We start from the raw sequence: 40,470 nt of genomic DNA, 5'->3' as shown, positions 1-40,470 counted from the left end.
AGGTTTGCGCAGTTACACGTCAGTATAGCTACAGCCTCATAAGTTTCTAAAAGTGAGAAGCTAGCGTCGTAGGCTTGCACAGATGCACGTCAAGATAGCTACAGTCTCATAAGTGTCTAAATGTGAGAAGCTAGCGTCATAGGCTTGCACAGATACACGTCAAGATAGTTACAGTCTCATAATCTACAAAAAGTGAGAAGCTAGCGTCGTAGGTTTGCACAGATGCACGTCAAGATAGTTACAGTCTCATAATTTTCTAAAAGTGAGAAGCTAGCGTCGTAGGTTTGCGCAGATGCACGTCAAAATAGCTACAATCTCATAAGATTCTAAAAGTGAGATTCTAATCTAAGCTGTGCCTCATAAGCTGTAATGCATAGAGTTATTGAAAAAATGTTGACTCTCAAAAATTGATAAATATGATGTACTATGTTTGGCGTTAAAAAAAGTGTGAATATGAGAGGCAAGTGATATGGATTTAAATTTAGACGAAGCTGTGAATTATCACTACGATAAATTTCCACCTCGAAAAATAGATTATAGTAGGTTTGTGGACAAGCTTATAAAAGCGACTGACGCAGTTGCACGCTATGATCAAATGCTGAAAAATATGCATAATAGTGAAATATTACTTGCCCCTTTAAGAAATCAAGAAGCAGTTATCTCTTCTAGGATGGAGGGTACTGTTAGTACGATGGATGAGATCTTGCAATATGAGGCTGATCATGAAAATGAGACAGCTAATACATCAAGTGTAAGATCTGAGGTTATTGAAACAATACTTTATCAGAGGGCATTAAAAGCCGCCCAAAAAGCACTGAATGATGGGTATCCAGTTTCTCAATCATTGCTTAAAGGGATACATCAGCGTCTTTTATCATTTGGTAGAGGAGCATCAAAGTCACCAGGAGAGTTTAAGGTTGAGCAAAATTACTTGGCTGATAGGAATAAAAATAAAATACTTTTTATTCCCGTTAGTCCAGAGCGACTGCAGGATGGTTTAGATGTTTTGTTCAAGTATATCAATGAAGACCCCAGCCCCTCTCTCGTTAAAGCAGCATTGACGCACATAGAGTTTGAGGCCTTACATCCGTTTAAGGACGGTAATGGAAGAATTGGGAGGATGTTGATAACGTTAATGTTATGGAAATACGGAACTATTTCAGCACCTCACTTTTATATCAGCGGATATTTTGAAGAAAATAAGGATGAGTACATTGATACGATGAGGCGAGTATCAGAGACAGGGGATTGGGATGAATGGTGCTCGTTCTTTTTAGAAGCGGTAGAGCAACAGGCAATAAGAAATTTAACTATTGCTGAAAATATAAGGAATTTATATGAAGAAATGAAGATTTTATTTGCTGAGCTGTTGTCTTCAAAATGGAGCGTCACTGCTCTAGATTTTGTGTTCACGAATCCTGTTTTTCGTAATAATAAGTTTACTTCACAAAGCGGTATTCCGGCTGCTACTGCTGCAAGATTTACTAGGATTATGCTAGATAATGACATTATACGTACAGTCGAAGAAGCATCAGGACGGCGGCCAGCAATGTATTCCTTTGAACCTTTGCTGAAGCTAGTCCGTGTTTGAGTGATATTTATTGTAGTAATAGAAAATGATGATTTTATGGTGTTTTTATTTTTAATTGAAAGTCGCTGCTCCCGTAGCGGCTTTTTTGCTTATGCAAGACAAAAGTTTTTACCCAGGATCAGGCGAGCCTTTGCCGATGCATTTGATACGGTAGTTCTCGGCCGGCGGGGGTTTACCAGCTTTAGGTGTGATGTTGACCGGTTCATTGAATCAGGGCAGGGGATCTATTGCTTGGATGGATGTTGGCCTGTGGAGTTGCGGCTAGCTGCATGCCAGAGCTTGAGCTTGAGGGGGGCTGGAGCTTACCTTTTTTCACTGACCTCCTTCGGCTAATGGCAACGACAACCCCATATGACTCAGGGAGGTAGTAACAGAAAATTATTCCTTAGGTCTCAAGTCGCCAGTGATGTAGCAAATCGATTCCGTGGTATTTTCCAGTTTTACGGTGTTGTCTTCTATGTGACCTCCGAGTGGTAGGTTAGTAGTATGTCTGCTGTGCTTAGCCTTGCGCGTTATGTCGTTAAGTTTTATGCCACAACTTAGCTGTTGTATTAGTAATACCTTGAAAAGGCTGTGTAGCTTTCCTAGTTGCAACTGTAATTCTGGATAATTACCAAGCACGTTGTAAGCTTTGGCAATTAATGCCATTGCTTTATCAATATTTTTGATTTTTACTTCTACTTCTTTTTCTGATGTGGATTTGTTATCCATTGGGGCAAAGCTAATGGCTATATGTGAAATGGATAAAGTTAGGTATACCGCCTCTTCATCGGTAGACATTCCGTTTTGAATTAACTCACACATATTCTCTAGGTCATGAATATAGCTGGCATTATGCATAGCTTTTTTCCTTAAGCTGCTTCATTTCTCGTTCCACCTGACTCACTAGCCATTTCAGGCGAAGCACGTGTTCTGAGCTTTGCTCTAAAACCGTGGTTTTAGCTCTGTCTCAAGCTGTCTTTTGAATTGTGTAACCTACTGGATTTGCCAAATGAACCCAATGGGTCCCATATGGTACCCGATGGGTGCCATTGCTGTAAAGAACCGGTCTGGTTCATCATTAAGAAATGACAACTCACGATACCCACACACAGTACAAACTCCGTATGCCGCCCGAGTTACGGGACTGGTTGAAAGAGGCTGCCGACACTAACCATCGATCCATGAATGCTGAGATAGTCGCCAGGCTGCTCCGCACGGTTGAGCTAGATGGTCGAGAAAAAGCACTCGAAAGGGTGGGGTATGAGGAGAAGGAAACCATGCCGAACAGCGATTATAGAAACCTCAGCGAGGTGAAGCGTCAGCTAGAGGCTGCAATGAGTCAGCTTGATCGGGAGTTGCGCCACCTGGAGGCAAGCCAGCAAAAAGGTGAGTGAGGTTGGTACAAGCTCCACATGTCCAAAGGTTTTGGTTATTCATGCTAAATGATGGAGATAGCGATCTGAGCTTTGTTCAGGTCGCTTTTTATTATTTGGCGTAAAAGCTGAAAAGGTTCAGACGCGCTAGATAATGTGCTTTTTCCCCATTCAAAATAAATGAATGACTCGAAGCTATCAACGATCTCCTCCAGACCGCGAGAACACGTACAGGTTAGCGAAGTGAAGTGAACCAGCTTCATTGTGATGCAGCACAAGCAGCCGTGTGTGGCGTTTGCGCTACACGCATGATTGGTCAATGGCGTTGACCTGGCAGCAGTGTGCTTTGTTAACCAAGGCTAGTAAGATAGCTGTATAGACAAACGGTCTTAATCGAAAAGGAGCTTCATGACGCGTCCTCCTCTCTACCAGCAGATCCGTCAACATCTGTTGGATAAGATTCAGTGCGGAGATTGGCAACTGAATCATCAGATACCTACGGAAGAGCGGCTGGCGAAAGACTTTGGCGTGAGCCGGATGACGGCCAATAAAGCCATTAGAGATTTAGTGCAGCAGGGATACCTCGTGCGTCAACCCGGTGTCGGCACCTTCGTTACCGACCGTAAGGTTGAGTCCTCTTTGGTGGAGGTATACAACATTGCCGAAGAAGTGCTTTCGCGTGGGCATCGATACAGCAATAAAGTAATCACCCAAGAGGCGATTGAAGCAGATGATGAAGTTGCGCTGCGGTTAGGCGTGAGGCTTGGGAGTCGGGTTTTTCATACCCTGTTGGTGCACTATGAGAATGACATTCCGATTCAGCTTGAGAACCGCTACGTTAACCCACGCTGGGTGCCTGATTATCTTGACACCGATTTTTCACGCCATACGCCTAACGAGGTGCTGGTCGCCGCCTGTCCTATGACGGATATGGAACACATCGTTGAGGCGGTGCTGGTGGATGAGCAAACTGCAAAATGGCTAAGTATCGATACCCAGACGCCTTGCTTGAGCATGGTGCGGCGTACCTGGTCTGAAGAGCACTTGATTAGCTATGCGCGCCTGATCCACCCTGGAGACCGCTATAAATTACGCTCCTCCCTGCAAAGAAAAAGCGCTTAAATTGAAGCAAAGCAAGAGCCCAGCGAGGCCGGTTTGTTCGACCTCGTTGTTCGACCTCGTGGCATCTCGTTAATACTGGGATTCAACTGGTCAGTGACTGCACCAAGTAGCCCGTGGGTATCGCGAGTAGCAAGCTCAAGGCCACGCGAATGAACCACACGATCAACATGCGGCCTACGGAAAGCGGAATGCTGGTAGAAAGAATGCAGGGGATGGAAGCAGAAAAAAACAGCACGGCGGATACTGACACCACGCCAGCCGCAAAGCGGGCGACGAATTCAGCTTCGGCCATCAGTAGAGCCGGTAAGAACATTTCCGCCAGCCCAGAAGCAGATGCCTGCGCTAGCGCTGCAGCATCGTCTAGCCCCCAAATGGCGACAAAGGGGTAAAACAGCCATCCCAACCAGTCAAATAAAGGCGTGTATTTGGCGATGAGAAGCCCGAGCAGGCCTACCGACATGATCGACGGTAGGATGCTGATGGCCATTATCAACCCTTCTTTAAAGTTGAGCGCTACGCTGCGGTGAAGACTGGGCGCTTTGGCTGCAATCTCCGTACCTGCTTGCCAGGCCGTGCTCAAACGCTTCCCCGGTATTGGCTCCGGTTCTCCGTCACTCTTGTGGTCATCCATGTTTGCCAGAGGCGGCAGCCGCACCGTGATAGCCGTGACGATGAACGTAATCAACAGGGTGAGCCAAAAGTACAAATTCCAAATGCTCATCAGATCTAGCGTACGGGCCACGATGATCATGAACGTTGCCGACACCGTGGAAAAACCAGTGGCAATGATGGCGGCTTCCCGGGCTGAATACTGTCCCGCTTGATAAACCCGATTGGTAATCAATAGCCCGATCGAGTAACTACCTACAAAAGAAGCAACGGCATCGATTGCCGAGCGCCCAGGGGTTCGCCAAATGGGCCGCATGACCGGCTGAACCAGTACGCCAATCAATTTCAGCAACCCGTAGCTGATCAACAGCGCCAGGAAAATAGCGCCGATTGGTACGATCAAACCTACCGGAATCACCAGTTTCTCGAACAGGAAGGGCAGCATATCCGGTTCGTGCAGAAACGCAGGTCCCCAACCCGTTAACGCCATTATGGTAACAGCGACGCCAATGATTTTCAGCACGGTAAAAATGCTTTCGGTCACTGTTCGCCGCCAATAGCCTTTGTACAGTGGGTAGGCAGCGCCCGCCACGATCATCACTAACGCATAAATGCCGCTGTATTCCCCCATCAAAGAGCGCAGTCCGGTGACCATGTGGTCAAGCAGGATAGTGCGGCGTCCTCCTAGCTCGATGGGAACAAAGAAGATCAGGATGCCCAGAGCGCTAGGCACAAACAGTTTAAAGATAGTGGCAGCGCTAGTTCGCTGCTTGGTGGGCGGGTTTATGGGCTGCATGGGGAGGCCTCTAATTGTGTGGTTATCGTTCCGATGACTTGGGTTTCTTTTATGTATATACAATAAGCTAGCCTCATACAGCATTTGCGCATAGCACTTGGCAATAGACATTAGTCTAGTGGGGTGGATGTTATATGATCTGTTGTTTGGTGATTATTTGATTTAAATATTTGTTTTTAAAATATTTTTATTATTTTTCGACGTTTCTTTTGAACTTTGCAACTGCTTATTTGCTTAGTTCATGGCTTGACGAAGTAATCCGGTATGGGCTTAATTGTATATACATTATGTTTGCTCCAAGGAGACCTCCATGGCTAATAACAAACGACGCTACATTTGGCGCTATATCAGTGTCTTCGATGGTCAGAAAACGTTGCCGGAGCCTATGGCCGTCATTACTCAAGGTGAGCGTGTCGTCACCATGACGCCCATGGATGGCTTCGATGAGTCACAGGCGGATGGTTGCCATGATATGGGGCGGGGCGGCGTGATGACGCCCGGCTTGGTGGATTGCCATACCCACTTGGTGTTTGGCGGCGCGCGCGCCGACGAATTCGAGGCGCGTTTGGAAGGCGCCAGTTATGAAGAGATTGCCCGCCGTGGCGGGGGCATTCTGAGTACCGTGTTGGCGACGCGGGAAGCGAGTGAACAAACGCTCTTCAATGCTGCTTTGCCACGTCTTAAAGCGCTGGTTGAGGAAGGCGTCACTACAGTCGAGATCAAGTCGGGCTATGGGTTGGACGTGGCTAATGAACTGAAAATGCTGCGGGTGGCCCGGCGCCTAGGTGAAGAGTTGCCAGTGCACGTGTTGACGACACTGTTAGGTGCCCATGCCTTGCCGCCGGAGTATGAGAACGATAGCGACGGCTATATCGAGCTGGTCTGCAATGAAATGATTCCTGCCGCAGCGGCCGAGGGGCTGGCCGATGCCGTCGATGTCTTTTGTGAAAAAATCGCCTTTTCAGTAGCGCAGTGTGAGCGGGTTTTCAAAGCCGCCCAAGCTCATGGTTTACCCATCAAAGCACATGCCGAGCAACTCTCAAATTTGGGGGGCGCTGCGATGGCAGCCCGCCACTGCGCATTGTCAGCTGACCACATTGAGTATCTTGACGACGCCGGCATTGCAGCCATGCGCGAGGCAGGCAGCGTGGCTGTCATTCTTCCCGGTGCTTTCCACACCTTGCGTGAAACGCAGCAGCCGCCCATTGCGGGGCTGCGCGAAGCGGGGGTGCCGATGGCTGTTGCTACCGACGCCAACCCAGGCAGCTCGCCGATATTTATGCCCACGTTAATGCTCAACCTGGCTTGTACGCTGTTCCGCATGACGCCCCAGGAAGCGTTGGCGGGGATGACCGCCAATGGAGCTGCCGCGCTAGGGCTGAAAGGGCAGGGGCAGCTTCACGAAGGCGCGGTAGCTGATTTGTGTGTTTGGGATATTGAGACCCCCGCTGAACTGGCATATGCAGTACAGCCAGGCCGCCTACGGCAGCGCGTCTACCAGGGGGAGTTAACCCATGGCCGCTGATACGTCTATTGATATGTCGCTCTGGCAGGGGCGCACGGATCCTGAACCCGATAGTGACCGTTGGCATCAGCGTATTGAGCCGTTAGCCAACAACGCCGTGCCGGGGTGTGCACTGCTGGGCTTCGAAAGTGATGCAGGTGTTGCGCGCAATCAGGGCCGCACCGGCGCTGCTGAAGGCCCTAATGCGTTACGCCGTGCGCTGGCGCCGTTGGCTTGGCATCGCACAGCGCCTGCTTACGATGCTGGCAATGTGCGCTGTGTTGATGATGGGTTAGAGGCAGCGCAACAGACGCTTGCTGATCGGCTGACGTCATTATTAACCGCTGGCCATCTGCCCATTGTGCTGGGTGGCGGGCATGAAGTGGCCTATGCCAGCTGGCTGGGTCTGGCGCAGTTTTTTATGCCAAACACGGCGCCACCGCGGATTGGCATCATAAACCTGGACGCGCACTTTGATTTGCGCGATCCAGCGCATATTCGCTCCTCAGGCACCCCCTTCGCCCAGATTGCCGATAAGTGCCAAGAGTGGGATTGGTCGTTTCGCTATGCCTGCCTGGGGGTAAGCCGCGCTGCTAATACGCGCGCCTTATTTACCCGCGCCGCCGCGCTCGGAACACTGGTTCGGGAAGATCGCGAGATCGATGCGCTACGCCTTGATTCTATCGTTAGAGACATGCAGCGCTTCATCGCCAAATGCGACCACCTTTACCTAACCATTGACCTGGATGTGCTCCCTGCTGCCGAAGCCCCTGGCGTCAGTGCGCCTGCCGCACGCGGTGTTTCGCTTGCCTTGATTGAGCCGCTGATTGAAGCAGTGCGTGACAGCGGCAAGCTTCGCCTGGCGGACTTGGCAGAGCTCAACCCCAGCCTGGATATCGACAGCCGTACCGCCAGAGCGGCGGCTCGTCTTGTGCATTTGCTGACCTTAGATAACTGAATTTAGAAAGTTAACCCTGAATGACTGACCAGGGCACCGCTCTAGACCAACGAATAACGAACAGAAACACAAGGAATGACGCCATGCCAACCAACGATAAACGTCACGATGCTTCACGTAAGATCATTGCGCCGACCGGCACCGAGCTCAGCTGCAAAAGCTGGCTGACCGAAGCGCCGCTTCGCATGCTGATGAACAACCTTCATCCGGATGTAGCCGAAAGCCCCGAGGATTTAGTGGTGTACGGCGGCATCGGCCGCGCTGCCCGTGACTGGGCGTGCTACGACAAAATCGTCGAAACGTTACAGCGCTTGGAAGATACCCAGACGCTACTAGTGCAGTCTGGTAAACCCGTCGGCGTTTTTGAAACCCATAAGGATGCGCCCCGGGTATTGATCGCTAACTCCAACTTGGTACCCGCCTGGGCTAACTGGGAGCACTTCAACGAACTGGATCGCAAAGGCTTGATGATGTACGGCCAGATGACCGCTGGTTCCTGGATCTATATCGGCTCCCAAGGCATTGTGCAAGGTACCTATGAAACCTTCGTTGAGGCGGGTCGGCAGCACTACGGCGGCGAGCTTAAGGGACGTTGGATTTTGACCGCCGGGCTGGGTGGTATGGGCGGCGCTCAGCCGTTGGCGGCTACGTTGGCCGGTGCCTGTTCGCTGAATATTGAGTGTCGGCAGGCGAGCCTCGACTTCCGCTTGCGTACCCGCTACCTGGATGAGCAGGCTGAGGACCTTGATGATGCATTGGCGCGCATTGAGCGATATACCGCCGAAGGTAAGGCTATTTCTATCGGCTTATGTGGTAATGCCGCCGATGTACTGCCCGAGCTGATTAAACGCGGCATCAAGCCTGACATGGTCACTGACCAAACCAGTGCCCACGACCCATTGCACGGCTACCTGCCTTCCGGCTGGACATGGGAAGAGTACGTGGCGCGCGGCAAGAGTGAGCCTGAAACCACCGTAAAGGCGGCCAAGCAATCGATGGCAGTGCACGTGCAAGCGATGCTCGACTTCCAGAAGATGGGCGTACCCACCTTTGATTACGGCAATAACATTCGCCAGATGGCAATGGAAGAGGGGGTTGCCAACGCGTTTGATTTTCCTGGTTTTGTGCCCGCTTATATCCGTCCGCTCTTTTGCCAGGGCATCGGCCCGTTCCGCTGGGTAGCGCTCTCCGGGGATCCTGAGGATATTTATAAGACCGACCAAAAGGTCAAAGAGCTTATTCCTGACGATCCTCATCTGCATAACTGGCTCGATATGGCGCGTGAGCGCATTAGCTTCCAGGGGTTGCCTGCACGCATCTGCTGGGTGGGGCTTAAAGATCGTGCTCGCCTGGGGCAGGCCTTCAACGAAATGGTTAAGAGTGGCGAGCTTAAAGCGCCAATCGTGATTGGTCGCGATCATCTCGATTCTGGTTCCGTTGCCAGCCCCAACCGTGAAACAGAGGCGATGATGGATGGCTCAGATGCTGTCTCGGACTGGCCATTACTTAATGCGCTGCTAAACACTGCCGGTGGAGCCACATGGGTGTCGTTACACCATGGCGGTGGGGTAGGCATGGGCTATTCCCAGCATTCTGGCGTGGTGATTGTGTGTGATGGCAGCGATGATGCCCACGCCCGCTTAGGCCGTGTACTGCGCAACGACCCAGGCACTGGTGTGATGCGCCATGCCGATGCTGGCTATGACATTGCTAAACAGTGTGCCAGCGAAAACGGTCTTGATTTGCCGATGCTCAATCAGTAAAGCCCGCACAAATACAACAGTTGAGAAGGTGGGATGACCACCTTCCTGTCTCTAAAGGCGAATAAATGAAACATCTAGAAATTCAGCCCGGCAAAATGACCCTTGCCCAGGCCCGCCAGATCCACGAAGCGCATGTGCCTGTCACGTTACCGGAAAGCGCCAATGCAGATATCCAGCGAAGCGTCGATTGCGTGAACCGGGTCGTCAGTGAAAACCGCACGGTCTATGGCATTAATACGGGGTTCGGCTTATTGGCCCAGACCCGCATTGCCAACGAAGACCTTGAATCGTTACAGAGCTCCCTGGTGCTCTCTCATGCCACTGGCGTGGGAAGGGCGATAGACGACGCCCTGGTGCGTTTGATTATGGTGCTTAAGGTCAACAGCCTGGCGAGAGGCTTCTCCGGCATCCGCCGTGAGGTATTGGATGCCCTGGTGGCACTGATCAATGCCGAGGTTTACCCACATATTCCACTTAAAGGATCGGTGGGGGCATCCGGTGATTTGGCGCCCCTGGCACATATGAGCGTTGTGCTGCTGGGCGAGGGCAAAGCCCGCTACAAAGGAGAGTGGATTTCCGCCGAAAAGGCGTTGGAAATCGCTGGCCTGGCGCCAATCACGCTGGCACCCAAAGAGGGCCTGGCGCTGCTTAATGGCACGCAGGTCTCGACCGCCTATGCCCTGCGGGGGCTATTCGACGCCGAAGACCTGTTTGCGGCGGCGACGGTGTGCGGTTCGTTAACCGTAGAAGCCACCTTGGGCTCACGTTCACCCTTTGACGCCCGGATTCATGAAGTGCGTGGCCAGCGCGGCCAAATTGACGCGGCCGCCGCTTACCGCCATCTACTCGGTGAAAAGAGTGCCGTCGGCGACTCCCATGCTAACTGCGATAAAGTCCAGGATCCCTACTCGTTGCGCTGCCAGCCACAGGTGATGGGGGCGGTATTAACCCAGATTCGTCAGACAGCCGAGGTACTCGCGGCGGAAATCAACGCGGTCTCTGATAACCCGCTGGTATTTGCCGAGCAGGATGACATTATCTCCGGCGGTAATTTTCATGCTGAACCGGTAGCCATGGCCGCTGACAACCTGGCGTTAGCCATCGCTGAGATTGGTTCACTTGCCGAGCGGCGTGTCTCCTTGATGATGGACAAACACATGTCGCAGCTACCGCCATTTTTGGTCGAGAACGGCGGGGTCAATTCTGGATTTATGATCGCCCAGGTTACCGCTGCGGCGCTGGCGAGTGAAAATAAAGCCTTGGCGCACCCCCATAGTGTCGACAGCCTGCCTACTTCGGCTAATCAGGAAGACCATGTCTCAATGGCGCCTGCTGCCGGTAAGCGGTTGTGGGAAATGGCGGAGAATGTGTGCGGCATTTTAGCCATCGAATGGTTAGGGGCGTGCCAAGGGTTGGACATGCGCCAGGGCTTGACCACTACCCAGCCGCTAGAGCAAGCCAGGCAACTGCTACGTGCGCGCGTTAGTCACTACAAGCAGGATCGCTTCTTCGCGCCCGATATCGAAGCCGCTAGCGAACTAATACGTGAGCGCACCTTAAGCCCGCTGGCGCATCCGCATACGTTGCCAAGCCAGTTTTAAGGCATTTCATGCGTTCCCTGTGGCGCTAGGCCATAGGGAACGCATTATTACCATCTAACAACAAAGTAGGTTTTTCATGAATGCTATCGTTCTGGCTATCCTAGTGATGGTCGGCTTGAGTCTTGCTCGCGTTTCAGTTGTGTTTGCTCTTATCGTCGCCACGCTGATAGGTGGATTATATGCGGGTATGCCTATTGGTGAGATTCTTGACGCCTTTAATGAGGGGCTGGGTAATGGCGCCACCATCGCGCTCTCTTATGCGGTGTTAGGGGCGTTTGCCGTTGCTTTATCCCGTTCTGGTATCACCGAGCTGCTGGCCAGCCGGGCGATTGGACGCTTCCAGTTAGACGAGTCCGGGGGTAGCCGCCGAACGGTCACCTATACACTGCTGGCGGCGCTGTTAGCCGCGGCAGTCAGCTCGCAGAACTTGATTCCTGTCCATATCGCTTTTATTCCAGTGCTGGTGCCGCCGCTGCTAAAGCTGATGAATCATCTGAAGCTTGACCGGCGACTGGTGGCTTGTGTGATTACCTTCGGTATCACGGCGCCGTATATGTTATTGCCCGTAGGTTTTGGGGCGATATTCCTGAATGACATACTGCTCGCGAACCTCAACGAAAGCGGCGCGGCGCTGGGATTGGAAGTGACCCGTCAAATGGTGCCACTGGCGATGGCAATTCCCATTGGGGGAATGGCATTAGGGTTAGCGGTGGCGGTGTTTTGGAGTTATCGCAAGGGGCGTGACTACCAAGACCGTGAGCTGGCCCATGGTGATAAATCGCCCCAAGAGGCCGCGCTTTCTCTAGCCGGTTGGCAAAAGGCCATGTTGGTTATTTCCCTGGTAGGTACGGTCACCGTGCAGCTGATGACAGGCTCGATGGTACTTGGCGGCATCTTTGGGTTTGCCTTGCTCTCCATGAGTGGCGTTTTCCGCTGGCATGAGCAGGACGGTATCTTTACCGAGGGGATGCGCATGATGGCCCTGGTCGGCTTTATCATGATTTCAGCGGCAGGTTTTGCCAGTGTGATGCAAGCCAGTGGCGAGGTGGAAGGGCTAGTGGCGAGTTCTGCCGAGCTTATCGGTGATAATAAAGGGTTGGCCGCATTGATTATGCTGCTGGTCGGTCTCTTTATTACCATGGGCATTGGCTCTTCGTTTTCGACCATTCCCATTATTGCTTCGCTCTATGTGCCACTGGCACTGAGCTTTGGCTTTTCGCCTATGGCGACAGTGGCATTGGTAGGCACGGCCGCTGCCCTGGGCGACGCAGGCTCACCCGCTTCAGACTCCACCCTAGGCCCCACCGCAGGCCTAAACGCCGATGGGCAGCATGACCATATCTGGGATAGCGTTGTGCCTACCTTCCTGCACTACAACATCCCGTTGATTGTGTTTGGCTGGGTTGCTGCCATGGTGCTTTAAATCAGTTGAAGGGCTCTGCCCGTATTACGATTGCGGCGACAATGCTGCCTAACCATACGCCAGCGTATGGCCAACGCCCCGCCTTTGTGCGGGGCGTTGGCGGAAGGGGAGCCAGCCTTGTGCGAGCGCCTAAGGGGCTTCATGCGGCGATGTTGCCAACCATCCACCCACACACCGGCCGCGACCCAGGCCGCGCACTCGTCACCCCGCCCCGCCCGCGCGCTAAATGTAGTGGTTTTTATGCACCCCTGCCTAGGCCGCCAAGCCGCGCCGCTGTTGGGCTGGCTGGTGAAAAATGGGTGCATGAAAATTATGCGAATTCATGCGGGGTTATGCAGCTTTACTGGATAGGGTGGGGAGCAATTAGCGAAAGCTGTGCTATCGGCTGACCGGTAGCTAAAAAGGACATTCCTGACAAGACCCTGTAGAGCCGAAGCCTTCCGGCGCAGGATGGCCTAAAGTTGCAGCAAAACGGTTGCATAGGCGAAAAGGAATGGGCAATACTGCTAAAAATAATTGGATAGAAGCTAAAGATTTGCTTGTGGCTAGGTATTGCAAATCACATAGCAAATGTAGGTGGTGCCGAAGGTGAATGTTTTTTTTGATTACAAAAGCTTGTAGTTCTTCCTGCTCAGGTACCTTTATATCCCAGCTATACAGAAGCTACCAATCCTGAACAGACCAGCCAGTAGAAGCGGCATATTGGTTCAACAACGCTTTATCAGGTTCATTTAGGCCATAGGCAGGCTGTATAATCACTGATAACTCTCTTCATTAATGTTGTGATAAATTATAATTTAATTGGATTTATGATATGGAAAGCTTAGAAACCAGTTCAGCATCAGTTAAAAATGAATTCCAAAAATTTAAACAGGAAAGAGTTCTATCTGAATATATATGGAATTCATTCGATGCGAATGCTTCAGAAGTGAATATTAAGTTTTCAGCAAACGAAACTGGAACACTAGAAAGCCTAAGCGTGTCTGATGACGGGCTAGGAATTGATCCTGAAGAACATGAGGAAACATTCGGTAAGTTTAAAGACTCTCCAAAGAAAAGGGTTTCATCTCCTACAATTAAAGGACAAAAAGGTCTTGGTAGATTTTCATTCCATAAAATTGCTAAGGCTGCAATCTGGGATAGTGTATCAGAAAAGAGTTCTTGTTCGATTGTTATTGATTCAGAATTCTTGAATAATTATGAAGTGAATCATAAAAGGGATATATTTAATCCTGTAAAAACGGGGACTAATGTTGAATTTATTGGTGTTTATGAGCACAATTTAAGTGAGGATTTTGTATTAAATAGGATCCAGCCTAGTTTAAGTAAAGAGTTTTCATGGTTGATAGCATCAAGTAAGAAAAAGAATATTTACATAAATGGCAATGTTGTGCCTATTTTAAATCATATCCATCACACGGAGTCTATAAATGTAGGAGGATATGTTTTTGATATTTCTGTCTATATTTGGGATGAGAAACCAAATGAGAACTCATATATATATTTCTCAGATGCCAACGAAAAAATAATATTAAAAGAGCATTCCAAGCAAAACTTAAAGGCTGGCTTTTATTCTAGTGCGTATGTAGCTTCAGATTTTTTTAATGGTTTTAATGACAAGCCTGATGATTTGCTTTCTACTCTCGATAACAACGAAAAAGAGATATTGAGAGAGATAAAAGAAAAAGCTTTTTCTCTTTTGAAAGATTTGTATGCCGCTTTTAGAAATGAAGCGGCAGATAAGCTTATCGAACAGTACGAGTCTGAAGGGATTTTCCCAGAGTACAAGAATGATTCAATTCCTTTAAAAAGATGGAAGGACGAATCACTCAAGAATACAATTAGAGTTCTATACGGTGCAGAACCATCATTGTTTTCCTCACATCTTAACAAGACCCAAAAACGCATTATTATAAAACTACTTGATAAGCTTACTGTAAGTCCCAATGACGACCTCTTTGACGTCTTAAATGGTGTGGTTTCTCTGGATCATGAAGAGCAAAGAAAACTTGCTGATATTCTTAAGGAAACAAGTCTAGGAAATATAACCAATGCTATAAGTGAAATTCGCTCTAGAAAGAAGGTTATTGATATTATTAATGAATTAAACGAAGAGCACAGCAAAACTACTAAGGAAGTAGGTGAAATACAAACTGTTGTTGAAAATAATTTATGGTTATTCGGAGAAAAATACCACCTTCTTACAGCGGAGGAGCCCGATTTCGAACAAGCTCTAAGAGAGTTGCTTGCTATAAATGGCAACGAAAAATATTACCAAAAAGGGTCAGTTACTCATTCAGATAAAAACAAAGAAATGGACGTTTTCGCTATTAGAAGAAACTTTGATGTCGATGAGAAAGGTAATGAATTCTATCGGTGCTTGGTTGTTGAGCTAAAGAGACCATCTGATACTTTGAAAGATAAACATTTAGATCAGATACAAAAGTATTTTAAGGTGATAAATTCAAACCATCAATTTAATGATGGTCTACATAAATGGGATTTTATACTGGCTGGTCGAAAGATAACTGATGATTCATTAGCACGTACTATGATAGATGCTTCGCTTGAAAACTCAAAGTCACATGCTGAAAAAGGTTTAGTAATGAAGGCTGGTAACTTTAGTATTTTCATTAAGCCTTGGAGTCAGATATTCTCTGAACATAACATCAGGCATAAACACCTTTTAAATCACCTTGAGTTTGATAAAGCAAAGATAACGGGAACACGGAGTGAGCTTGTAAGAGATGCCCAGAATATTGGCTCAGATATCAAGCGAAAAGAAGTCGAGCCAGAATCCAAGTGACTACTCGGCGTACCTGATTTAGGTGTTATCTTGAGTGAGTCTTATAAGAGAAATAGTAGATGAACATCAGTGTTGATGATAAAAAATTTGCCGAATGGATTGGCGAGATACTTAGATGTGATTTATCTGAGCAAGATAATCACTATTTATATGTATTCAAGCATGATGATGAATGCTCATTTAATCTTAGTAAAATTAAGCTTGAAGACACATTAAATGAGCTACGAAACTACACTGAGGTTTCCGAAACGGTGATCTCTAATGGCTCGGAGTACGAAGTGCTTGTAAGAGAAGAAGGGCCTTTCTTTCGTTTTAGACCTAGAGACAATGACTGTGTAGTTGAGGTTGAAGATATAGAAAACAATCTTAGTTACCGCTTAATTAGGCCTTCAACGGTATTTTGTCTTTACCTTATCCATAAGGCGTCTCTCACTGGTGAAGTAAGAGAGCTATCAAAACCAATGGCGCTTAGAAGGATGTACGAGCATTGGGCTGAAGAAAATCTATGTGTACTCGATCTAATCAAGAGAGTCATCGGAGGAAGGCTCACACTTCACTTAAAGTCAAGTGTAGAAAAATCAAATCAGGATTTTGAGCGTTTTAGCTTAGCTTTTTTGTTTAATTTTACTTATAATACTGACTCAGCACTTGTTCCGCAGAGAGATTTTGAAGAGCTTCTCAGGTCAAATAGAATTACTCGAAGTCGCAGATTTAATTTGGAAGAGTTAGATCCACCTAGGAGATATTATCTGCCAGATTTGGTTCATTATTATCAATTGGCCGTTGGTACTAAAAATCCAATGCTTGAGTATCTTTCCTACTATCACATTGCGGAGCACTTTTTCGAGTCTGTATTCAACGATGAGTTGATAGATAAAGTGAAAGACACAATTACACATCCTGAGTTTTCATATAAAAGAAAGAAAGATATTTCTTCCCTAATCAAAGATATTGGTAAATCTATTAAAATGCGCGATGAAAGCATGACATTTAATGAGCAAGAAGGACTTAGGTTGTCACTCATTAAATTTGTTAATGTGGATGAACTTGTAGATAAAATTAAAAGCTACGATGAAAGTCTGTTAGAGCACTATAAAACTAATGCAGTTTCATTTGCTGGTGGCGTAACAGTAAATCTTGAGTCTGATGAAAGAGAGCTATGCTTCAAACATTTAGCTAGTAGAATATATAAGACTCGAAATGCCATCGTTCATAGAAAAGAATCAGAAAAGACTAAATATACCCCGTTTAGAGATGATCAAAAGCTAGTTAAAGAAGTTCCATTAATTCGCTTTGTGGCAGAACAAATTATTTTTTCTACTTCCCAGTTAGCTTAGCAGCTAGCAAGCGTATGTTGTCTGGCTGGTTTTCGGCTCTGCTCCAAATCAGCCGCAAATGCAGGCTTAAAGACCGCTCCTGGTGGCAAGCGGTACATATGCGTCACAAACATGATGTTATACAATAACATGCTGTTCGCGTAGTTCAGGCGGGGTGCTGGTATACTTAGTGGCATAATGTATTTTTCGTATTTATATTTATTTTTTTAAAATCATGTTGTTATATGGCTTTTTTAGACTCCTGCCAGGACGCCATTCGCCTCAACCGCTTTACTTTTACCCCCGTTCTACGCCTCCTTTTTTCCGATTCTTCTCCAACAACTGCACGCATCAGGTATGCTCTTCGCTTGCCCCTCACGCGGCTGACCATTGCCAAGGAAGTTCCCATGCTTTTCCCAAAACGCGTTGCTCTCAAGTCGCTCATTGCTATGTTGGCGCTATTGCCGCCCACGCTATTTGCTCAGGATGCTCATATTGGCAGCGTACGTACCGAGTTCAAGCTGCTGGGCCCGAACAACACCATTGAAGTGGAGCGCTTCGATGACCCAGACGTTCAGGGAATCTCCTGCTACCTCTCTTATTCCCAGATTGGTGGGATCTCTGGTGCGGTGGGGCTTGCTGAAGAGGCCAGTGAGGCGAGCGTGGCGTGTCGGCAGACAGGAGAGATTGTCTTCGACCCTGCGGAAGTAGAGGAGCAAGAGGTGATTTTTAGTCAACGCCGCTCGGCGCTTTTCAAGAATATGCGCGTCGTGCGCATGCATGACGCCGAAACTCAGACCTTTGTGTACCTGACCTATAGCACCAAGCTGGTCGATGGTTCGCCTAAAAACGCGATTACGGCTGTCCACTACGGTGAGTTAGGAGGCGGGCAGTAATTGACTCGTGGGCGCTTAGCGCGGGTTGCCTAGCGTTTGTGTCCAGTAGGTTGAGTAGCGCGATTCTGAATCCTCGGCTTTTGCCATGCCCATTTCGGTAAAGGCGTCATTCATGATGTTGCGGCAGTGGCCGGGGCTGTCTAGCCAGCCTTCCACCACGGCGGAAACGGAGGTGTGGCCAGCGGCGATATTCTCACCCACGGCCTGCCACACGTAATCCTGGTTACCCACACGCTGCTCAATACCTGCGCCTTCCGGGCCGGTATGGCTAAAGTAGTCATTCTCGGCCATGTCCTGGGAGTGGCTTTTGGCCGCTGCTTCCAGCTTGCAACTCCATGCTAACGACTCTACGGCCTCAAACTGCTGGTCGCCGCATTGTCGCGCTTGGCTGCGCGCCTCGTTGATTTGAGACAGCATTGCCTGCTGCTGATCGTTCAGTTCGCATTCGCCCTGTGGGGGAGCATTATCACCCTGGGTTTGATCATTGGCCCATAAGCTGAATGAACCCATAAGCAGCATGATAACGGTCAGACCGTAAAGCGCCCCGGCAGCGGGGCGCTTGGGAAGGAAGTTACCCACCGAACTTTTCATTCTCGCCAAGGTTCGGCGTGGCGTCCTTTTTGAGGTTGGCTTTGGCGATTTCGTAGAGCTGGAATGTTTTGCTCTCTTTGGCTTTCCAGTGCTCCCCCATCTGCACTTTAATTTCTAGCAGGGCGACGTCTGGGTCATCTTTACCTTCGGGGAACCAGGCGGCGACGAAAGGGTTCCAGTATTTTTCGATCAGTTCGCGGTTATCTGTCAGGTTGGCTTTACCCGATAGTGAAACGTAGACGCCATCTTCTTGGTCGGAGAAGCTAAGGCACACATCGTGGTCGCTTTTTGTTTCAAATACCTTTTCGGCACTGCGGCGGGTGAAGAACCACAGGGTGCCGTCGTACTCATCTTGCACCAAGTGCATTGGCCGGGCGCGTGGGGTGTCGTTATCCAACGTCACCAGCATGCCGACTTTGATATCTGTGATCATCTTCCAGATCTTCTGCTTATGTTCCGGGCTGGACATAGCGTCACTCTCCTTATGAATACGATCCTGGCCTTATAAAATAGATACTGGCCTTATGAATTCAATGCTGAAAATAGCCATAGACAATGCTTGTACATCGAAGATGACTAGCTACAGCCTAGCTACCATTTTCCATATCAGCAAACGCTCTATGGAATCATCATATCTCTTGCCCAGTAACATCCTGCTTGATGTGTCCGCGGTTACTCACCAGAATCAAAGTGACGCTGAACTGTATGCTCAGGGAGAGAGGTTCCAATGCTTACAGGATCTATATACCGCTACTGCCCAATTGTAGCGTTACTGATGCTCGGCGGCTGTGCCACGGGCGGGGGAGACCCTCATTCTCAAAATCAGATGACCCAATACGCGGCAGAATACTGCAGAAGCGTCGGCGGGGAGAATGAAATTCGCGAAAGTAGCCTAGGCACTGGCCGCTATTGCCGCTTGCCTGATGGCCGGGTTGAAAATGAGTGGAAGTTATATCGTACCGAGCATCTCGATAATGACTAGCTGACACCTTTGATGCCACCCAGGCCAGCCACTGGGTGCCAAGGGCCTAGCTGTTTTTGGTTGTATGCCTTTTCTTAAAGCCAATCATAACCGCTAGCAGCCCGCACGCCAGTGCTGGCAGCAAAACATCAAGCACTGAGTCTAACGTCCATCCACGCCAGACGCCCTCAAACATACCGACCGGTAGCGTTTCGCCCCATTCCCAACCTCGTTGGATGCCTAGCCTGTATTCGTGCTGAGCAATCTCGCGGCCAAGCAGTATCGCCACCGGGATAACACCGGCCACGTAAGCAGAAACAAAGGGCAATAGTGAGAGCTGAATGATCAAAGCGATAACGACGTGCTCTAAATGTGTGACGTCCATTTCCCCGCTCCCATAGCCTTTCTCCCATAACTTTTCTTCCGTGAGCCTAAAGGGCTCAAGCGCGTACATGGGCATGATACTCCCACATTCATCGTGGGGGGCACAGGGTGTCTGGTGGAGCCTAACTCCTAGCGTTTACCCGCTTTTGTTTTAATTTTGGGAGGAGTGTCGGAAAGCTCTTTCTCTTTGGTGCGCCATTTAATCTTTACTTCTACCTCCTGTTTATCGCCTTCATCACTGGCGCGCAGGGAGACTTGCAGCAACTGCTGGGGGGAAAGTACCAGCTCACCTTCACTTTCCTGGAAGGCTAACTCGCCTTTGTTGATCGCATTTGCCAGGGTAATCAGTAACTCTTGGGTTGACTGACGATCCAGCAGGGAATCGTGACTGAATTTCGTTTTTGACTTCATTTAGCGGGCTCCACCAGTTTTCCTTTGCGGCCGGGCTTGAACACTTTTGCCTGAGGGTAATCGCAGCTAAGGCCGATCACCCCACGGTTTTTGTCGATTAACGTTACCCCTACACCGTAACCATCGAGCCCCTCATTTTTACGCGAGTGAGCGTCCAGGGTGATATCGGCTTCGATATGGATAAGCCCGTTTTTGAGCGTGACCCGCTGGCCAAAGTGTTGGTTGATATGGCCGTGAACCAGCACCTGAATGCCTGCCCGCCGGGCAACGTAGGCGCCTCGCGGTGTAAGGGGGAGATCGGCTTTACGGTATTTGGTTCTAAAGGTATTGGCCAAAGAGCCATAATAAAAACTGAACAGGTTTTGGTGCATTAGGTTTTTTTTGAAAGCCCGATTGACATGTTTTACGCCGTACTTGGCCAGCAGTTCGGCCATATGATCATCGAGGCCGGCATGCAGAAACAGAAAGGAACCGCGCTTTTTAACCAACTGCATGCGTCGGAAAAACCAGCTAAATTCCCCCGATTTGTTAAGAAATAGCGAACGACACTTCATCGCCGCGGCGTAGACTTGGGTGAGCGACAGGCCGTTTTTTGCACAGTGCGCCTCGAAGCTCTGCGCCTTGGTGGTCATCTTGCTGATTTCACGCTCTATACCCTCGGGGGTGAGAAACCCGGCGGCATAGAAGGGGAAGTTTTCGAACCAGTCGTTGCCTGGAAACAGCGCCTGTCGGCACGCCTGCTTGGACGGTAATCCTTTGTCCCACTGGGTATCGGCCAGGTATTGATCGAATACCTCTTTAAACAGCGGTATGACCTTCTTGCCCATGCGCACAAAGAGATGTTGGCTACCGGCGTCAGTGTCGCGTTCCAACGATAGCAGCCCCATCAGCAAGCGGAGATCATGGTTACCGGCCAGCAGAGTGATATCTGCTTTGAGGCGGTATAAATGGGCCAGGCTGCGCAGCATCATCAGATTGCTGGGGCCTTTGTCCAGGCAGTCTCCGCCCACCACGATTTCGGCTTTTTTGCCGAATTTCGTCAGTGTATATTCACATAGGTGGGAGCCTTCGCGTTCGATGACGCCTGCAGCAATTAGCGAGGCTTCAAATGCCTCGGCATCCGCATGGGGGTCTGAGATGAATGCCACTGGCTTTTTGGGCCAGGCGAAGCCCTTTTTTCGCGAGCGCTTAACAAAGGTGCTGAGTGCCTCATCGTGATTGACCGAAGTCGCATCATCGGGCCAGGGCGCCCACTCTGTCGGAAGGCGCGTCAAGATGGCGTTGTGATACGGTTGTTTGCTTACCTTTGGAATAACATTGAACGCGGTCATAGAAGCCATCTTATTCATCGCTATCGTTTAATCGAGTGGGTCTGCTGGCTGGCGCTGTTTCCAGTTTCCGTACAGTCGGTGCCAGCCTTGGTTATGCCGCTCGAAAACGACCGGATGACCATGAAACATACTTAACCGTTTAATATCGCTGAAGGGTATGACATTTAAATGATAGCTGGCGTGGCGAATAGAGGCGCCGTGGCCCACTACCAGCTGTAGTCGTTTAGCCCCCTCAAGTCGCGGCGGTATATCTAAAAGTGCTTGTAAATGTGCAGCGACCCGTTCGCCTGCTTCCAACAGCGATTCCGCGCCGTCGAAGGGCAGTCTGAAATCGCTGGCTGATTTCCAGCCCTTAGGTAAGGGCTCAAGGCGAGGGTCGAAGGTGACGATCCGTTCTATTTCCTGAATGCTCAGATTGGCCAACGCCCCAACGCTGCGTTCACAAAGGGCCGAAAAGCTGCGCGAACGGGGTGGCTCCGCAAACAGCGGCGTTAGCTCTTCGCGGAAGATTTCAGCCGTTTGCCAGGCTCTTAGCAGCGTCGAGCAGTGTATCTCCGCATTGAGCTGATAGCCTGAAGTGGCTAGCCACGCGCCGAACCGACGCGCCTGCTCTCGAACGTCTTCCGCACCCTTTTCCGTGAGCGGGTAGGGCTGCAGGGCGCTGGGTGTATCCGCCAGTTGAGAATATTCACCGTGCCGAATCAGCGCCAGTGCCACCATCAGAGAATGCCTTTGGCTTGGAGTAGCGCAATGGCACGCTCAAAATCGATGGTACCGGTGAGGCGCAGCACTTCAACGCTCGCTAGATGTTCGGCATAGATCTTGGCAGATTGGGCTTGCTCGGTGGGAAAGTGGCCATCCACGTGCTGAAAAAATGGCCCTGGGCTTTTGCGCAAGCCCTCAAGCGCCTCAGGTGTTTGGGTGATATCCACGCTACTCAGGGCTGTCGGGGCGGTAGCGTCTAATGCCCAGTCCAGCAGTATTAGGTGTTTGAGCGTGCCGGAGAGAGCGGTTTTACCCTCGCCATAGGCGTTAGGAATCAACACATCGTACTTCTGCTCAATATCCCATAGCTGGCTTTTGGGCATGTCGGTAAATCGGTCGCGCTCTTCAGTAGGCAGTATGTCGATTAATCGCTCAGAATGGATCAGCGTGCCCGGGTTAACGCGAGGATGTTTGGCGACACCGAGAACGCTTACCCAGCCGTTTTCGGGCTTAAACAGAATCCGGTCATTGGAGAGAAAGCGCGCCGTTGCGGTTTCCAGCGCTTTCAGCATTAGCGTCGATTTACCACCACCGGAGCTGGCGGCAATGGCCGTGACGTTGCCATCGATATCAAAGGCCGAGGCGTGGCCGAGCAGGTAACCATCGCGTTGATGATGATTGAGGAACTGGTTGTTAATAAAGTTGATGACTTGCGATGAGTGCTTGTTTAACTCGCCAATCGCAGCTGGCGCCGTTAACGATTGGAACAGCGCCATCCCCGTGCGTACTTTATGAATCCAGCGCCCTTGAGGAGTATCCACGTAGGCCTCTTTCAGCCCCAGAGCGCTGGTTTTGGCCCGTGTTACCGCTGTCCACTCGCGGCCGCTGGTATCCGCTTGCTGATCCAACAGCCATACCGGTAGTTCTGGCTGGTCAAGGGTATGGACTTCTTTCGGGAGCAAACCAGACGCCGTTAAACCAGCATAGTAAACCTCAAGATGGTCAAGAATGGCTGGGTGGTCGGCCAGCACGCGAATTGTTAAACCATTGAACGTCAGCGGTAACGCATAGGTACAGGCGGCCTTAGCCCCGTTGATTTGCTGATTATCAAAAAGGTTGATCATTCACCTGCCTCTGCTGTCTCTGTCTCTGCTGTCTCGGCCTCAAGCTGGCTAAGCACATAATCACACAGCTTCTCAGCAGCATCGATACCACAGCCTTTTTTCGCGCCGCTAAATCCACCGAAGGCCGAGACCTCAAAGACCACGGGCCCTTCATCGGTCAATGCAATGTCTACAGTGGTAAAGCTTAGATCGAAGCATGACTGGGCTTTTAGGCCAAGTTCAATCAGCTCAGGGCTTGCATCAAAGGTTCGATATTTGCCCCCGCTGTGTATCGTTGTATTCCACGATTTGTCATCGCCGACACGGGCATAGGTGCACAGGTACTTGCCGCCTAGAAATACCATGCCTAGATCTTGACCGCCCAGGTTGACGAATTTCTGAAGGTAAAAAAGGCCATGCTTAGCCTTAAATTTATTCAGTATTTGGGTGTTGGCTTTAACACCATCTGCCGCTTTTAACACCACCATGCCGCGGGCTTTGGTTGAGTAGAGCGGTTTTAGGATCAACTTCCCGAACGTTTGGATAGCCTCCAGCGCTGCATCAGTGCTCTCGGTTACTCGGGTCGCGGGCAGCGGGATACCGCCGGATGCCAGGGCGGCGGTGCCCTCAAGACGATTAATCAGGCGCCCCACCTGGCTTGGCGAGCTGAAACAGCGCACCCCGTCCGCTTCAAGGGTTTTGAGCATGCGCAGTCGGTCGTCGGCGGCAGGGGAGTAGGTTTCGCTTATTTTTTTGATGATCACCCCGTCAAGCGTGTTGAGCAAGGTGTCCCGATAACGTAACTCGCCGGTTTCAAGTTCCAGCACTACGTCAGCCATATCGATAACGCAGCGGTAGCCGGTGCGCTGTTCCAAATGATTCGCCAATACTTCGGTTGACCATTTGCCAGGTATCCCAATGACCGCAATTCGCTTATTAATCACTAAAAATATCCTCTAGGGGAAGCCTGTACTTCTCTATTTTCTCAGGGGTTAGAAGTGTTATGGCCTCTAGCAGGTAGCTCGCTCTAAGGGCGAGTCGGTTGGCAAAACGTTTGTCGTAGATAAAGCGCGTAGAGGTGGCAAAGGAGCGCCCCAGCGCGATGGCTAGCCGCGCATCAAAGCTTACATCGTTATTCTCTTTGGCGAACCGGCGCGCAAACTGATAGAGCTGTCTGATCAATCCCATTAGTTCGGCTCTAGGGGCCGCATCCATAATGGGCAGCCGATAAATTGACGCCATCAGAACGGATAAATCCTGAACATAATCAGAATAGGAGGCGCGATGTAGGTCGATAAAGTAGATGCGATTTTTGAGTTCGTCATAGATGAGGTTGTCGACGTTAAAGTCGCCGTGGATCAGCACGGAAAATGGCGCCCTAAGCTGACGCTCTAGGGGCTCTACGCGATCGATCAACTCATCAAAACTGGGGCGGGGCAGTCCGCAAATGGTTTGGTGTGTATGAAACAGTGTCGGGTGCGTGTGACGGGTTTCGGGCATGCGTTTACGCAACTGCTGCATATACTCGGGCTGAGCCGGCTCGTTGGTACGTGATGTCTTCCAGATCTTTCTCAACGTCCGTTGGAGTGTGTGGGCAAGTTGCTTGGCGGATTTCCACTGGTCGTTTAACAGTAGTGACTCAAGCGTTCGACCGGGGAGGTGTTCGATCACCATTGAACCCAGTTCATCCCCCTGCTCGACATGGTGCGAGAGAACCGTTGGAGCCACCTTAGGATAGACCCGTTTCCATTGATCTACCCCGTAAAGTTCTTCAATGACTTTCTGGCTTTCACCCTCTTTGTAGACTGCCATCATCTTGCCAGAGGTGGCGTGCTCGGCTCTCAGTGTGGCAATGGTGCTGCCGCTGCGGGTAAGCGCAAGCCGCTCAACGGTAAAGTCGTCATTCTGGGCGGTCATCGCGTGGGCGGCATTTTTCAGTTGCTTGTAGTTTTGCAAGCGTACGGCAGGGCCGAAGTTGGCGGCGAGTAGGGCGTCGGCAAGCTCCGAAAGCAGATGGATCATACGGTTAAGCTGAAAATCCACCACGGCGCTGTTACGCATGCCTGAAGCGTCCTGCTCAAAAGCAATGGTTAAGCGGGCGGTTATTTTGGGAATTCGGCGTCCAATTTTCAGGCCTTGGCGAGTGTTTGCATCATCGATATTAATGATCACCAGCTTCAATGATTTACCCACCAATCGAATGAGCTTGGCGTACTCTTTTCGCGATTTATCGGGAAGCTGCTTTAGGGCCTTGATGGCGGTGAATTCAAGGCAGGATTGGCCTAACTGGTCAAGTAGTCGGGCTAAGCGCTCAAGGGATTTGGATTGCTGAAAACCCTGCCCATCGACTTTGCGTCGCTGCACATCCATGGCGACGGCGAGCTCAACTTTCTCCACCAGCGTGTTCCTATAGCCTTTGCGATTGATCAGGCGCCGAGAAACGGATTCACTTGGCTGAGTCACATAAACTTCAACTAACTCGAAGTGATTTTCAACTTCGAATCGTAGAAAATAGAAATGCTCCAAAATCGACGTATTGATACGCTGCCTCACCAAGATAACGTGCGCTTAGGTGGTTACTGCTTCTGAGAGTCAACAGTATAAGTAACAGTGCCATCGTTTACGTTACATGTTTCTTACAGTTCAAAGAGTTGTATGAAAAAAAGACGTTTTATCGGTACCCGAATGTGCCTGCCCCGTGAGATTGGCAAGGGGTTGGATCTGCGTCTGGCCAGATACCGAAAAGCCCCCGAGTTAGGGCCGAAAATACTCTTCTTTAGTGGCGGCACGGCACTAAGACATTTTTCTGAGGTGTTGACGGACTATACCCATAACTCCATTCATCTGGTTACCCCTTTTGATTCAGGAGGCAGCTCGGCAGAGTTACGCCGGGCCTTCGCGATGCCTGCGGTGGGCGACCTAAGGGCACGCCTGCTTGCTCTGGCTGATGATTCTGTCACCGGGCACCCAGAGGTGGCTGCGCTTTTTTCACATCGGCTATCGGCAAGGGAGGGGGAAGACGCGACGGCAAAGACAGCACTTGAGCAAAGTCTGCAGGCCCTTGTCAGTGCTAAGCATCCGCTGCTCAAGGCAATTGCTGAGCCCATGCGGTCGCTGATCCAGAGCTATATCGCCGCATTCTACAAACATATGCCCAAAGATTTTAACCTCGCTGGTGCCAGTGTGGGGAACCTGATCTTGACCGGCGGTTATCTGATTCATGATCGCTCTCTGGATCCGATTGCCTTTCTCTTTGGTCAACTGATCAAGACCCGCGGCACCGTTCGGACAACGACGGATGCCAACCTTCAACTGGAGGTATTGTTAGAGAACGGTCGAACGATTATTGGCCAACACTGCTTTACCGGCAAAGAGACGGCTCAAATCGATTCGCCTATCAGAGCGATAAAATTATCAGGCGAGGCGGACGATATCGATACCTTGGATGCTTCCAAAGTGTGTAAAGAGACCCGTAAGCTCATTGATTCGGCTGAGCTGTTGGTTTTCCCGCCGGGTAGTTTTTATAGCAGTGTCATTGCCAACCTGCTGCCCAAGGGGGTTGATAAGGCATTGGCTAAAAATCCGTCACCCAAAGTGTATGTGCCAAGCCTGGGAACTGATCTTGAAACGCTTGGCATGACGTTGGTGGATCAGGTTCAAGTGCTCAATGAGCATTTGTCTGGCACACTCGAATCCCTATCGTCTAAGCGGTCTTCAATCGATTTTTTACTGTTTGATTCGCAGCTTCTGAGTGTTTCGGCTGATCAGATTGAGACGCTACGCGATGAAATGGGTATTCAAATCATTGATCTAGATCTTGCGCCGGAGAATGCTGATACCCAACGTTATGACGACGTTAAGCTGGCTGAAGCGCTGCTTGGGTTGACCTGACACCGACATACTCTAAATGACCTTGGGCATTGCTATGCGTCTTAGTTACCAGGGCCCGCTGCCTGAAATGGTGGGGTTTTTGCTATTGCCGCAGTATTCGATGATGGCTTTCTTTGCGGCGGTGGAGCCGCTGCGAATTGCCAACCGCATTGCCCATCGACCGCTGTTCGACTGGACGTTGATTAGCGCTGATGGCGGGCCGGTGACGGCGTCGAACGGTATGACCTTGATGGTGGATCACGCAACGGCGGATGTTCACCATTTGCCCTCGCTTGCGGTATGCAGCGGCTTTACTCCCGAGGCGCATCTTACCCGGCCGTTAATGGCCTGGCTTCATCAGTTGGATCAGGCGGGCTGCTGTTTGGGTGGTATTGATACCGGAGCGTTTCTACTCGCCGCTACAGGGTTATTAAAGCACGAGCGGGTGGCACTGCACTGGGAGAGTCTGCCCGCGTTTCGTGAGCGTTTTCCGGGTATTGACACTACCGATGAGCTTTACGAGTTGGGCGAGCGGCGCTTCTCCTGTGCGGGTGGGGCAGCGGCGATGGATATGGCGCTGGAAGTGATTGCCCGGCGGCATGGCGCAAAGTTGGCTATCGATGTCTCCGAGCAACTGATCCATGACCGAATTCGCACCCGCAGCGATCAGCAGCGCATGGCGTTGGTGAAGCGCTTAGGTACGCATAACCGGCGCGTTGTGGAGGCGGTTGCGCTGATGGAGCAGAACCTGGAAGAACCGCTCCCCCTTGACGAGATAGCCAGCCAAGTAGAGGTATCGGTGCGCCAGTTGCAGCGTCTGTTTGAGCAGGAGCTAAACGTGACCCCGCGTCAATGGTATTTGCAGCTGCGTGTGAAGCGCGCCCGGCGGCTGCTGGCCGAGACTGACTTAGCGGTATTAGAAGTGGGCGTGGCCTGTGGGTTTAGTTCGTCGTCGAGCTTTGCGCGTACGTTTCGTGCGCATTACGGCTACTCGCCTCGGCAGGTGCGTTCTGCCATAGCGGAGAAGACCTTTAAAGCGCAATGAGTGTCGCTTAATGCCTGATAAGCGTCGCTTAGTGTCTAGTGATAGGGGAGTAGCCGCGCATACTAGCTAAACCCAACTAATAAAGAGGTTTAGCCAAATGTCGGTCACAACTAGCTTCGCCACCACTAGCTCTGCCACTACCAGCCCTACCACTACTAAGACGCTGTCGTTGACAGCGAGTTTTTTACTCGCTGCGTTTACTGCCACACCCGCTATGGCAGAGCTTGATGAACTGCGCTTTGGGGTGCCGCCGTGGCCTGGGGTGACGGTAAAGTCTGAAGTGGCGGCCCAGCTACTTGAGACCATGGGGTACGAGACCCGACAGCAAGATTTAGCCGTGAGCGTTATCCTCGAAGGCTTAACGCGGAACGACTTGGAAATTTATCTAGGCGGCTGGTATCCCGTTCAGACTGATATGGTCGAGCCCCTGGTGGCCGACGGTAAAGTCGAAAAAGTGGTTTCCAATATCCGCGGCGCCAATTCCGGGCTAGTGGTTCCCCAGTATGTTTACGATGCAGGCGTCACCACGGTGGCTGAGCTGGCAGAGCATCACGACCGCTTCGATGGTGAAATTCAGGGGATTGAAGCGGGCACCGGTATTAACGATGCGATTCTCAATGCCATCGATAATGATCTTGCGGGGCTGGGCGATTGGCAGCTCCGCGAAAGCTCGACTTCGGCCATGCTGGCCCAGGCTGAGCAAAAAATGGCCGATGAAGAGTGGGTGACCTTTGTCGGCTGGGAGCCTCACTGGATGAACGTGAGCTTTGATCTGGCCTATTTAGCCGATAGCGATGACGCGGGCGTGGCTTCTATTGAAAGCACGGTATGGACAATTACCCCTGCCAGCCTGGCGGAAGAAGCGCCTGAGGTTCACCGCTTTCTGTCGCAGTACGTGATCGATATCGAAGATCAAAACGATTGGGTGCATGAGTACAGTTACGAAGAGCGCCCGGCGGATGAAGTGGCTAATGAGTGGATTGGCAACAACCTGGATACCGTTGCCGAATGGCTGGAGGGGGTTGAAACCCGCGATGGGGAGTCCGCCATTGAGCAGGTGCGAGCCCAGTTCGACTCTTAATAGTTATTCGTTAATAGCACGGCTCGTAAAGCCTAAGCTGTGATTAACGACAAACAGCGCCTTATTAATTAAGGCGCTGTTTTAGTTTTTGGCAAAAGTCCTGCCAAGCCGCACTCATATCGGGTAGCAGCGCATGGGCGTGAAGGGCGGCATGAACCATGTTCGGGGCGCAGCGATAGCCTACCGAGGCACCTTCCTCGCGCCAATTGGCTATTGCGGCTTCGATGGGTAGTGTCAGTGGATCCCTCTCCACGGTAAGCATTTCAATGCTTGTGGCAGGAGGGTGGCGATCACGCTGAGTCGCAATGATGTCAGGACACTGTTGACGAATGCCGAGCACATCGCCGCGTGAAAGCAGTGGCGCATCTTCTCCCAAGCATTCAAGGGAAAGCGCGCCAACGGTTGGGTAGATCAATCCTAGCGGCGGCGCTTCATTGCGCTGATGGGCAAGGTCAATGGCTAATCGCCCGCCCGCGCTGTCACCCACCAGCGCGATAGGTTGAATCGCTTCTAACACCGTACGGCAGTCTGCCAACATGGCGGGGTAATCTACCTCTGGTGCCAGCCGATAGTTAACGCTTACCACTTCACGCTCAAGCATCTGGGCCAAGCTGGCGGCGGGGCCATGGTGGCTCTCTGTTGAGCCGATGGTAAAACCGCCGCCATGGATAAACAGCGCGCGGCCTGGTGTGCGCTGCTGGGGAATAAAACGGCGCACGCGAATACCACCCAAAGCGCTATTTTTAACCCGCATTCCTGCCGGGTCGGGTGGGGCGAACGTTTGGCAAAGCTCAACGTAGGCGCGCCGTGCTTGAGGTAATGGCAGCTCCTTTATCTTTGCCAGCCCGGCGCTAAAGCGCTGAATGAAGTCGTCCACGTTCATCGCTACTGTAACCCTTAGCGCCGAATACCAATGGTGCGGCTGGCAAGCTCGGGCCAAGCGTCTTTATGGGCTTGGGGTAGTTCTGTCACGCGATTTGCGACCGCTTCTGGAAACGGGCTTGGGCGCCCAGAGGCTTGTTTCATGCCCATCAACATCTGCTCGCTGGTCGCGATCAGGTTATCTTCGTCATCGAACAGGGTGAAAAAGACGTGCAGGCGCTTTGTGTCGCTATCCAGTAGCGTCAGACTGACGTTCAGGGCTTGGCCTTGGTGGGCCTCGCGGCGGTAGCAAAGATGCGTTTCCAGGGTATAGATCGTGTAGCCATAGTGTTCTCGGCCCGCTTCATCCAACCCAATGGTGTCGATAAGCGCCTCGCAGGCCAGAGAGAAGACGCGGGCGTACTCCGCGTCGTTCATATGCCCGTTGTAGTCGACCCACTCGGGAGCGACGTGGGTTTCATAAATAATCATTAAATGCGCCCCTGTAAGCCTTCGGCTTCCGGCCAATATTTTTGCACCACCTCGAGCAGCTCGACTAAAAAGTCATCCCGGCGCCGGTCAAGGGTGGCCACTGATCGTCCTGCCGCTTGATGCTCACACCCCTCGACGACTTTATCAATCAGTTCATCGGTGAGTTCCGGGGCCTCCAGCTTGGTCCAGGGCAGTTTAAGCGCTGGGCCAAACTGCTCCAGCATATGGCGCATGCCTGGCTCGCCGCCCGCTAGGTGGAAGGTTAAGAACGTGCCCATTAACGGCCAGCGGAGTCCACAGCCGTAAACCACGGCGGCATCGATCTCTTCGGTGGTTGCTACGCCATCGTTAACCAGATGCAGGGCTTCCCGCCACAGCGCCTCCATTAAGCGGTCGGCGATGTGGCCCTCAATTTCACGGCGAACCACCAGTGGGCGCATGGCGAGGGCCTGATACAGCCTCTGGGCGCTGGCGATCTGTGTGGGCTGGGTGGCCTTACCGCCAACAAGCTCTACCAATGGCAGTAAATACACCGGGTTGAAGGGGTGAGCGACGATCACGCGCCCAGGCGCTTGTTGGCACTGCTGCTGCAGGTCGGTGGGTTTAAAGCCGGAGGTAGACGAGCCAATAATGACGTCCGGTGGGGCAGCAGCGTCAATCGCGGATAAAATCTCTTGCTTTAGCGGTAGGCGCTCGGGCACGTTTTCCTGAATCAGGTCAGCGCCATCCACGGCTTTTTCAATCGTATCCGCAAAGGTTAACCGCTCAGGGCTAGCATCGGGCGCTAAGCCGAGCTGGGTTAACGAGGGCCAGGCATTGTCGATAAACGATTGGGTACGCGCCGGTGCCTTGGGATCCGGGTCGAAGGCGACGACGTCCCAGCCTTGAGCGAGGGCGCGGGCAATCCAGCCGTTGCCAATCACGCCGGTACCGATGACGGCTAAGCGGCTCATTTGTCACCTCCTGCTGTGTTACCCATGATACTTCCGGTCAACGGGTCGCGTAGTTTGAGATGAGCGCGGGTTTCTGCAGGCGTCATTACTCGGGCGCCGAGGTTTTCAATAATGGTCGACGCTTTCTCGACCAGTTGGCCGTTGTTAGCCAACACGCCTTTCTCTAAAAACAGGTTATCTTCCAACCCAACCCTAGCGTGGCCACCCAGCAGCACCGCCTGGGCGACCATGGGCATTTGATGTCGACCAATGCCGAAGGCGGCCCAGTTAGCATTGGCAGGTAATTTGTTGCGCATGGCCAGCATCGTTTCTGTGTCCGCTTCAGCACCCCAGGGAATACCCAGACAGAGCTGATAGAGCGGGTCGCCATCGATCAAGCCCTCTTGCTGAAGCTGGCGGGCAAACCAGACGTGGCCCAGATCAAAGCACTCCAGCTCTGGCTTAACGCCTGCGGCCTGAACCAGGCGGGCGTGTTCGCGTAGCCAGTCTGCGGGGTTTACGTAGACCATATCGCCAAAATTGAGGCTGCCGCAGTCCAGCGTGCACAGCTCGGGAAGCAGTTCGCCGACCGGGGCGTGACGCTCGGCGGGTGTTTGGATATCGGTGCCTGGGCCGCCGCGCGTTGGGTCGGTGGCATCGGGTATCCAGTCGCCGCCGCCACCAGCGGTGATGTTCATCACAATATCCACATCGGCCTCGCGTACGCGCTCCATCACTTCGCGGAACTGCTCAGTAGAGTGGCTGATGCCGCCGGTCTCCGGGTCGCGAACATGGATATGCGCGATGCTGGCCCCGGCATGCGCCGCTTCAATGCAGGAAGCTGCAATGGCCTTGGGTGTAACAGGCACATTGGGGTTTTTTGCGGTGGTATCTCCCGCGCCCGTCACGGCACAGGTAAGAATGACATTGCGGTTCATGGCGTGCTCTCTAGTCAACAGTTTATTCGCTTACTAGTGTGTCGCCGTGCGCAGACATTAGTTGTCATAAAGCGACATTCGCTATACATAAGATGCGATTTTTGATCTCGGCTAATTAATACCCGGTCATTTCCAAATAACCCTCGCCAAGCGGTTCGCCGCTGGCGCGGTCGTTGACCACCACTTCACCTTCCCAGTAGGGCACGCTGGTGGTCATCCAGCGGTTGGCGTGGGGCGCTTCGATGTTGATGTCGATCCCTACTGACGGTATTTCCAGCCGCCATTGGGTGGGCACATTGCGACCGGCGACAGCCGACGTTGCCAGCGGCGTTAGGGTAATGTCATCTGATGCTAAGGGGGTGGCGTCGCCTTGGGGAGTAATCCAGGTGCCGGAGCGGTAGTCGGCGTTTTGGGCGGAGCCGCCACGTAGTTGGAACGCCATCAGCTTGTGGCCATCCTCAAGGTGAATCGAGAACCAGTCCCAGCCTGATTGGCGGGCATCAAGCAGTTGACTGCTCCACTCCCGATCCAGCCAGCCGCGCCCGCTAACGGTTTTTGTCTCGCCGTTAATGGTGACTTCGCCGTTTATTTGCCAGAAGGGCTGGCTGTAGTACATGGAGCCCTGGCCATTGGCGGCTTTCTGGCTAAAACCCTCTTCGCCGTGAAGCACCAGCGGCCCCTCTGCAGTCAGTTCTAAACGGTAGCCAAAACGCGATGCACCCTCGCCGCTGTAGGCGGTTAGTGTGAGGTGATTAAAATCGCTGCTGTCGGCTTCTTCGTTAGCTTTAAGCTGCCAATCATCCAGCCAGGCATGAAAGGGGCTAATCATTACGCCTGCTTGGCTGTCCTGGGGAGTGTTCAATGAGGCCTGTGAATGGCTGCGCCCGAAACGTTCGGCCACCTGGTGTTGCTCGCCCTGGGAGATCGCCATATGGGCCATCCACAGTTGATCGGCCGCCCAAGGAGTAGGCGCAGGGCGTTCGTTGAGAGGTATCAGCGCCTGGCGAAAGAGCGTCCACTGCAGGCCAAGTGGCTCACCGTCGGCGTCTTCTAAATTGGCGGTTAAATACCACCATTCAATGCGGTAGTCCGGGTGGGCGGCGTGCTCTTGTGGAAAACTGAGCGGCTGATTAGGCTCGGCATGCCTAAAACCATCGGCGTCTTGTCCTAAACCGGCAAAGCCTGTGCTGTTGGTTTCGGTTTGATTCTCTTCGTCACAGCCGTAAAGCGTTAGCGCTACAGTGGCTATCAGTAGAAGATGCAAGGTTAGTCGAAGCCTTAAGCTCATTGATTGGCCTCTTCTGCCAGTAAGGCCCGCGGTGAGGCGCGCCAGAAACGCAGCGTGGGCAGGGCTGCTGCCAGGAGTGCCACACCAACGGCGGTGGCCAGGGTAACGGCCATTTCCCCAGGAAATAGATAGAGCGGTAGTCGCCAGCCGAAGGCGGCCACATTAATAATCGCCACTAATCCCCAGGTAATCGCGATACCCAGTGGAATGGCCAGCAGGCCGGTGGCTAATGCGGCACCGCTCAGTTGTGCCAGATTTAATTGTGCCAGCTGTGCTCGGGGAACGCCCAGCGCCCATAGCGGCGCTAACTGTTGGCGTCGGCTGCGTGCCTGGGTCAGCAGGCTGGCGAGCAGCGCTAGTGCCGCTACTGCTAGGGTTAATGCATTGAGCGCGCGGGTAATGGTAAAGGTACGCTCAAAAATCTCGGTGGCAATACGCTTGATCTCGCGCTGATCGCTCAGCGCATCGCTGCCGAGGTCAAAGCGTTCGAGCAGAGCAGCACGCAGGGTATCAACATCAGCCTCGTCACTCAGCACTAACCCCATGGAGCTAGGCGGGGCATCAAAACGAGCGGCAAGCTGGGGCGATGCCATTAGCACCTGCCCGCTGGGGTTGCCGTAGTCGGGATAAATAGCGGCGATGGTCAGCGTTTCATTGGCGCCGGGCGCGTTCAGCGTCAGGCGATCACCGGGGGAGAGGTTCTCTGCAGTGGCAAGTTGCTCGTTAATAAAAATCGCGCCATCACTAAAGGCTGCCCAGGCGGATGAGCGGTCTTGTTGGGTTGCCAGCAGCGGCCAGTGCGGAGTGAGTGATTCGCCAGGGGTAATGCCGTAAAGCTCGATAGGCGTGCCTAAAGAGCGGCTACCTTCCGGCGTTGTAGCGGCCTGTAGTGTTGCATCGCTGCGCCGTGTGAGCAGGCGCTCGAAGACCTCCGGGCGATCAGCCAGCCAAGCATCAATATCCGCATATTGCTCGGCGGGGGCATTCAAGTAGAGCGGGGCGACCAAGCGCTGATCGAGCCAGTCTAAAAACGTCAGGCGAAAGCCGCCGACCATGCTACCGACCCCCAGATTGGTCGCCAGGGCGATAAGTAGTGCCATCATGGCCAGTGACAGCCTAGGTAGCTGAAGCTGCATATCCGCCAGTGCCCAGTGAATAAGTGGGTGCCGCCGGGCGAGGTACGTCAGCGCTTTTAGTAGCAGTGCTAAAAAGGGCGGCAGCCACAGGGCGCTAGCCAGAAGTAACGCCGCTACCAGCGTAAAGCCTGTCACTAATCCATCGCCAGGGGGCTGAAAGCGAAGCCAAACATACAATGCTAGCGCAACGCCCATCGCGAAAGCGCCGCCGATGCTCATTAGCGATAATTGGCGGCGGTAACCGCTACGCCAGGCCTGCATCTGACCTAACTCCAACATGTTTAAGCGGGCCGCGCGCCATAGCACGCCGCTGCCTGCCAGCAGTAGTCCGCCAAGGCTAACCGCCAGCCCACCGACCCAGTAATGCCAGGGCAGGTTGAGCTCTTGCCCGATGCCTGCGCCATAAAGTGAGCCCAGGGTTGCCGCGACATCGGGCAGTAACAAACGTGCCAGCCATACGCCGCTGGCAATACCGGCAAGTGCTCCGATTAGGCCGAGCAGGAGCAGCTCTAAGCTGAGCGCTAGCACTAAACTGCGCCCTGATACACCCAGCACTCGCAGGGTGCGCAGCATGCCCAGGCGTTGCTCCAACGCTAGGCCTAGCGCTGCTTGAACGATGAATAGCCCCACGACCCAGGCAAGTAGCCCCAGTGCGGTAAGGTTCAGGTGAAAGCTTTCGGTCAGTTGACCAGGGGAGGCAAGCGTGGTGGCGCGGGTGAGCGTTAATCCCGGGGGCGCTTCAGTGAGTGCCCCCGGGGCGGCCACGATGCGCGTAAGCTGGTCGCCGCTTTCAAGCAACCGCGCTGCGGCGGCAATATCCATGATCAGCGTGTCTGGGGGTAGTGCTGGCGCTAAAACGAGCGGCGGGAGTGTTTTGCCATCTGCCAAGGTCGGGGTGGCAGCCGATGCATTCTCGCGCGTTATCCCTAGGGTTTCCAAAGCGTCAGGCGCTACGCGTGTTTGCCACGGGGGCGTTAGAAAGTCACTTAACGACGCGGAGGTGTTGGCTTGAGCCAGCGCGTTATCGCTGGAAAGGGTCAGTGGGTCAATGCCGATCAGAGTTAGCCGGGTGCCATCTTGGGTAACGACTTCACCCTCTAGCATGGGCGATACGGGCAAGTCTGCTTGACGCAGGGCGTGATACTCGGCACGACTGAATGGCATGCCATCGCGCCGCTCAAGCTGATCCAGCTGGGTGTCAAACAGCGCATCGGCGCGGGCGTAGCTGTCGCGAGCGGTGGCGTTGATCGCCTGGATGCCACTCCATAGGGCACTAGCCACCCATAGTCCGAGCAGCAGCATTATCAGTTGGCCGGGGTGGCGCCGGTAGTGGCTAAGTAGCGTGGATAGCACCCGGGTCATAGTGCCGCTTCTAGTAGATGACCGTGGCTTAGACGTAGGCAGCGATCAAGCGGAGCCGCCACTTGGGGGCTGTGGGTGACAATGAGCAGGGCGCACTGAGTTTCGCGAACCAGGCTCAATAGCAGTTCAAGCACTTCACCTGCGGTGGTTTCATCCAAATTGCCCGTGGGTTCATCGGCAAGCAGCAAAGGTGGGCGCGGCGCCAGAGCACGACCAATAGCTAAGCGCTGCTGCTGCCCGCCAGAGAGCTGCTCCGGGTAACGTGTTTCCATGCCACTCAGCCCAAGCCGCTCAATTAAGTGGTCTGTCCAGTCGGCATCGTCGCGATTGGCTAAGCGCGCCTGTAAGCGCAGATTGTCGATGACCGTTAAGCTGGGCACTAAGTGGAATTGCTGGAAGACTAAACCCAGTTGCTCGCGGCGTAGCTTGGCGCGCGTGGGCTCAGGTAGAGACGCGACATTCTGGTTTTCGAAGCTAACTGTTCCTTGGTCGGGAAGATCTAAACCGGCGGCAAGATGCAGTAGGGTGGATTTGCCGCTCCCAGATTCTCCCATTAGCGCCAGGCTTTCTCCTGCCGCGAGACGAAGGGAGACATCGTTGAGCACGTTCAGCGGCCCTTGTGGCGTCGTGTAGGTTTTATGTACCTGATGAAATTCCAGCATGGCTGCCTTTGTTGTCCATTAAGGTAGAGGCTAGTTGATGCTAGTTTGGAGCCCCTGGCGCGCCGCGCTCCCCATATACTGCTATTCCACCCCTACCCGTGCGTTTAATGAAATACATACTTTTATCCGCGGCATCAATAAGCTCGCCCGCATCGCCAAATCCGCCGTCGTTCAGGCAGGCAATGCCAATCGAAACGGAGACATAGATAGGGTGCTGGTCGTTGTGAGCCATGGGCGTTTTTTCTAAACGCTGGGCAATACGTTTGGCGAATACTTGAGCTGCCTGGGCATCTTCATCTGGCAAAATAACCAGGAACTCTTCGCCTCCCCAGCGCCCCGCAAGATCGCCTTCACGAATAAGCGACTGCAGCGTTTTGCCGAATTTTTGCAGCACGTTGTCGCCCATTTGGTGGCCGTATTGATCGTTGAGCTTCTTAAAGTGGTCAAGGTCAATAAATACCACTGACATGATGCGAGACTGTTCCTGGCATAAGGCAAAGCGCTTATGCATCTGCTCTTCAAGCCAGGATCGGTTGGCAAGACCGGTGAGCATATCGGTTCGTGAACGCTCTTCTAACTCATCTTGTCGTTGACGCAGGGAGGCGAGCTCTACTTGTTGCGTTTCAAAGCGCGCTTTGAGCTGTAACGTCTGTTGGAACAGCAGTTGTTGAGCCTCGGCAAGCAACGATTCGTTATCCTGCAAAGGGGGGGCCGTCATTTGCAGCATGTCCGCCAGCGCTGGCAACTGTTCCTGAATATTCTCTAACAAAAGCCGTAATGAGATCGCATGGGCGCCCTGGTAGGTTTCAAACTCTCGTACCACGGCGACGAGCGACTGCGCAGGATGTGAAGAGAGCCAGGCGTCGGCGATGGGCCCAGACAGCTGAATGCAAAGCCTATCGGCGGCGGTAATGTCGTACTCATTGTGGCTATCGCAGATACGCTGAGCGAGCGGTGTTGGAACACCCCATTTGGCAGCGAGCCAAGCACCTACTTGAGAGTGATCGCAGCCAAAAAGGCGCTGTTCCGACTCGGATAACTGTCGATGAGAGAGTGCGGCTTCAGCATACAACTCATTGCTCTCTTTAGGGTATGTCGCCCTTAAAGCCATGATGCCAATGTCTTGTAGTAAGGCGGCAGTGAAAACGGGCCCCGCCATGTCCGGGCAAAGCTGTATGGCAAGGTGTCGTGCTGCTAACGAGGCGATGATAGAGCGCATCCATACCCGCTGGTAATGGGCGTCAATACCTCTGTTTTGAAGCAGGCTGAAGCTCATTACCGCTGCCAGCGTGGTGTCTAACCCCAAACGTGCCGTTGCTTCTTGGCACGCATGTACCTTTATATGACTACGTGAGAAAAAAGCGCTATTGGCAAGGGTAATGATACGCATGCTCAAGGCAGGATCACGCTCGATAGCATTGGCGTAGTCGTTTACCGACGGATGCTCAGTACGTGCCACTTTTAAAACGTTAACGGCGACAGCAGGGAGGGTAGGTAAGTTTGGACACTTGAGTAGATCAGCTATCAAAAATAACGGTAATTCTGTCGTTAAGACCAGGTCTTTCGAATTATCCTTTGCCTGGATGGCCTGCATTATTCTCTCCTTACGCGTATTTAGCTTGCAGCAGCCGTGAGCCATCCATGGCAATTGCCGTATTGGGCAGTATTCAGTCGTTTGTCTCAAACCATTTTAGGTGATTCGTCTGCTAAATACTCGCGTTTGAATGCCGATTTTATTACAGCTCAAAGTTCAAAAAATACGCTAAACCGAGATGTTATGTAAGATATTTCTCAGAACCAGCTAAGAAGTTGGCTATTAGATGTCCGGCGCGACATGCGACTAAAGGGTATAGCGATGAGCCTTTTTTTATCTCAATTCAACTACCATACTAGTCATATCAGCTTCTGGCGCTAATCGTCTCGGGCTTCTCTAATTAGGATCAGGTGCAATGCACACGACATTACAAACGCTCTGGCAGGGAACCCACGAAGGGGAATCGGTTCGCCAACGGCTATTTCATGTGCTGAGGCAGTCGATTATTCAGATGGTACTGGCGCCGGGGCAGGCGCTATCGGAAAAGGAGCTTGCCGACACTTTTTCGGTGAGCCGTCAGCCAGTGCGGGAAGCTTTCATAAGGCTCTCAGAGTCAGGCTTGGTGGAAGTTCGCCCTCAAAGGGGAACCTATGTTGTACGCATTTCGCGCCAAGCGGTGCTAGAGGCACGATTTATTCGTGAGTCGCTTGAGGTGTCAATCGTACGCGAAGCCACCAAGCAACCCCTTCAGTCTGGCGTGCTAATGGAGCTTAACGAGCTGATTGATCGACAGCGTAGCTGCATCGAGCGACAAGACCATGACCGCTTCTTCTTTCTTGATGAAATGTTTCATCGCACCTTGGCATTGGCTACGGGACAAACCATGGCGTGGAATGTGATTGAAGACGTCAAAGCACAATTAGACAGAGTACGGTATTTGAGTATTCCTGATTCTACGCCTATTCCGAAATTGGCCGATCAGCATCAGGCCATCGTGGATGCGATATCTGCTGGAGATACTGACGCGGCAGTTCAGGCAATGAGTATTCATCAATGTGAAATACTCCACTCTCTGCCTGAATTAGAGCATCGCTTTCCGGAGCTGTTTGAAGGTGTGAGCATGAATGTTCATGCGCTAACTATATAAAACCCACTAATGAGTACAACAACGCTGCACAAGTTGCATGAAGTAGATCCAGCCAGAACTGGCTGGTGAATTATCAACAATAAATAGATGTCTTTAGGAGCCCTACATGAAACTCACAAAATTACTGCCTGCTGTTGCATTGGTTGTCGCAAGCCATTCGGCTCACGCTGCTTACCAGCTTAATGTCTCAATTGCGTTGAGTCCTCAGGATCCCATTGCTCAGGCGATGGAGAGCGCTAAAGAGGCGATTGATGAGCGCTCAGAGGGAGAGCTGACCATTCAGATTTTCCCAAACAGCCAGCTTGGTTCTGACGAAGACGTGATCGAACAAATTCGTAGTGGTGCCAATATCGCGATCTTAGTCGATGCGGGGCGTTTATCGGAGTATCAACCTGAGTTGGGTATCTTAAGTGCCCCTTATTTAGTTGAAGACTATCGTGACTATGACCAAATCACAACATCTCCGCTTTACCTTGATTGGGTCGAAAGTATGGCAGAAACCAGTGGTTTACGATTACTCAATTATAACTGGTTTCAAGGGTCACGGCAGATGCTGACTCAAAATGAAGTGAAGACACCTGATGATTTGAGTGGTGTGCGTGTGCGGACTATCAACTCACCAGTATGGGTGAAAACCGTCGAAGCGATGGGCGCTACTCCAACACCGCTGCCTTGGTCAGAAGTTTACTCAGCGCTACAGCTAGGGTCGATCGACGGGGCTGAAGCACAACTAACCGCCGCTGAAGGCCAAAATCTGCATGAAGTTATTACTCATGTGGCACTAACAAACCATATTCATTTGATGACCGGTATTGCGACTTCTGAACAGTGGTATCAAGCATTACCTGATGAGCTGCGCTCTATTCTTGATGAAGAACTGCTAAAAGCTGGTGAAG

The 40,470-nt window shown here is 51.9% G+C and carries 36 protein-coding genes (1 of these 36 only partly in view); 17 read left to right on the top strand and 19 right to left on the bottom strand.

The genetic code is table 11. From position 1 onward, the window contains the following. Positions 1-469: 469 nt before the first annotated feature. On the top strand, positions 470-1,591 hold the full coding sequence (locus tag K7H09_RS05785) for a Fic family protein (protein WP_022524088.1): 1,122 nt from the start codon (positions 470-472) through the stop codon (positions 1,589-1,591). 378 nt (positions 1,592-1,969) lie between these two features. Here the strand turns inward: K7H09_RS05785 and K7H09_RS05780 are convergent, their stop codons facing one another. Beyond that, complete coding sequence (locus K7H09_RS05780; RefSeq protein WP_022524087.1) at positions 1,970-2,431, bottom strand: hypothetical protein; 462 nt, start codon at positions 2,429-2,431, stop codon at positions 1,970-1,972. Positions 2,432-2,658: 227 nt separating this feature from the next. Here K7H09_RS05780 and K7H09_RS05775 point away from each other — a divergent pair, with 227 nt between their 5' ends. Continuing rightward, on the top strand, positions 2,659-2,967 hold the full coding sequence (locus K7H09_RS05775) for an Arc family DNA-binding protein (RefSeq protein WP_035539112.1): 309 nt from the start codon (positions 2,659-2,661) through the stop codon (positions 2,965-2,967). Positions 2,968-3,354: 387 nt separating this feature from the next. Beyond that, complete coding sequence (gene hutC / locus K7H09_RS05770) at positions 3,355-4,068, top strand: histidine utilization repressor (RefSeq protein ID WP_089692053.1); 714 nt, start codon at positions 3,355-3,357, stop codon at positions 4,066-4,068. A gap of 82 nt (positions 4,069-4,150) precedes the next feature. On the opposite strand, the gene K7H09_RS05765 is transcribed toward hutC, so the two are convergent. Next, complete coding sequence (locus K7H09_RS05765; RefSeq protein WP_089692057.1) at positions 4,151-5,473, bottom strand: YjiH family protein; 1,323 nt, start codon at positions 5,471-5,473, stop codon at positions 4,151-4,153. 310 nt (positions 5,474-5,783) lie between these two features. Between K7H09_RS05765 and hutI the strand changes: the two genes are divergently transcribed. The 8 genes from hutI (at position 5,784) to K7H09_RS05725 (ending at position 17,740) form a co-directional block, all read left to right on the top strand. After that, positions 5,784-6,998 carry an imidazolonepropionase gene (hutI, locus tag K7H09_RS05760; RefSeq protein ID WP_089692061.1) on the top strand — a complete coding sequence of 405 codons (1,215 nt, stop codon included), beginning with the start codon at positions 5,784-5,786 and terminating at the stop codon, positions 6,996-6,998. Beyond that, on the top strand, positions 6,988-7,935 hold the full coding sequence (gene hutG / locus K7H09_RS05755; RefSeq protein WP_230804051.1) for a formimidoylglutamase: 948 nt from the start codon (positions 6,988-6,990) through the stop codon (positions 7,933-7,935). The genes hutI and hutG overlap by 11 nt, the downstream gene beginning before the upstream one ends. A gap of 83 nt (positions 7,936-8,018) precedes the next feature. Continuing rightward, positions 8,019-9,698 carry a urocanate hydratase gene (gene hutU, locus K7H09_RS05750; RefSeq protein WP_230804049.1) on the top strand — a complete coding sequence of 560 codons (1,680 nt, stop codon included), beginning with the start codon at positions 8,019-8,021 and terminating at the stop codon, positions 9,696-9,698. Between the two features lie 65 nt (positions 9,699-9,763). Continuing rightward, positions 9,764-11,299, top strand: coding sequence for a histidine ammonia-lyase (gene hutH, locus K7H09_RS05745; RefSeq protein WP_027958996.1), 1,536 nt, complete (start codon positions 9,764-9,766; stop codon positions 11,297-11,299). Positions 11,300-11,375: 76 nt separating this feature from the next. Continuing rightward, positions 11,376-12,722 (top strand): Na+/H+ antiporter family protein, encoded by a 1,347-nt coding sequence (locus K7H09_RS05740; RefSeq protein ID WP_230804039.1) that lies wholly within the window; start codon positions 11,376-11,378, stop codon positions 12,720-12,722. Between the two features lie 814 nt (positions 12,723-13,536). Beyond that, complete coding sequence (locus tag K7H09_RS05735) at positions 13,537-15,528, top strand: ATP-binding protein (protein WP_230804036.1); 1,992 nt, start codon at positions 13,537-13,539, stop codon at positions 15,526-15,528. A 59-nt stretch (positions 15,529-15,587) separates the two neighbouring features. Then, positions 15,588-16,865 carry a hypothetical protein gene (locus tag K7H09_RS05730; protein WP_230804033.1) on the top strand — a complete coding sequence of 426 codons (1,278 nt, stop codon included), beginning with the start codon at positions 15,588-15,590 and terminating at the stop codon, positions 16,863-16,865. A 386-nt stretch (positions 16,866-17,251) separates the two neighbouring features. Next, positions 17,252-17,740, top strand: coding sequence for a CreA family protein (locus tag K7H09_RS05725; RefSeq protein WP_230804031.1), 489 nt, complete (start codon positions 17,252-17,254; stop codon positions 17,738-17,740). 15 nt (positions 17,741-17,755) lie between these two features. On the opposite strand, the gene K7H09_RS05720 is transcribed toward K7H09_RS05725, so the two are convergent. Beyond that, complete coding sequence (locus K7H09_RS05720) at positions 17,756-18,331, bottom strand: CAP domain-containing protein (RefSeq protein WP_230804030.1); 576 nt, start codon at positions 18,329-18,331, stop codon at positions 17,756-17,758. Then, positions 18,312-18,800: a pyridoxamine 5'-phosphate oxidase family protein gene (locus K7H09_RS05715; protein ID WP_230804028.1), complete on the bottom strand. Its 489-nt coding sequence runs from the start codon at positions 18,798-18,800 to the stop codon at positions 18,312-18,314. Before K7H09_RS05715 ends, K7H09_RS05720 begins: the two co-directional genes overlap by 20 nt. A 258-nt stretch (positions 18,801-19,058) precedes the next feature. Between K7H09_RS05715 and K7H09_RS05710 the strand changes: the two genes are divergently transcribed. After that, positions 19,059-19,313 (top strand): putative hemolysin, encoded by a 255-nt coding sequence (locus K7H09_RS05710; RefSeq protein WP_138800005.1) that lies wholly within the window; start codon positions 19,059-19,061, stop codon positions 19,311-19,313. Between the two features lie 46 nt (positions 19,314-19,359). Here K7H09_RS05710 and K7H09_RS05705 read toward each other — a convergent pair whose 3' ends face one another. The 7 genes from K7H09_RS05705 to K7H09_RS24530 all read right to left on the bottom strand — a co-directional run bounded on the left by K7H09_RS05705 (position 19,360) and on the right by K7H09_RS24530 (position 25,623). Continuing rightward, entirely contained in the window at positions 19,360-19,677 is a 318-nt protein-coding gene (locus tag K7H09_RS05705; protein WP_138800006.1) for a hypothetical protein, read from the bottom strand. Between the two features lie 128 nt (positions 19,678-19,805). After that, the gene (locus K7H09_RS05700; RefSeq protein WP_022524071.1) at positions 19,806-20,087 is read right to left on the bottom strand and encodes an amphi-Trp domain-containing protein; all 282 of its coding nucleotides are present in this window, start codon (positions 20,085-20,087) and stop codon (positions 19,806-19,808) included. After that, positions 20,084-21,418: a metallophosphoesterase gene (locus K7H09_RS05695; RefSeq protein WP_230804025.1), complete on the bottom strand. Its 1,335-nt coding sequence runs from the start codon at positions 21,416-21,418 to the stop codon at positions 20,084-20,086. The genes K7H09_RS05700 and K7H09_RS05695 overlap by 4 nt, the downstream gene beginning before the upstream one ends. A gap of 27 nt (positions 21,419-21,445) precedes the next feature. Then, positions 21,446-22,138: a histidine phosphatase family protein gene (locus tag K7H09_RS05690; protein ID WP_230804023.1), complete on the bottom strand. Its 693-nt coding sequence runs from the start codon at positions 22,136-22,138 to the stop codon at positions 21,446-21,448. After that, positions 22,138-23,247 (bottom strand): HprK-related kinase B, encoded by a 1,110-nt coding sequence (locus tag K7H09_RS05685; protein ID WP_035539121.1) that lies wholly within the window; start codon positions 23,245-23,247, stop codon positions 22,138-22,140. The genes K7H09_RS05690 and K7H09_RS05685 overlap by 1 nt, the downstream gene beginning before the upstream one ends. Next, the gene (locus K7H09_RS05680; protein WP_009287690.1) at positions 23,244-24,170 is read right to left on the bottom strand and encodes a GAK system ATP-grasp enzyme; all 927 of its coding nucleotides are present in this window, start codon (positions 24,168-24,170) and stop codon (positions 23,244-23,246) included. The genes K7H09_RS05685 and K7H09_RS05680 overlap by 4 nt, the downstream gene beginning before the upstream one ends. Further along, positions 24,163-25,623 (bottom strand): aminoglycoside phosphotransferase family protein, encoded by a 1,461-nt coding sequence (locus K7H09_RS24530; protein WP_230804011.1) that lies wholly within the window; start codon positions 25,621-25,623, stop codon positions 24,163-24,165. Before K7H09_RS24530 ends, K7H09_RS05680 begins: the two co-directional genes overlap by 8 nt. Before the next feature lie 258 nt (positions 25,624-25,881). On the opposite strand from K7H09_RS24530, the gene K7H09_RS05670 reads away from it, so the two are divergent. The 3 genes from K7H09_RS05670 to K7H09_RS05660 all read left to right on the top strand — a co-directional run bounded on the left by K7H09_RS05670 (position 25,882) and on the right by K7H09_RS05660 (position 29,222). Further along, on the top strand, positions 25,882-27,117 hold the full coding sequence (locus tag K7H09_RS05670; protein WP_230804008.1) for a GAK system CofD-like protein: 1,236 nt from the start codon (positions 25,882-25,884) through the stop codon (positions 27,115-27,117). A gap of 34 nt (positions 27,118-27,151) precedes the next feature. Beyond that, positions 27,152-28,141 (top strand): GlxA family transcriptional regulator, encoded by a 990-nt coding sequence (locus tag K7H09_RS05665; RefSeq protein WP_052475578.1) that lies wholly within the window; start codon positions 27,152-27,154, stop codon positions 28,139-28,141. A gap of 97 nt (positions 28,142-28,238) precedes the next feature. Further along, entirely contained in the window at positions 28,239-29,222 is a 984-nt protein-coding gene (locus tag K7H09_RS05660; RefSeq protein WP_230804005.1) for an ABC transporter substrate-binding protein, read from the top strand. Positions 29,223-29,286: 64 nt separating this feature from the next. Here the strand turns inward: K7H09_RS05660 and K7H09_RS05655 are convergent, their stop codons facing one another. The 8 genes from K7H09_RS05655 to K7H09_RS05620 all read right to left on the bottom strand — a co-directional run bounded on the left by K7H09_RS05655 (position 29,287) and on the right by K7H09_RS05620 (position 38,487). After that, positions 29,287-30,105 carry an alpha/beta hydrolase gene (locus K7H09_RS05655; protein ID WP_230804002.1) on the bottom strand — a complete coding sequence of 273 codons (819 nt, stop codon included), beginning with the start codon at positions 30,103-30,105 and terminating at the stop codon, positions 29,287-29,289. Positions 30,106-30,119: 14 nt separating this feature from the next. Then, positions 30,120-30,575 (bottom strand): thioesterase family protein, encoded by a 456-nt coding sequence (locus K7H09_RS05650; protein WP_230803987.1) that lies wholly within the window; start codon positions 30,573-30,575, stop codon positions 30,120-30,122. Further along, on the bottom strand, positions 30,575-31,528 hold the full coding sequence (locus K7H09_RS05645) for an L-carnitine dehydrogenase (protein ID WP_230803984.1): 954 nt from the start codon (positions 31,526-31,528) through the stop codon (positions 30,575-30,577). The genes K7H09_RS05650 and K7H09_RS05645 overlap by 1 nt, the downstream gene beginning before the upstream one ends. Next, positions 31,525-32,445 carry a 3-keto-5-aminohexanoate cleavage protein gene (locus K7H09_RS05640; protein WP_230803982.1) on the bottom strand — a complete coding sequence of 307 codons (921 nt, stop codon included), beginning with the start codon at positions 32,443-32,445 and terminating at the stop codon, positions 31,525-31,527. The genes K7H09_RS05645 and K7H09_RS05640 overlap by 4 nt, the downstream gene beginning before the upstream one ends. A gap of 115 nt (positions 32,446-32,560) precedes the next feature. Continuing rightward, positions 32,561-33,733 (bottom strand): lipocalin-like domain-containing protein, encoded by a 1,173-nt coding sequence (locus tag K7H09_RS05635; protein WP_230803979.1) that lies wholly within the window; start codon positions 33,731-33,733, stop codon positions 32,561-32,563. Beyond that, the gene (locus K7H09_RS05630) at positions 33,730-36,231 is read right to left on the bottom strand and encodes an FtsX-like permease family protein (protein WP_230803976.1); all 2,502 of its coding nucleotides are present in this window, start codon (positions 36,229-36,231) and stop codon (positions 33,730-33,732) included. The genes K7H09_RS05635 and K7H09_RS05630 overlap by 4 nt, the downstream gene beginning before the upstream one ends. Beyond that, positions 36,228-36,893 (bottom strand): ABC transporter ATP-binding protein, encoded by a 666-nt coding sequence (locus tag K7H09_RS05625; protein ID WP_138800013.1) that lies wholly within the window; start codon positions 36,891-36,893, stop codon positions 36,228-36,230. Before K7H09_RS05625 ends, K7H09_RS05630 begins: the two co-directional genes overlap by 4 nt. Before the next feature lie 40 nt (positions 36,894-36,933). Continuing rightward, entirely contained in the window at positions 36,934-38,487 is a 1,554-nt protein-coding gene (locus K7H09_RS05620) for a sensor domain-containing diguanylate cyclase (protein ID WP_035539125.1), read from the bottom strand. A 355-nt stretch (positions 38,488-38,842) separates the two neighbouring features. Here K7H09_RS05620 and K7H09_RS05615 point away from each other — a divergent pair, with 355 nt between their 5' ends. Next, a complete protein-coding gene (locus K7H09_RS05615; RefSeq protein ID WP_027959012.1) occupies positions 38,843-39,574 on the top strand; it encodes a GntR family transcriptional regulator in 732 nt (243 codons plus the stop codon). Between the two features lie 106 nt (positions 39,575-39,680). After that, positions 39,681-40,470, top strand: the 5' portion of a protein-coding gene (locus K7H09_RS05610; RefSeq protein WP_009287701.1) for a C4-dicarboxylate TRAP transporter substrate-binding protein. The gene runs 170 nt beyond the window's last position; the window shows 790 of its 960 coding nt (coding positions 1-790); its start codon is at positions 39,681-39,683; the stop codon falls past the right edge of the window.

It is taken from the genome of Halomonas sp. IOP_14 (assembly GCF_021021315.1).
Taxonomy (GTDB): domain Bacteria; phylum Pseudomonadota; class Gammaproteobacteria; order Pseudomonadales; family Halomonadaceae; genus Vreelandella; species Vreelandella titanicae.
This window is presented reverse-complemented; position numbering and strand designations above follow the sequence as displayed.

Coding starts and splice junctions, on each gene's coding strand:
- K7H09_RS05785 (WP_022524088.1), top strand. CDS start 470: ATGGATTTAAATTTAGACGAAGCTGTGAATTATCACTACGATAAATTT.
- K7H09_RS05780 (WP_022524087.1), bottom strand. CDS start 2,431: ATGCATAATGCCAGCTATATTCATGACCTAGAGAATATGTGTGAGTTA.
- K7H09_RS05775 (WP_035539112.1), top strand. CDS start 2,659: ATGACAACTCACGATACCCACACACAGTACAAACTCCGTATGCCGCCC.
- hutC (WP_089692053.1), top strand. CDS start 3,355: ATGACGCGTCCTCCTCTCTACCAGCAGATCCGTCAACATCTGTTGGAT.
- K7H09_RS05765 (WP_089692057.1), bottom strand. CDS start 5,473: ATGCAGCCCATAAACCCGCCCACCAAGCAGCGAACTAGCGCTGCCACT.
- hutI (WP_089692061.1), top strand. CDS start 5,784: ATGGCTAATAACAAACGACGCTACATTTGGCGCTATATCAGTGTCTTC.
- hutG (WP_230804051.1), top strand. CDS start 6,988: ATGGCCGCTGATACGTCTATTGATATGTCGCTCTGGCAGGGGCGCACG.
- hutU (WP_230804049.1), top strand. CDS start 8,019: ATGCCAACCAACGATAAACGTCACGATGCTTCACGTAAGATCATTGCG.
- hutH (WP_027958996.1), top strand. CDS start 9,764: ATGAAACATCTAGAAATTCAGCCCGGCAAAATGACCCTTGCCCAGGCC.
- K7H09_RS05740 (WP_230804039.1), top strand. CDS start 11,376: ATGAATGCTATCGTTCTGGCTATCCTAGTGATGGTCGGCTTGAGTCTT.
- K7H09_RS05735 (WP_230804036.1), top strand. CDS start 13,537: ATGGAAAGCTTAGAAACCAGTTCAGCATCAGTTAAAAATGAATTCCAA.
- K7H09_RS05730 (WP_230804033.1), top strand. CDS start 15,588: ATGAACATCAGTGTTGATGATAAAAAATTTGCCGAATGGATTGGCGAG.
- K7H09_RS05725 (WP_230804031.1), top strand. CDS start 17,252: ATGCTTTTCCCAAAACGCGTTGCTCTCAAGTCGCTCATTGCTATGTTG.
- K7H09_RS05720 (WP_230804030.1), bottom strand. CDS start 18,331: ATGAAAAGTTCGGTGGGTAACTTCCTTCCCAAGCGCCCCGCTGCCGGG.
- K7H09_RS05715 (WP_230804028.1), bottom strand. CDS start 18,800: ATGTCCAGCCCGGAACATAAGCAGAAGATCTGGAAGATGATCACAGAT.
- K7H09_RS05710 (WP_138800005.1), top strand. CDS start 19,059: ATGCTTACAGGATCTATATACCGCTACTGCCCAATTGTAGCGTTACTG.
- K7H09_RS05705 (WP_138800006.1), bottom strand. CDS start 19,677: ATGGACGTCACACATTTAGAGCACGTCGTTATCGCTTTGATCATTCAG.
- K7H09_RS05700 (WP_022524071.1), bottom strand. CDS start 20,087: ATGAAGTCAAAAACGAAATTCAGTCACGATTCCCTGCTGGATCGTCAG.
- K7H09_RS05695 (WP_230804025.1), bottom strand. CDS start 21,418: ATGACCGCGTTCAATGTTATTCCAAAGGTAAGCAAACAACCGTATCAC.
- K7H09_RS05690 (WP_230804023.1), bottom strand. CDS start 22,138: ATGGTGGCACTGGCGCTGATTCGGCACGGTGAATATTCTCAACTGGCG.
- K7H09_RS05685 (WP_035539121.1), bottom strand. CDS start 23,247: ATGATCAACCTTTTTGATAATCAGCAAATCAACGGGGCTAAGGCCGCC.
- K7H09_RS05670 (WP_230804008.1), top strand. CDS start 25,882: ATGAAAAAAAGACGTTTTATCGGTACCCGAATGTGCCTGCCCCGTGAG.
- K7H09_RS05665 (WP_052475578.1), top strand. CDS start 27,152: ATGCGTCTTAGTTACCAGGGCCCGCTGCCTGAAATGGTGGGGTTTTTG.
- K7H09_RS05660 (WP_230804005.1), top strand. CDS start 28,239: ATGTCGGTCACAACTAGCTTCGCCACCACTAGCTCTGCCACTACCAGC.
- K7H09_RS05655 (WP_230804002.1), bottom strand. CDS start 30,105: ATGAACGTGGACGACTTCATTCAGCGCTTTAGCGCCGGGCTGGCAAAG.
- K7H09_RS05650 (WP_230803987.1), bottom strand. CDS start 30,575: ATGATTATTTATGAAACCCACGTCGCTCCCGAGTGGGTCGACTACAAC.
- K7H09_RS05645 (WP_230803984.1), bottom strand. CDS start 31,528: ATGAGCCGCTTAGCCGTCATCGGTACCGGCGTGATTGGCAACGGCTGG.
- K7H09_RS05640 (WP_230803982.1), bottom strand. CDS start 32,445: ATGAACCGCAATGTCATTCTTACCTGTGCCGTGACGGGCGCGGGAGAT.
- K7H09_RS05635 (WP_230803979.1), bottom strand. CDS start 33,733: ATGAGCTTAAGGCTTCGACTAACCTTGCATCTTCTACTGATAGCCACT.
- K7H09_RS05630 (WP_230803976.1), bottom strand. CDS start 36,231: ATGACCCGGGTGCTATCCACGCTACTTAGCCACTACCGGCGCCACCCC.
- K7H09_RS05625 (WP_138800013.1), bottom strand. CDS start 36,893: ATGCTGGAATTTCATCAGGTACATAAAACCTACACGACGCCACAAGGG.
- K7H09_RS05620 (WP_035539125.1), bottom strand. CDS start 38,487: ATGCAGGCCATCCAGGCAAAGGATAATTCGAAAGACCTGGTCTTAACG.
- K7H09_RS05615 (WP_027959012.1), top strand. CDS start 38,843: ATGCACACGACATTACAAACGCTCTGGCAGGGAACCCACGAAGGGGAA.